The sequence below is a fragment of the Streptomyces sp. CNB091 genome, assembly GCF_000377965.1.
The window spans coordinates 1-56,629 of the sequence record NZ_KB899018.1 but is presented as its reverse complement, the minus strand read 5'-3'; the positions used below and the strand labels follow the sequence as shown (position 1 = coordinate 56,629).

Here is a 56,629-nt window from a genome sequence, read left to right as displayed (position 1 = left end):
GTGCAGCGATGCGGAGCCGCATACGAAAGGTGGATCATGGTCGACCGATTCACTGACGGGCTCCTGACACCCACCGAGACGTCCTCGCACCTTGAGATCCCCTACACGACTCTCAAGAGCTGGCTGAACGAGAAGGCAGCAGGGCCCCGCTCGTCCACGCTGTCGAGCCGACGCGCACGAGGCAGCCCTCCGTACCGTTCATCGCAGTGCCCGAAGCAGCCCACGTGCTGTGGTCCCTGAGGACCTTGGGACTGCGGATGAGCGAGATCAGGGAGGCGGCGGCAGCCGTACGGGAGACCTTCGACACCCCGTACGGCCTCGTCCCCAAGCGCATCGCCACGGACGGCGTGGACATCTTCGTCGAGCACGGTCTCGGGGACCTCCGCCGGGCCAGGGACGGCCAGCCCCCGTCCAGGAGGTCGTGGCGCAACACCTTCGCTACCTGCGTGGGAAGCGGACGACGACTTCCGGAGGTGGGCTGTGAGCCAGTGCTGGAGTCCGCGGTGCCGGACTTGGTAGGCGGGGCCGCTGTTGCGCAGAGTCCGGCAGTGCAGGCCCCAGTGGCCTCGTGGGGACGCCCTCGCCGTCATCCTCCCGCTGCCGAATGGTGGGGCGAGGTTCCGGCCCGAGCGAGTGCAGCTCACCTTCAAAGCCCGAACCGTGCCGCAGCCGAGCGAGCAGGCGCAGAAGACTTGATGCTCCCGCGCCTGCCGGTCGTACCTCCCAGCGGGTCAGGATCGCTCCTTGCGCGTGCGCATCGGTATCGATCCCCCTGCCACGGTTCTGTGTCTCGTTGCTCGCTACCTGGCGGCGGATGCAAGAGGAGACGCCACTGATTACGCCTGCGCGCCGTTCTCGGGTGTCCGATGGTCACGCATCCGGTGCGGAGGTGGTCTCGTATTCGCATGTGCGGCTGGTGAATCCGTGTCGACGTGTGCCGATGACGATAGCGAGCGTGGGGAGCAGGAGCGCGAGTGTGATCCAGCCCAGGGAGGGAGGCCCCAGCACGTTGAGGGTGATACCGCCGATGATCCCGCCTGCGGCGATCCCGATGTTCCAGCATGTGGTGAGAAGTGCTTGTGCGACGTCGCCTGCTGCACCCGCGGCGTCAGCGATCGCGGTTTGCAGCAGGGTTGAGGCACCGCCGTACGCGAGTCCCCACAGGGCTGCGCTGGCGTACACGAGAGCGGGGGTACCGGAGAAGACACTCAGGATGAGAGCGGCTGTCGCCAGGAGCGTGCAGGCGAGAATCATGAGCGTGCGCAGGTGCCGGTCGATGAGTACGCCGGTGAGCCAGATGCTCACGAGTGAAACCAGACCGAAGGTGAGTAGCACCGAATCGACCTGACCTGCCATGCCGAGCGGGGCCAGGAAGGGGGCGATGTAGGTGAAGAGGATGTTGTGCGCGAACACGAACGTCAACGTCACGACGAGGATCGGGGCGACCCCGGGTAGGCGGAACGTGTGGAGCAGCGGCAGTCGTGCGCCCTTGGATTGGCCGGGGAAGTTCGGAACGCTGGCGATCACCCATACGAGCAGCGCGAGAGTCACCAGCGTGATGATCCCGAATGCGAATCGCCATTCGACGACCTTGGCGAGGAACGCTGCTGCGGGGACTCCGACGGACAGGGCAACGGTCCCGCCCGCCATGGCGATGGCCATGGCCTTGCCGCGCTGGTGCGCGGGGACCATCCGCCGAGCGTATCCGGCAAGGAGCGCCCAGAGCATGCCGCCGACGATGCCGCCGAGGAACCGCGCGGCCAGGGTGAGCGCGAAACTGTCGGAGAGGGCGGTGACAGTGTTGGCGATCGCGAACCCCGAGATCGCGAACAGCAGCAGGTGCTTGCGTCGCCAGCCGATCGTCGCTCTCGTCAGAGGGACCGCCGCGAGAATCGCCCCGATCGCGAAGACCGTGACGCTCTGTCCCGCAGCCGCCTCACTCACTCCCAGGTCGCGGCTCATCTGCGACAGCATCCCGGCGGGCATCGTCTCGGTCAGGAGCGTGATGAATCCTGTGGCAGCCAGCGCCAGCAGACCCGCGATGGGGAACCGCGTCTCAGTGGCCGGAGGAGGTGGTGACGTATCCGTTCGTGTCATATCGTTATCATCAATGTGTGACATTAGTGTGAGGGTCAAGTGCGGTTGCATCGCAGCCCGGACGTAAGGGGTGGGGGATGCGGATCGGGGAGCTTTCTCAGCGCACGGACACGCCGGTGCGGATGCTCCGTTACTACGAGGACCAAGAGTTGATCGAGTCCGAACGGCTCCCTAACGGGTACCGGCACTACGAGGACTACGTTGTCGATCGGGTGCGGCAGGTCCGGGGCTTGCTCGACGTCGGCCTGCCGACGCGGATCATCAAGCAGATCCTTCCTTGCCTGGACAGTCCGCAGGCGATACATCTGCCGTACGTCACCCCGGACATGATCGCGACACTCGAACACGAACGGGACCGGATGGCAGAGAAGATCGAATGCCTCACGAAGAATCACCGAGCCATCGACGACTACCTCCACGCCGTGAGCCGCGAAATTCGAGCTTCCTGATGAGGCGCCCCAGTACGTACGTCTGCTGACCTGCGGCGCCTGGCAGCATCGGAGCAGACGGCGCGGGGTCACGGCCCGAATCGGGCCTGATCCGCCGTTACGCGAACTGGAGTGCTTTGCGGTGCTCACAGTCGAGTTGCCTTGCCCGCTCCGGCGACCGGGCCGGGCCGGGCCGGTGAGGACGAGCCGGACGGGGCGGGTCGCGCGGTGGTAGGTCGGCAGGTCCGGCAGCAACCCCTCTCCCGGCGACGGGTGCTCCCCGGCATGGATCTGCCCGGCGGGCAGGGCCGCCGCGGCGCGAGCCGGAGCGGGCTGCACGACGTAGCGCGGGTCGATGTGCGATTAGTCGTCGCCCAGCAGCTGCCGATGTACTCCGCCCTCGCCGTATCGGCGACCTGCCGCTCCGGCGTTCCCCTTCCGTGACGAAGTCCGCCAGATGCGCAGTCCACGATCACGGGGCCCGGTCCCCTGCGCCTGGCGCGGCTTCAGCTTGCCGTCTGTCTGGCGAGTTCGAGCCCGTGCAGACCTCATCAGACAGACGTCAAGTTCAGGGCGTGTTTCTCGACTTTTCCACTGGTTCCGCACCCTGGCCCCCCGGTCCGGCGCAGGCCAGGTGACTGACCTTTGGGTAACCACGCACTTCCAAGTCAGTTCTTGTATCGCGTTCCATCCTGCGTGAACAGTGTTCTGCATGAAGACGCGATATGAACGAATCAGCATTCTCGGCCTGGGAGCCATGGGACGAGCGCTGGCGAGTGCGCTCCTCGGTGCCGGTCGCGAGGTGACGGTCTGGAACCGCACTCCAGGGAAAGCGGGTGAACTGGTCGCGCGTGGTGCGCGGGAGGCGTCGAGTCCTGAAGAGGCGATCAAGGCCGGCGATCTGACGGTCGTGTGCCTTCTGGACGACGCCAGTGTCCGCGCGACGCTCGCACCAGCCGTGCGGGAGTTGGGCGGTGGCACACTGGTCAACCTCACCAGCGGCTCCGTACGGCAGGCGCGAGAGCTTGCCCGATGGGTCGAGGGGTACGGGGTGCACTTCCTGGCCGGTGGGATCATGGCCGTACCCACGACGGTCGGGACGCAGGGGGCCTTCATCCTCTACAGCGGTGCGCGAGACGTGTTCGACCGTGTCGCCCCGGTGCTCGGCTCCATCGGCCGTTCTCATTGGGTGGGCGAGGACCCGGGGTTCGCGGCGCTGTACGACATGGCCGCGCTGAGCGGCATGTACGGCATGGGGGCCGGGGCCGATCACGCCGTGGCGTTGGTCCACGCGGAAGGCGGCGACGTCGAGACGTTCAGGCAGGAGGTGCTCCAGCCCTGGATGGAGCAGATGCTGCCGATCACGGTCGCCGGGGCCGACGTGAGCGAAACCGTCCCGGACGAGTACAACCCGGCGATGCAGGCGACCGGCCTGGAGAACATCCTCTCCGCCTCCGGGGAGGCGGGCGTGCCCACGGATCTGGCCGGGCACCTGCGCGCCTCGCTGTGGCGGATGCGCCGTGCCGTCGACGCCAGTTGATCCCGCACCAGGAGCTTCCACGAACAAGGGGGCAGCCCGGCTACCACGAGGCAGATGCGTAACCCGCCCTACATGCCCTCGACGCCGCGATGGATGTCGTCGAGGGCGAGTGGAAAGCGCTGATCCTCTGGGCGCTGGACGAACGGCTCCGTCGATTCGGCGAGTTGCGCCGTAGCCTCCCCGGCATCAGCGAGAAGGTCCTCGCCCAGCAACTTCGCGAGCTCGAGGCGGACGGGATCGTCTGGCGGACCGTGTTCGAGGAGACACCTCCCCGAGTCGAATACGAACTGACCAAGGCAGGCGCCGAGCTCTACGCGGCCCTCGAGGGTCTGGGAGAATGGGGCGACCGGCGCATGCGCCAGCTCGACATCGTCCCCACCCACGGCAAAGAGCAAGCCGAGGCGTAGAAAGCCGGTTCTGAACTCCGTGCCGGATCAGGGCCGTGGTTGGGGCGTTGGTGATGGGTCCAGGCGGCTTGTGCGAGGTGGTCCTGGGGAATGACCGCAACGGGGGCCACGGCCGCTCGGCGCACGGCGCATCGACGGTCTGATCGCCGAGGACCGGCGCGGCGAGGCGGTCAAGACCTTCATGACCAAGGCCCAGGGTATGCCCGCGTTCATGGTCGGATCGATGCGGCTGATGCCCGGAGTGTGGTCGAACCTCAAGGCAATGGCCCACACCCTGCCCTACGACATCGCGGTCATGGGCGACACCCAGCAGGGCAAACCCCTCACCGCCGAGGTGTGGTCGCCCGCGACCGCACCGACCCTCGTCATGACCGGCTCCAAGAGCCCGGACGGCTTCCAGAGCGCCGCGCGAGCGGTCACGGAGGTGCTGCCCGACGCCGACCATCACACGCTCCAGGGCCTCAATCACGGAGCGGTGGTCATGGCGCCCAAGAAACTCGCGCCGAAGCTCATCGAGTTCCTTCAAGGCTGAGCTTGTTCTTGATCTTCTGGCTTTGAACGGCGTCCCGAACTTGTTCACCCAGGCGGGGGTCCGACGGGGGTTCAGGAACATCCGCGATCTTCTGCTCTGCCCGGCCCGTGTCCCCCAACCCCGCGGCGCCGGGCCCGGACGGCCACCCGGCGCCAAGAACCGACGCCCGGCACCCCGCTATGACGTGGGCAAGGCCGCCCGCCTCCTGGGCACAGCTGCCCGGGCCCGGGAGTCCTCGGGCGCCGCACTCCCGGAGGCCGAGCGCGGCGATGTCGAACGCATCACCACCAGAGCCCTCGCAGCGCTGGGCACAGAGATGCCGCACAGCCGGAACACCACGGGGAGCTACAGGACGCGCCGCCGTCGCTCGGGCCCGGCACCTGGACAGCCAGTACGCGCTGCAACAGGCCATCGTCGACGCCCTCGGGGATGACGCGACCGATCCCGACGCCGCGTTCCGCGCCCAGGCGGCGACCAGCGCCTGCTTGGCCGCGATGCACACGGCGCTGACACGTTGGACCGAAGACGACGGACACACCAAGCTGCCCGACCTGATCACACGGGCGCTCGCCGCGTCCTTCGGTGATGACGCAGTCGCCACCTACCGGAAGGACTGAGGCGGCCCACGAACGTCTCCCGGGGGGCAGGCCCGAATCGGCCGACGCCCTTGTTGGCGGGGCTACCAGTCACCGAGCGACACGGACCCGGCGCTGCCTCCTGCCTTGACCACCGAACACGGCACGGTTTCGGTGCCTCCCGAAGTGCTGAACAGCTGAACAATCGCTGTCGACGCTCGCACTCCGTGAACAAAGCCAGACCCGAGGCCACTCGGAACCGGAGATGAGAAACAGCTGCTTACTGGTGTCACTGAGCACTTACCGGTGACATCCCGGATCTACCGATGCCGCCGCGCCCTGTCGAACGGCGCGGCGAGATTTTCCAGATTGACCGAAAAGAATTCCTCCGCAGCTGCCATCTCCGCTTCGCGGCTTGGTTCACGGCTTCGTCCGAGGCCCATCGGGGGGGCGCATCGATGGGTGCATCGCACACACCTGGGCCGCCGTCCGGCAGCCAGGTTCGCCCCGGCGCCCGCCCTCACGAGCGCGCCGCCTCGCGAGTACCACAACACCCTGAGCCCACTGGCCACTTCTCGACAAAATCACTCTGCCTACGGACTATGCCGCAGACCGGATCATCCGCCGCACAAGCATGTCTACGATGTGGTCAACCCCTGACAGGAAAGACCGCTTCCGCTTTCCTCCGATGCGCCAAGGTGATCTGCACCTTCTCGGAGCGGCGCATACCTTCTGCCCGGTAGAACTGAGGGAACCGCATCCATGCCGAAACCCGCACCAGCCAGTCAGCACCGGCCGAGGAAAGCACCGAGGGCCGCGATAGCCCCGCTCGTGGCCGTGTTGTCGGCGTGTGCCGTCGCCGGAGCCGTGGCAGCGACTCTGGCGCCGTCGGAGGCCCGCGGCTGGGTCGTGGCGGTGGTGCTCACCGCCTGGGTGGCGCTGGCCGTCACCCTTGCCACCGCTCACGGCGTCACCCGGCGGGCCCGGCGCTCGGCGTCGGCCAAGGGCGCGGAGGCCGAACAGCTCAAGGCCTCGCTGGCCGCTCTCGAAACGGACACGGCGCACACCGCCGATGTGGCGCTGCCCGCGTTGATCCAGCTGGTACGCGGCGGGGTGAAGGCCGCCGACGCCCTCGGCCGGGTCCCGCTGCCGCGCAGCCCGCGTCAGCGCAAGCTGCTGCACGTCCTCGCGACCACGGTCGAAGGGCAGGCGCAGCAGACCGCCGCGCTGCGGACGGAGAGCACCCGGGTCCACGACGAGCTGGGAGCGGAGAACGCACGGCTCCGTGAGGAGCTGCACGCGCTGACCTCCGAGGTGGACCGGTTCACGCGTGAGACGCTGCCGGGCGTGGTCGCCAGGCTCCGTGACGGGGAGTCCGGCGCCACCGTGCAGTCCGAGGTGTACCTGCCGGAGCAGCCGCTGCTGCGCGCGTCGGTCGAGGCGGTGCTCCGGGAGCTCGCGCTCAGCGAGCGCCGCGCTCTCGCGGCGACGACCGCGTCGGCCAAGGCGCTCAGCCGGGTCCAGGCGAAGTCCGTCAGCATGCTCGCCGATCTGCGGAACATGCAGGAACGTCACGGCGAAGAGGTGTTCGGGGATCTGCTGAAGCTGGACCACAGCACCTCGCAGCTCGGCCTGATGACCGACCGGCTGGCGCTGCTGATGGGCGGCCGGCCGAGCCGCGCCTGGAACAGGCCGATCGTCATGGAGAGCATCCTGCGCGGCGCGGTCGGCCGCATCGCCGCCTATCAGCGCGTACGGCTGCACTGCTCCTCCAACGTCTCCATCTCCGGTTTCGCCGCCGAAGGCGTCATGCACCTGCTCGCCGAACTGATGGACAACGCCGCCAACTTCTCCCCGCCCATCGACGAGGTGCACGTCTACGTCGAGGAACGCGGCACCGGCATCGTCGTCACCATCGAGGACAGCGGTCTGAAGATGGCCGACGCGGCGATGCGACGGGCGGCGGACTCCGTCGCCGGCCGCATGACGGACCTCGCGACGCTCCAGGGCACCCGGCTCGGCCTCGCCGTCGTCGGACGGCTCGCGCTCAAGCACCGGATCAGCGTCAACTACCGCCCGTCCTCGCGCGGCGGCACCGGCGTGGTCGTCCTGCTGCCCCGGCATCTGATCGCGCAGGAGCCCCGGGAGAACAACCACCCGGCTCCGGTTCAGCGGGCGGTCGCCGCACCCGCCTCAGCCGCACAGGCGCCCGCGCCGACGCCGCCCGCGCCCGCGCAGCCCGCGCCCGCCTCCCCGGCACCCGTACCGGCACCGGCACCGGCACCGGCACCGGCACCGGCTTACCAGACGCCTCCCGCCGCACCGGCTTCCCCGGCGCCTCCGGTCGCACCCGAGCCCACGCCCGTACAGCCGTCACCGTCCTCCACGCCGCCGCCCGGCACTCCCGTGCCCCGGACGCCCTCCGTGCCCGGAGCGGACGCGCCCGCCGCCGTGACGCCTCCGGCGCCCGCACCGGCGGAGAACCACCTCGTGGTCCGTCCGCGCGAGCACGGGCGGGCGGCCGCGAGCCCGGCGGTGAGCTCCACCCCCGGCGGTCTGCCCGTACGGACGCCCGGCCGCACCATGGCAGAGGCGGACCGGGAGCGCGGCCGCCACCGCGGCTCGCCCGCGCCCGCCGCTCCGGGGGGCCCGCGCGGCAACACGCCGCGGACCTCACCGCCACGCAGCGCGGGACAGCAGTTCGGCGCCTTCCGGCGCGGCACCCAGCCCGCGAGCAATCCCGGAGGCAGTCCAGGCAGTCCCGGAGGCGCTCCCGGACATCCCGAAGGCAGGGCCGGAGATCCAGACGGCAGAGCCGAAGGACCCGACGGCGGGACCGTACCGCCGACCACCGCTCCGTAACCCGGAACGCCCATCCGTTCGGTGTCCGGTCACCGGACGCGCTCGCTCGAACACCCGAGATTGGAGGTGCGGGCCCTCGCCGCTCCCCCGGCGCCGCGGTCCCGTCACTCGTCATGCAGACCACAGACAACAGCCTCACCTGGCTCCTGCAGAGGCTCCTCGAGCAGACCCCCGGCACCCGGCACGCCCTGGCCCTGTCACGCGACGGGCTCAAGCTCTGCTGGACCGAGCACCTCACCCTCGACCAGGCCGATCAACTGGCGGCCATCTGCTCGGGCATGCAGGCGCTCGCACAGGGCGCCTCCATCGAGTTCGGCGACAGCACCGGAGGCGTCCGGCACTCGATGACCGAGTTCCACGGCGGCCTGCTCTTCATCGTCGAGGCCGGTGAAGGCGCGCATCTGGCCGTCGTCGCCACGGAGGAGGCCGACCCCAGCGTGGTGGGCCACCAGATGACGGAGATGGTCGAGCAGATCGGCGAGCACCTGCGCGCCGCACCACGCGGCGAGGTGCCGAGGAGCGCGTCATGACCCTTCGCCCCGTCGACACCGGAGCTCCCGACCGGCTCTACACGGTCACCGGCGGACGGAGCCGCTCCGCGGACTCCTTCGACCTGGTGACCCTGGTCGTCAGCGAGTGCCGGCCCACCGCCGGAATGCAGTCGGAGCACGCGCGGATCCTCGACCTGTGCCGCCACCCGACCGCCGTCGTCGAGATCGCCGCCGAACTCTCCCTCCCCGTCACCGTGGTGCGCATCCTGCTCGACGACCTCCACGACATGGGCCGTATCACCGCCCGCCACCCCCGCTCGGCGACCTCACCCAACGCGCTCCCCGACTCCGACCTGCTGAAGGAGGTGCTCCATGGACTCCGGAGGCTATGAGCTGCCGGACCGGCGCACACCGCTGGCCGACGCCGCGGAAACCGGCCTGAAGATAGTCGTCGTCGGAGGATTCGGCGTCGGCAAGACCACGCTCGTCCACTCGGTGAGCGAGATCCGGCCGCTGAACACCGAAGAGGTGATGACGCAGGCGGGCGTCGGCGTCGACGAGACGGACGGCGTCGACGGCAAGACGACCACCACGGTCGCCTTCGACTTCGGGCGCATCAGCCTCAACGAGCGCATCGTGCTCTACCTGTTCGGCGCCCCGGGCCAGGAACGCTTCTGGTTCCTGTGGGACCGCCTGTTCTCCGGCACACTCGGCGCCGTGGTCCTCGTGGACACCCGCCGCATGAACGACTCCTGGTACGCGATCGACCGGCTGGAACACCACGGCACCCCGTTCGTGGTGGCGGTCAACCGCTTCGACGACGACCTCGCCCACCCCCTCGACGAGATCCGTCAGGCCCTGGCCCTGCCCGAGCACATCCCGATGATCGACTGCGACGCCCGGGTCCGGCGGTCCAGCAAGAACGTCCTGATCACGCTCGTCGACCATCTGCGCACGATGGCCATCGCCCGGGAGACGACACTATGAGCACCTCCAGCCCCTCCAGCCCCTCCAGCCCTTCCAGTGCCTCCAGTCCCTCCAGTCCCTCCTTCGATCCCCGGGGCCCCTCCGGCTGCCCGGTCGGTGCCGGTGGCGACGTCGGCGCGGTGCGGCTGTCCGGAGCCTCCTACCAGCAGACGCCAACCGAGCTCTACCGCTCGCTGCGACGGGAGCACGGGGCGGTGGCGCCGGTCCTGCTGGACGGTGACGTTCCGGCCTGGCTGGTCCTCGGCTACGCCGAACTGTCCTACGTCACCACGCACGACGAACTGTTCGCGCGGGACTCGCGCCGCTGGAACGAGTGGGAGACCATCCCCCCGGACTGGCCGCTGATGCCGTTCGTCGGCTACCAGCCGTCGGTGCTCTTCACCGAGGGCGACGAGCACCGGCGCAGGGCCGGCGTCATCACCGAAGCCCTCGAAGGCATCGACCAGTTCGAGCTGGCACGCGACTGCCGGCGCATCGCCGACCGGCTCATCGCGGAGTTCGCCGGCAGTGGCCGAACGGAACTGATGAGCAGTTACGTCCACGCCCTGCCGATGCGGGCCGTGGTCCAGATGTGCGGCATGCCGGTGTCGGGCTCCGACACCCAGCAGTTGGTGGACGACCTGCGCATCTCGCTCGACGCCGGCGAGGGCGACGACCCGGTGGCGGCCTACGGACGCGTCGGCGACCGGCTGCGCCAACTGGTCAAGGACAAGCGGACGGCACCCGGCACCGACGTCACCTCCCGCATGGTGACGCACGGGGCCGGCCTCACGGACGAGGAGATCGTCCAGGACCTGATCTCGGTGATCGCCGCCGCCCAGCAGCCCACCGCGAACTGGATCTGCAACACGCTGCGGCTGCTCCTGACGGACGAACGCTTCGCGCTGAACGTCTCCGGCGGGCGGCTCAGCGTCGGCGAGGCGCTCAACGAGGTGCTGTGGCTCGACACCCCGACGCAGAACTTCATCGGCCGCTGGGCCGTACGGGACACCCAGCTCGGCGGCCGGCACATCCGGGCGGGCGACTGCCTGGTCCTCGGACTCGCCGCGGCCAACACCGACCCGGAGATCTGGCCGGAGAGTTACGTCGGCGCCGAGAACTCCGCGCACCTGTCGTTCAGCGGCGGTGAACACCGCTGCCCCTACCCCGCGCCGCTGCTGGCCGACGTGATGGCCCGTACGGCGGTGGAGACGCTGTTGGAACAGCTGCCGGACCTGATGCTGGCGGTCGAGCCGACGGAGCTCTCCTGGCGTCCTTCGATCTGGATGCGCGGCCTGTCGACGCTGCCGGTCCAGTTCAGCCCGATGGCGCATTAGGGCGGGTCAGGGCGGGTCCCTCGGCACCGTTTCGGTGCGAGCGGCCGGAGTCCGTGGCGGATCCGGCCGCTCGGGTCGACGTCGACGTTCCGGACAGCCGGACAGCCGGTCAGCCGGCCAGCCGGCCGCTCGGGCCGACGTCGACGTCCCGGTCAGACGGGCAGTCGGACAGTCGGCGTTCCGGTCAGCCGGGCACCGGCGTGAAGCGGACCGGCAGGCTCTGCGGCCCCCGGGTGAAGACACCCCGCTCGACCGGGTCGAAGCCCTCGGCCAGCCGCAGGTCCGGCATCGCGTCCAGCAACTGGCCCACCCCGATCTCCACCTCGGCCTTGGCCAGCAGAGCACCGACGCAGAAGTGCCGGCCGAGCGCGAAGGCGAGATGGTCGGCCGCCGCCGAGAAGGCGTTCGTGGCGGTCAGGTCCTCACGGAAGATGTCGAAGACATCGGGATTCCGGTAGCGGTCCTCGTCACGGTTGGCGGCGCCTATCAGGCAGGTGACGGTGGAACCCGCCGGTACGGTGCCACCGCCGAGCGCCACGTCCGTCGCCGACTTGCGCATGATCATGTGCACCGGCGGTGTGTAGCGCAGCGTCTCGGCGAACGCCCGGGGTATCAGGGTGCGATCGGCGCGGACCGCCTCCAACTGCTCGGGGTGGCTCAGCAGATTGGCGAAGATACCGGCGATGGCCTTGTCGGTGGTCTCGCCCCCGGCGGCCAGCAGCAGACTGCAGAACGCCTTGATGTCCTCGTCGCCCATCCGGACGCCGTCGACCTCCGCGGTGCACAGGGTCGACAGCAGATCGTCGCCCGGCGCCTCCCGCCGCTCCCGGATGATCGGCAGCATGTACTCGGCGAACTCGACGCGCGTACGCTCACCGGCCCGGGTCACCTCCGGATCACCGGAGAGATTGCCGAGAAACGCGATGACGGCCGTGTACCAGCCGTGAAAGCGCTCATAGTCGGACTTGTCCAGACCGAGCATGTCGGCAATGACGTTGACAGGAAAACGGGTGGCGTAGTCGGCGACCAGATCGACGGAACCCGCATCGCGGAACCTGTCGATCAATTCGCGCGAATTGCGCTCGATGACCGGTAAAAACTTCTCGCGCAGGTCACTGCCCCGGAAGGCCGGCGCGACCAGGGCCCGGCGCACGGCGTGCTCACGCCCGCTGAGCTGGAGAATCGTCCGCCCGTGGACCGGCTCGATCTGCCAGTCGTAGTTCTCCGTGGTGAATTCGCCTTCTCTGTCCTTGAAGACGCGCTCGACGTCCTCGTAACGCGAGACGATGTAACTTCCGGTGGCCTCGTGCCACATCAGGGGCGCGTCCTGACGCATCAGGCGATACGCCCGATACGGATCTTTCTCGAACTCCGGTGACAAAATGTCCGGCGCTGGGACCGACATGCACACTCCCTGCTGAACGGGGAACGGATACGTGGGAACTGAACGCTTCCATCACCTCCTGAGAACACGCGTTCGTCAAGAGTTGCCACCCGTTGCGACCTGCCGGGACCGTGCGACCTGCCGGGACGTTGCGACCCGCCGGGACTGTGCGACCCACCGGGACGTTGCGATCCGCCGGGACGTTGCGACCCGCCGGGGCCCGTTCAGTCCTCCGACGCCACCCGCCCCGTCAGCGCCGCCAGCGAGCTGCGCACATGCGCCATGTGCGCCTGGGCCTCCTCGCGGCCCTCGTCGTGCTCCCGGAGGATCCGCTCCGTCTCCCGCACCACCCGCTCCTCGCGGACCCGTGCCTCAGCCAGCAGCTCCGCCGCCCGCGCCTCCGCGTCCTCCTGGCCGTGCCGGGCCGCCTCCTGCGTGGCGGCGAGGTCCCGGCCCGCCTCCGCGAGCAGCGCCTCCGCCCGCTCGGTCAGCCCCGCGAACCGGGCCTCCGACGCCGCGTCCTCGGCGGCCAGTTCGGCCTCGGCCGCCTTGAGACGCTCCGCGTGCTCCTGCTCCTGGTGGGCCAGCACACTCGCCGTACGGTCACGGGTCGCCGCCATCGCGGAAGCAGCCGCCGCCCGCACCTCCTCGGCGTCCTGCCGGACCGCGGCGAGCAGGCCCTCCGCCTCCCGGACCGCCCCGGCCACCCGCTCGTCGGCCGCCCGGTCCGCCGCCGCACGCACCTCGCCGGCCGCCTCGCGCGCCGCGTCCCCGGCCGCCCGGCCCGCCGCCTCGGCCGCGTCCCGCAGCGCCTGGCCCGCCGCGACCGCATCGGCGTGCAGGGCCTCCGCCTCGCTCTCGGCCAGCGCCAGGATCCGCTGGGCCCGCTCCCCCAGCTCCGCGTAGTCCTGCACGGGCAGCGTCGCGACGGTCTCCGCCAGCCGGGCGGACTCGGCGAGCAGCTCCTCCACCCGGCCCGTCAGCCGCGCGAGCTCGGCGAGCGCCCCGTCCCGCTCGGCGATCAGGTTGGCCGTCGCCCGGTCCACCTGCTCCGGACGGTAACCACGCCCCCGCACCCCGACGACGTCGTACGCGGACACCGGTCCAGCACTCATCCCTGAAACCTCTCTCCGACCCGCCGACACGCTCTGCCACGCTCCGACACCCGTAACACGTCAAGGATGCGGCAATTGGTGCCGGAAGTCGGAATCGATCAGCGGCATTCAGGCCGGAAGCGACCGGCATCACAGATCCGGGCGAACCGGTGATCATCGGCCAGGCGTCCCGGTACACGTCCCGGTGCACCCCCGGTACGCAAGGAGGCGCCCGGGCCCTTCCGGGTCCGGGCGCCTCCGCCGCGCTCGCCGCTCAGCTCCGCGTACGGCTCAGATCAGGCCGTCCCACATCTGCTCCAGCAGCACCGACCACCAGCTCTCCGGCGACGCCAGCGCCGCCGGGTCCAGCGCCACCAGCTGTGCCTGGAAATCGACGGTCCAGCGGCCCGCCTGCTCCGGGTTCAGACCGAACCGCAGCCGCCACATGCGGCCCAGCAACGCCATCGACCGCACGAACTCCGGCAGCCCGGTGTTCACGAACTGCGGCGGCACCGACTGCCCGCCGGGGCCCGCCTCCACCGGCACGGCCACGATGTTCGCCGTCCCGTACTGCACACAGATCGCCCGGCCGAAGTCCGTGCCCATCACCAGATACGACCCCGCGTCCGGCGCGGACCGCACCTGACGCTGCGCCGCCAGCTCGGCCAGCGTCGGCACCACCGGCTGACCCGGCTGCGCCCAGAAAAACGGCCCGAAATCGGCGGGCAGCCCCGCCCACACCAGGGTGTGCGCGACGATCTCCGGCACCCCCTGACGGGACACCGCACGCTGGTCGAACCGCAGGATGCCCTGCGGACCGAACGCCTGCGCCAGCTCCTCGGCCACCGCCTCCGGCGGCAGCGCCGGGGCGGGCGGCATCTGCGGCAGCGGCGCCCGCACCGGCGCCGGCCGCGCCGGGCCGTCCGCGACCTGGTGCAGCTCGCCCTGGTGCGTCAGCAGATGCTGCATGCCCTGCTGCCGACTGGCGTGATCCGTGCCGTACGGGGCGACGCTGGTGATCCGCACCTGCGGCCAGGTCTCCCGGATCATCCGCGCGCAGTACCCGCCCGGCAGCTCACAGGACTCCAGCTCCGTGTGCAGCTCGATGACCTGCTGCGGCGGCACGTTCATCGCCCGCAGCTCGTGCAGCATCTGCCACTCGGGGTGCGGGGTACCCGGCGCCGAACGGCGGATCAGCTGCTGCTCGCTGCCGTCCGGAGCCCGGAACCGCAGCACGGCCTGGTAGCCGGGGCCCACGGTCGGCTGACCGGTGGGCTGCTGCGGATAGCCGTACGCCGCCGGCGGCGGAGTGTGCCCACCGGGCGGCGGACCGGGCGGACCCGGCGGCTGCGGTACGGGACCGGGGGCCCCGACCGGCGAAGCGCCAGGGGCCCCGGGCGGACCAGGCGGACCGGGAGGGCTGGGCGGACCCACCTGCCCCGGGCTCGCGAACATCGTCTCCGCGTGGTGCACCCCGCCACGAGGCGGCGTGGAACCGGGCGGCGGACCCGGCGGACCGGGAGGCTGCGGCGCACCCGGAACACCGGGCGGGCCGGGAGACTGCGGGACCCCCGGGGCACCGGGCGGACCCGGCGGACCCGGCGGCCTGGGCGCACCCGCGACGCCCGCACCGATACTGCTCCCGTCGGCGAACATCGTCGCGGCATGGTGCATCCCCCCGCCCGGAGGCGGCGTGGAACCCGGCGGCGGGCCAGGAGGGCCGGGAGGACCAGGGGGCCCAGGAGGCCCGGGCGGCGGGGTGGCACCCGGCGGGGTGGCACCGGGCGGACCGAGCTGGGACACGAGCTGCGTCGGCAGGTACCCGCCCGCCGGAGCACCAGGCGCACCCGGACCCGAAGGCGGCGGCGTCGCACCGGGCGGCATCCCGGGAACCCCCGGGGCGCCGGGCGGCGGCGGGGTCGACGAACCGGCCCCACGAGCCCCGCGCGGCGGCGCGACCGCCTTGCTGGTGGCCGCGTCCGCGATGTCACCGGCCCCACCCGGGGGACCCTGGTCCAGGCGGAGCGCCTGCGCCACCTGCGTACGCGGCAGCTGACTGCCCCCGGACATCAGGGCCGTCGGCGCCTCCGCCGGGACGACCGGCGGCGGGGCCTCCTCGTCGTCCGTGCCCGACAGCGGCGGCGCGAACACCGTCGCCGGCAGCGGAACCGCCCCGTCGTCGGAGTCCGAGTTGGTGTCCGTACCCGCCCAGGGGGTCGCCCCCGCGGGCACACCGTCGGAGGCCGTGGGCTCGTGGGCGTCGCCACCACCGGCAGCGGGCCACGAAGCGGCGGAACCCCCGACGGAAGCGGGCGAGGAAGACGGCGACGACACGTCCGCGACACCGGAGGACACGGGCCCGCGCTCGGAAACGGGAGGGGAAACGGGAGCGGAGGCGGGAACGGAAGCGGAGGCGGGAACGGAAGCGGCAGGGGCGGCGGGCGCACCGGAGGCCGCCGCGGCCGCCTCCGCCGACTCCCGGCGCTCCGCACGATGGTCCGGAATCCCCAGCTTGTCCGCCGCCTCCTGGAGCCACTCCGGCGGCGTCAACAGGAACGACGTCTGATTCAGATCCACCCGCTGCGGCGGCTCGGGAGCCGCGACCGGCGCACCGGCCGGAGTCCCGTACTCCTCCTCGTACCGCCGGATCACCTCACCCACCGGCAACCCCGGCCACAACGTCGCCTCACCGCTGTCCCGCGCGATCACCAGCCGCTGACGGCCCCCGTCCGACACGGGGCCCTCCGCCCGGTCCTCGGCCCACACCACGAAACCCAGCTCGAACTCACGGACCCGCACCTCACGGTGCTGATACGCGGGCACGTCACCGTTGACCCACTCGTCCGCCCGCTCCTGCGCCTGCGCGAAAGTCACCACCGCGCTCACCCCTCCACCGGGACGGCGCGCGCGAAGCCACCGTCCACCATCAGGTTCGCCACGGTCTCCAACTCCGGCGGATTGCCCGCCAACCGCTGGAGGAAGGCGTCGAAGTCCGCACCGCAGGGCAGCAACAGCCGCTCCACACGCTCCTGGACACTCCAGCCGTCCTGGTCCCGGGCATCGTCGTACGGGCAGAACCACACCGAACCAGGGTCCTGGCCGCGCACCTTCACAGCGAGAATCCCGCCCTGGACGAACGCGACGCCCAGGAAATCCTTGGTGAAGTGGTCCCGCAGACACTTGTTCACGTACACCAGATCGTTCACCGCGGCCTCGTCACGCACCGTGAAGAACGGCTGGTCCACCAACAACCCCAGCTCCGCGTCCAACGCCGCGCCCACCGGGGCCGAACCGCCCGCCGCCTTCAGGAACGAGCGGTACGCACCCGGCAGCCGGTAGCCGAGGTCCTCCTCGACGCCCTGGACCTGCTGCTCGCTCACCGCGGCCGCACCCCTCGGCAGCCGGAAGTGCGCCGGGCGGGTCTCCTGCAACGGGCGGGTGCCACGCCGGTCCTGATCCACGTCCGTGCCCGCCAGACCACCGTGATGACGCAGCAGCGCCTTCACCTCGACCGGCACCAGCTCCATCCGCCGGCCGCCCGGCACGTGATGCCAGGTCCAGCCGTGCGGGGTCGCCACCGCGGGAATCGTGTCCCACAGGTCGTGACCGCTCGCCGCCAACGCCGCGTTCGCCGACACGTAGTCGGTGAGGCGCAGCTCATCGATACCGAAGCCCGGAGGCGGATCGGCGATCTCGGCGGCGGCACGCGCGTACGGCGAAAGAACCGGGCGGCCGCTCCCGTCCATCCGCACCCCTCTGGGGTGACGGGACACCCGGACCGGGTCCGGGAAGTTCACGACCTGCCCGGCGTAGGCGGCGTTCGGTGGCGCGGCTTGCTGCCCGAGCCGACCTGTCGTCATGGCTGTTGCCCCCTGCTGCGTCCGGTGTTCCGCACAGCCTAAGCGGTGGGGCACCAGCGGATCCCGTCCCGCCGGAACCGTCACGAACGGTCACATTCGCGTGACGGTGAGGCGGCAGACCCGCGCCTCCGGGCGACACGCGGACACGTTTGCCCGACCCAGCTTCCCCACCACCTGGCACATTTGGCAGGCTGTCCCCGCAACTCGGGGGATTGCAGGGAGGGACGTCAGCACGATGCATTCCACACAAACCGTCACATCAGGGGATCCGCGCCTCAGCTGGAGCAGCACCGAAACCAGCCGTACGCCCCGACTGATCCACCGCCGCGACGGGATTCTCCCCGCCGTGGCCGCCGCGCTGTCCGTACGCGGCGAGACGCTGACCTGCACCGCCGGCAAGGGGGACCAGCCACCGGTGCTGCACCCGCTCGTCCAGGACTTCCTCGACACCCTCACCAGCGGCCAGCGCGAACGCTTCACCGGCCGCTGCCCCGAAGCCATACTGCTCTCACGCCAACTCACCGCCGCCGAGAGCGGGCGCTCCAAACGCGCCCAGCGAAAACCCCTGACCAACGGGGAAGCGCGCCGCGCGCTCAAACACTCCCGGCTCACCGCCCGCCGCATCCGCGAGGACGGCGACCCCCTCCACGGCAGCTACGCACCACCCTGCCGGTCCTGCTCCGCACTCCTGTCCCACTTCGGCGTACGCCCCGTCGACCTGACCTCCACCGGCGCCGCGACCACCACCGAGAAGGGCTGACCGCCCACCGATGCACGACCGCCAGCAGCACTCCTCCACCCGATTCCCCGTCGCCGTCGACGCCGCCCTGCGCGAAGCGGGCTGGCAGCCCGGACGCTGGGACATCCGCCAGGCCGAGGAATGGGCCGACGCCCTGCGCTCCCACGCCTCACCGGCCGGCCACCAGCACGCGGTCTTCCCCGCCGCGGTCGAGGCCTGGGCGGAGTTCGGCGGCCTCCACATCACCGCGTCCGCACCCGGCCGGCAGATCGCGCCCGCCGCCGTGCGCATCGACCCGCTCAGCGGCCTCCACCTGGCGCGGACGCTCGCGGACCTCGGCCGCGCCCTGGAGACGGAGGTCAGCCCGCTCGGGGCGGAGGGCGAGGAGCAGGCGGTCCTGGCGATCGACACGGAGGGCCGGGTGTACAGCATCGACCACACGGGGGACTGGTTCCTGGGCCAGGACATCGACGATGCCCTGGCCACCCTGGTAACCGGCACCCAACCGGCCCGCCTGACCTCCGCCTGACCCCGGCCTGCCCGGCCACCCCTCCAGCCCGCCCGGCGCTTGACGACGCCCCCGGCCACACCCTCCAGCCCGTCCGGCGCTTGAGGACGACCCCGGCCACCCCCTCCAGCCCGTCGGACGCTTGACTACGCCCCCGGCCACCCCCAGCCCGTCCGGCGCTTGAGGACGGAACCGTCGCCCGGGACGAACGGGCACCATCACTTCCGGGACGCGGAGAGGCACCATCGCTTCCCGGCCCCGGAAGGGTCGCCGCTCCCCACGCCCAGGGTTCCGTCCTCAAACGCCGGACGGGCTGAAATGTGCGGCCCTCCACACAAGCGGGCCGAAGCGGGCAGCCCACGCCCGGCAGGATGAAAGGTGCGGCCCCCACACCTCGGCTTCAGGCGTCGCCCAGCGCGTCCGGGAGCACCGCCGAAACCCGGAAGCCCCCCGCGTCCGTCGGACCGGACACGAACACACCCCCCAGCCCCAGCACCCGCTCCCGCATCCCCACCAGCCCGTTCCCCCCGCTCGGCAGACCCGCATCCGCCGCCGCCGCGTCCGAAGGACCGTTCTCCACCTGCATCGCGACCTCGGCCTCCCGATGCGCGAGCCGCACCCACGTCTTCGCGCCCGCCGCGTGCTTGTGCACGTTCGTCAACGCCTCCTGCACCACCCGGAACGCCGTCTGCTCGACCTCCGGCGGATACGGCCGCGCCACACCGTCCACCGACAGCTCCACGACCATCCCCGCCTGCCGCGACTGCGCCACCAACGCCTCCAGCTCATGCAGCCGGGGCCCGTCCTCCGACGCGACGGTGGCGGCGGCCGCGACAGCCGCCTTCCGCACCGACGCCAGCGGAACCGCCCCCGCGGCGGCCGGCGCGGTCAACGCGTCCCCGCTGCGCAGCACCCCGAGCATCTCGCGCAACTCCGTCAACGCCTGCCGCCCCATGTCCCCGACCAGCGCCGCATTACGCACGGCCTTCGCCGGATCCTTCGGCGCGACCGCCTGGAGAGCCGCGGCGTGCACCACCATCAGGCTCACCCGGTGGGCCACCACGTCGTGCATCTCCCGGGCGATCCGGGTCCGCTCCTCCGTACGCGCCCACTCGGCCCGCTCCTCGGCCCGGTCCGCGAGCAGCGACAGCTCCCGCTCCAGCGAATCGGCCCGCTCCCGCAGGCTCTCCATCAGACGGCGCCTGGCCCCTGTGTAGAGGCCGAGCAGCACGGACGGGGCCGTGAGCCCCACCGCCATGAAGACGGACAACAGCGGGACGTACCAGTCCCCCGGCCCGAAGTCGGCCTGCTCGGCCACGCTCTGCCGCAGCCGCACCCACGTGACGATGAACGTCCCCACCAACGCCATCCCCGCCAGCACGACGGTGATCCGGCGCGGCACCTCGGACGCCGCCAGCGTGTAGAGGCCCACCAGGGCCATCAAGAAGCCCATCTCCGCGGGCGTCAGCGCGATCGTCACGAGCACCACGGCGATCGGCCACCGCCGGCGCACCAGCAGCACCGAACCCGCCAACAGCCCGAACACCACGCCCACCGGCACCGGCACCCCGGTGTTCCGGGCGAACTCCACCCCCTCCAGGCCACACTCCAGCGCCGACACCAGCGCGAGCCCCACGTCCAGGGCGACACCGCGTCGCCGCTCCCACCACCAGTAGCCGCGGGTAGTCGTTCCCGCCGCTTCCCGGTCTGCCCCCGTTGCGGTCATGGCATCCAGCCTACGGGCGGACGCATCCCAATTTCGGGTGACCGGCAACAGCACGTTCCGCATTCGAACAAGCACGAAACACATGCCGATCGCCTGAAATAGCGAATCGACCGCACTTTCGACCCGGACGTTCGCATTCCGGACGACGATCCCCGTATGACGGAAACCACACGCAAGTACGCCGACTTCGAGGGCCTGCGCGAGCAGGCGGTGGCGCTGCGCCGGGAGGGGCTCAGCGTGCGCCAGATCAGGGACAGGCTGAAGGTCTTCAACAACGACATGCTCCACCGCCTCCTCCAGGGTGAACCCGCCCCCGAGTGGACGAAGCGCCCGAACGCCAAGGACGACGTCCGAGAGAGGGCCCGGGAGCTACGGCTCCGAGGTCTGACCTACGACCAGATCCAGGTCGAGCTGGGGTGCTCGAAGAGTTCGATCTCGCTGTGGGTGCGGGACCTGCCGAAGCCGGAGCGCAGGCGTACCCGGGAGGAATCGTCCGCCATCGGGCGGCGCGGCTGGGAGGCGACGCTCCAGCGGCGGGACGCCGAGCGCCAGGCTCAGAAGCAGAAGGCCGCGGCCGAGGTCGGCGCGATGACCGACCGCGAGCTCTTCCTCCTGGGCGTCGGCCTCTACTGGGCGGAGGGCACCAAGTCCAAGCCGTATCGCACCCAGGAGCGCGTCACCTTCGTCAACAGTGACCCGGGCCTGATCGAGGTCTTCCTCGCCTGGCTCCGCCTCCTGGGCGTGGACGACGAGCACCTTCGCTTCCACGTCCTGATCCACGAGACGGCGGACGTCACGGCCGCAGAGCAGTTCTGGGCCGAACTCACCGGCGCCGAACCTTCCGCCTTCGGGAAGACATCGCTCAAGAAGCACACCCCGAAGACGAACCGGAAGAACGTCGGCGACAACTACCGGGGCTGCCTCGCGGTACGTGTCCTGAAAAGCGCCGAGCTGTACCGTCGCATCGAGGGCTCCTGGTGCGGCATAGTAGGGGCTGCACTTAAGTCCAACCCACCAAAACGGACATAGGTGACTTACCATCCCGGGTCGTCTAATGGTAGGACAAATAGTTTTGGTCTATTGAATGAGGGTTCGATTCCTTCCCCGGGAGCACCTCATGCGGGCCCCGACCACACCGGTCGGGGCCCGCCCCCGTTTCCACCGGAAACACCCCCGGTATCCTGCGGATGACCACCACCCGAAGCCGAAGGGCACATCCGTGAGCGCAACCAGCCCGGCAGCCGTCGTCGTCCTCGCAGCGGGTGAGGGCACCCGCATGAAGTCGAAGACACCCAAGGTCCTGCACGAGATCTCCGGGCGCTCGCTCGTCGGACATGTCGTCGCCGCCGCCCGTGAGCTGGACCCCCAGCACCTCGTCGTGGTCGTCGGCCATGCCAGTGAGCAGGTCACCGCGCACCTGAACGCCGGCGACGCCCCCGTGCGCACCGCGTTCCAGGCGCAGCAGAACGGGACGGGGCACGCCGTCCGCATGGGTCTTGAGGAGCTGGGCGGCGCCGTCGAGGGCACCGTGATCGTCGTCTGCGGCGACACTCCCCTGCTGTCCGGTGAGACGCTCGGCGCGCTCGCCGCCACCCACGCCGCCGACGCCAACGCGGTCACCGTCCTGAGCGCCGAGGTCCCCGACTCCACCGGCTACGGGCGCATCGTGCGCGACCCCGCCACCGGTGCCGTCACCGAGATCGTCGAGCACAAGGACGCCACCGCCGAGCAGCGGGCGATCCGGGAGATCAACTCCGGGGTGTTCGCGTTCGACGGGCGGCTGTTGGGCGACGCGCTGGGCAAGGTGCGCACCGACAACAGCCAGGGCGAGGAGTACCTCACCGACGTGCTGTCCATCCTGCGCGAGGCCGGGCACCGGGTCGGGGCCTCCGTGGCGGGCGACCACCGGGAGATCCTCGGCATCAACAACCGGCTCCAGCTGGCCGAGGCGCGCCGGCTGCTCAACGAGCGGCTGCTGGAGCGGGCGATGCTCGCGGGCGTGACCGTGGTGGACCCGTCGTCCACGCTGATCGACGCGACGGTGACGTACGAGCGGGACGCGGTCGTGTACCCGGGGACCCAGCTGCTGGGGACCACGCATCTCGCGGAGGACAGCGAGGTGGGGCCGAACTCGCGGATCGAGAGCACCGTCGTCGGGTCCGGCGCCCGGGTGGACAACTCCGTGACGGACTCGGCGGAGATCGGGGCGGGGGCGCTCGTCGGCCCGTACGCCTATCTGCGGCCGGGTACCCGGCTGGGGACGAAGGCCAAGGCCGGTACGTACGTGGAGATGAAGAACGCGACGATCGGGGAAGGGACCAAGGTCCCGCATCTGAGTTACGTCGGTGACGCGACGATCGGTGATCACACCAACATCGGTGCGGCGAGCGTCTTCGTGAACTACGACGGTGTCGCGAAGCACCACACGACGATCGGTTCTCACTGCCGTACCGGTTCGGACAATATGTTTGTGGCGCCCGTCACGGTCGGGGACGGGGTCTACACCGCCGCCGGGTCGGTCATCACCAAGGACGTGCCCGCCGGTTCGCTGGCCGTGGCGCGGGGCCAGCAGCGGAATATCGAGGGTTGGGTGGCCCGGAAGCGGCCGGGCAGCGCCGCCGCGCAGGCCGCTCAGGCGTCGTCGCGGGAGACCGACGGGTAAAGCTGACCGGAAACAGGTGCGCCGGTGACGGCGTACCGTGATAGATGCTCACCCATTTCGGCTGGCTCGTTGCACATCGGGACCTATGCGTGCAGCGCCAGATACACGTCTGAGGAGACTGTGCTGTGACCGGGATCAAGACGACCGGCGAGAAGAAACTGATGCTCTTCTCCGGCCGCGCCCACCCCGAGCTTGCCGAGGAGGTCGCCCATCAGCTGGGAGTCGGTCTCGTGCCGACGAAGGCCTTCGATTTCGCCAACGGTGAGATCTATGTGCGGTTCCAGGAGTCGGCACGTGGCGCGGACTGCTTCCTGATCCAGAGCCACACGGCTCCGATCAACAAGTGGATCATGGAGCAGTTGATCATGCTGGACGCGCTGAAGCGCGCTTCGGCCCGCTCCATCACGGTGATCGTGCCGTTCTACGGTTATGCCCGCCAGGACAAGAAGCACCGTGGCCGTGAGCCGATCTCGGCGCGCATGGTGGCGGATCTGATGGCGACGGCGGGTGCGGACCGGATCCTCACCGTCGATCTGCACACGGACCAGATCCAGGGTTTCTTCGACGGCCCGGTGGACCACCTGTTCGCGCTGCCGATCCTGGCGGACTACGTGGGCGCGAAGGTCGACCGTTCCAAGCTGACGATCGTGTCGCCGGACGCGGGCCGGGTGCGGGTCGCCGACCGTTGGTGCGACCGGCTGGACGCGCCGCTGGCGATCGTGCACAAGCGTCGTGACAAGGATGTGCCGAACCAGGTCTCGGTCCACGAGGTCGTGGGCAACGTCGAGGGCCGGGTCTGTGTGCTGGTCGACGACATGATCGACACCGGTGGCACGATCTGCGCCGCAGCGGACGCGCTGTTCGCGCACGGTGCGGAGGACGTCATCGTGACGGCGACGCACGGGGTGCTGTCGGGTCCGGCGGCGGACCGTTTGAAGAACTCGAAGGTGAGCGAGTTCGTGTTCACGGACACGCTGCCGACCCCGGGTGAACTGGAGCTGGACAAGATCACGGTGCTCTCGATCGCGCCGACGATCGCGCGTGCGGTGCGTGAGGTGTTCGAGGACGGTTCGGTGACGAGCCTCTTCGAGGAGCAGGGCTGACAGCGGTGACGATCACTCTCTGGTGATCCACTTTGGGGTGCGGCCTCCCCGCCGGGTAGACTCAGCGAGTTGCTCGGCGAGGGAGGCCGTACCTGTGTGTACGGCGGTCCGTTATCGACGCGCTCTTCGTAGCAGGCCTGTCGTGGGCCGGGTGACCGTTCGTGTTCCGTCTCCCGACGGCTCACCCACCTGACGAGGAGTGCAACCATGGCTGAGATCAAGCTCGCCACCGAGGTCCGTACCGAGTTCGGCAAGGGCGCCGCCCGCCGTGTGCGTCGCGCCAACCGTGTTCCCGCGGTCGTCTACGGCCACGGCGCCGAGCCGGTTCACGTCACGCTGCCGGGTCACGAGCTGCTGCTGGCGCTGCGTACGGCGAACGTCCTGATCGGTCTGGAGATCGACGGCAAGGACGCGCTGGTCATCCCCAAGGCTGTGCAGCGTCACCCCCTTCGCAGCACCATCGAGCACGTCGACCTGCTGACCGTGAAGCGCGGCGAGAAGGTCAACGTCGAGATCGCGGTGCACGCCGAGGGCGACCTGGCGCCGGGCGCCAACCTGCTCGAGTTCGTGCTGAACACGCTGCTCGTCGAGGCCGAGGCCACCCACATCCCCGAGTCCGTGACGGTCTCCGTCGCGGGTCTGGACGCCGGTGACTCGATCCAGGCGAAGGACATCAAGCTGCCGAAGGGCTCCGTGCTCGCCGGTGACGAGGACGCCATCGTGATCCAGGTCGTCGCCGCGCAGGCCGAGGAGCCGTCCGCGGACGAGGCCGGCGAAGCTGCCGAGGCCTGAGCCGTACCGCTCAGCGTTCCACCTGCTTGACTGACGGGGTGGTGGTTCCCTTCCGGGAGCCGCCGCCCCGTTTGCCTGCCATGTCTGCCATGCCTGCCCTGCCTGCGTGCCGTTCCTGCTGTCCCTGCTGTCCCCCTGCGTGCGAGGAGACCGAGCGCTGATGTCCGACGCCACCGACCCCTGGCTCATCGTGGGCCTGGGCAATCCCGGCCCCGACTACGCGGCGAACCGGCACAACGTCGGGTTCATGGTCGCCGATCTGCTGGCGACGCGGATCGGCGGGAAGTTCAAGCGGGCGCAGAAGGCGCAGGCGCAGGTCGTCGAGGGGCGGATGGGTCCGCCGGGTCCGGGGAGCCGCCGGGTGATCCTGGTGAAGCCGATGTCGTACATGAATCTGTCGGGCGGGCCGGTGACGGCGCTGCGGGACTTCTACAAGGTGCCGACGGATCATGTCGTGGCGGTCCATGACGAGCTGGACGTCGATTACGGGATGTTGCGGCTGAAGCTGGGTGGCGGTGACAACGGGCACAACGGGCTGAAGTCGATGACGAAGGCGATGGGTCCGGACTATCACCGGGTGCGGTTCGGGATCGGGCGGCCGCCGGGGCGGATGCAGGTCGCGGATTTCGTGCTGAAGGACTTCTCGTCGACCGAGCGCAAGGAGTTGGCGTTCCTGGTGGACCGGTCGGCGGACGCGGTGGAGTGTCTGCTGGCGGAGGGGCTGGAGCGGGCGCAGAGCGCGTACAACTCCTGAGGCGCCACAGCTCCTGAGGCGCCCTGCCTCCTCCCTCCACAACTCCTGACATTCCCTTCCCTGGTGGGGCGTTTTTCGGCCACAGGTTGACCGCGGGTGGGGGTCTGGCCAAGGATCGGCCCCCATGAAACGGAGCTCTTCGCAGCGTGCGGCGCTCGCGGGCCGTCGGGTGGCCATGGGGCTGGTCGTCCTGGTGCTTCTGGTCGCCGGTGCGTGGTCGTCGTGGAACACGGCGCACCACATTGTTCTGGCCAAGGGGCGTGACCACGGCACGGTGACGGTGACGGGGTGCGGCGAGGAGACGTGCACCGGTTCGTTCGAGCCGGACGCGGTGTCGCGGGAGCGTCCGCGGGTGAGCGTGGACCGGTCGGTCGCGGCGCGGGAGGGGGAGCGTTTCGCTGTCGTGGTGAAGCCCGGTTCCGATGCGGTGGTCCGCACGGGGTTGCCGGGCTTTCTGCATGCGTGGGTGCCGTTGGGCGGGGCGATGGTGCTGGCCGCGTTCGTGATCGGCGGCGGGCTGCGGATGTCGCGGACGGCGTGGGGTGTGGGTACGGCGGGGGCGGTCCTGCTGGTGGCGACGTTCGTCGCGCTGTAGCGGGACCGCCCCGGGGGCCTTCCGTGCGTCCGTCCTTCCGTACGTCCGTACGTCCGTACGTCCTCTACGGTCAGCCGGTGTTGCGGAGTCCTGCCGCGACGCCGTTGACGGTGAGGAGCAGGGCGCGGGCGAGCAGCGGGTCGGCTTCTTCGCCGCGCTCGGCCGCCTGGCGCTGGCGGGCCAGCAGGGAGACCTGGAGGTAGGAGATCGGGTCCAGGTAGGCGTCGCGGATGGCGAAGGTCTGCTGGAGTACCGGGCTGGTGCCGAGCAGTTCGGTGGATCCGGTGACCTTGAGGACTTCCCGTACGGTCAGGGCGTGCTCGGCCTCGATGGCGTCGAAGACGTGCTTGAGCTCGTCGGGGACGAGTGTGTCGACGTAGTGCCGGGCGATGCGCAGGTCGGTCTTGGCGAGCGTCATCTCCACGTTGGAGAGGAAGTTGCGGAAGAAGTGCCAGTGCTCGTGCATCTCGTCGAGGACGGTGTCGAGTCCGGCTTCGCGCAGGGCCTTGAGGCCGGAGCCGACGCCGTACCAGCCGGGCACGATCTGCCGTGACTGGGTCCAGCCGAAGACCCACGGGATGGCGCGCAGGCCGTCGAGGGAGACGCCGGAGCCGGGGCGGCGGGAGGGCCGTGAGCCCAGGTGCAGGTCGGCGAGCTGGTCGACGGGGGTGGAGGCGAGGAAGTACGCGGGCAGGTCGGGGTCCTCGACGAGCTTGCGGTAGGCGTCGTGGGCCGCGTCGGAGACGGTGTCCATGGCCGCGTCCCAGCGGGCGAGGGCTTCGTCGGACTGGCGGGGTGCGGTGTGCAGGGCGGAGGCCTGGAGGGTGGCCGCGACGGTCAGTTCCAGGTTCTCGCGGGCGAGGGCGGGGATGAGGTACTTGTCGGAGATGACCTCGCCCTGTTCGGTGACCTTGATCTCGCCTTCCAGGGTGCCCCAGGGCTGGGCGAGGATCGCGTCGTGGGAGGGGCCGCCGCCTCGGCCGACGGTGCCGCCGCGGCCGTGGAAGAGGCGCAGGCGTACGCCGTAGCGGTGGGCGACGTCGCGGAGGCGTCGCTGGGCGCGGTGGATCTCCCACTGGGAGGTGGTGATGCCGCCGAACTTGGAGGAGTCGCTGTAGCCGAGCATGACCTCCTGGACGTCGCCGCGCAGGGAGACGAGGCGGCGGTAGGAGGGGTCGGCGAGCATGGCGTCGAGGATGACGTCGGCGGCCTTGAGTTCGTCGGTGGTCTCCAGGAGCGGGACGATGCCGATCTTGGCCCAGCCGGCGTGGAGGTCGACGAGTCCGGCTTCGCGGGCGAGGACGGCGGCGGCGAAGACGTCGTCGGCTCCCTGGCACATGGAGATGATGTAGGACTCGATGACTTCGGGGCCGAAGCGTTCGAAGGCCTGCTTGATGGTGTGGAAGACGCCGAGGGTCTTCTCGCCGGCGGCGTCGAGCGGGGCGGGGGTGGGGGCGAGCGGCCGGCGGGAGCGGAGTTCCTTGGCGAGGAGCTTCTGCCGGTAGTCGCGGGGCATGTCGGTGTAGCGCCAGGACTCCTCGCCGAGCCGGTCGAAGAGCTGGCCGAGGGCGTGGTGGTGGGCGTCGGCGTGTTCGCGTACGTCCATGGTGGCGAGCTGGAGGCCGAAGGCGCCGAGGGTGCGGATGGTGCGGTCCATGCGGCCGTCGGCGAAGAGGCCGCCCTTGTGTGCGCGCAGGGAGGTCTGGATGAGTTCCAGGTCGGCGATGAGCTCGGCGGTGCCGAGGTAGTCGCAGCCGGGGCGGTGGGGGGTGCCTTCGGCGAGGCGCTCGCGGGTGTTGACGAGCTTCTGGCGGATGCAGGTGGCCTTGAGGCGGTAGGGCTCTTCGGCGTTGAGCCGCTTGTAGCGGGGGCTGATGCCGGGGAGGTTCTCCAGGTCGGCCTGGAGGGAGGTGAGGAGTTCCTCGGTGGCTCCGGCGTAGCGGATGGAGTTGGAGAGGAGGCCGCGGAGGTGGTCGATCATCTCCAGGGCGTCGGTGATGCCGTGCTCGTGCTGGAGGATCAGGACGTCCCAGGTGACGGCGGGGGTGACGTTGGGGTTGCCGTCGCGGTCGCCGCCGATCCAGGTGCCGAAGGTGAGGGGGCGGGTGCCGGCGGGCAGTTCGACGCCGACGCGTTCCAGTTCGGCGGCGAGGTCCTCCAGGACGTCTCCGACGGCGCCCGCGTGGAGTTCGTCGAGGTAGTAGATGGCGTTGCGGGCCTCGTCGGCGGGCTCCGGGCGGACGACGCGGAGTTCGTCGGTCTGCCAGATGAGGTCGATGTTCTCGGCGAGGCGGAGGTCCAGGCGGCGGCGGTCGGCCTCGATGACCGGGGTCTCCAGGAGGGCCCCGATGCGGCGGAGCTTGTTGAGGACCGAGCGGCGGGCGGCTTCGGTGGGGTGTGCGGTGAAGACGGGCCGGACGTTGAGGTTCTTGACCGTTTCGCGGAGGTGCTCGGGGTCGGCGTCCTTGAGCCGGTCGGCGGTGCGGGCGAGCAGGCCGCCCTCGGCCGCGCGGCGGTCGCGCATCTCGTGGGCGCGGTGGACCTGCTCGGTGACGTTGGCGAGGTGGAAGTAGGTGGAGAAGGCGCGCACGAGCTGTGCCGCGGTCTCCAGGTCCGTGTCGCCGAGGAGTTCGGCGGCGGCTTCGCCGTCGGTGCGGGTCAGGGCGCGGACCCGCTCGACGAGGTCGAGGAGCTCTTGGCCCTCCTGGCGGACGAGGGTCTCGCCGAGGAGGTCGCCGAGGCGGCGGATGTCGGCGCGCAGCGCGGGGCTGGCGGCAGGGGTCTGGTCGGCACTGCTCACAGTGTGCGGCTCCTTGCAGTGAATGAGGAGGTGCGTTCGCTTCGCCGTCCCCATGTGGGTGGTGGTGGGGGCGGGTGGCGGGGTCCGGGGCCCTGCGGCTGGCAGCGGTGCTGTCGCCACGCCCCGACGAGCGGGTGCGGACCGCGCTGTCCGACGCTCCCAGGATAGGTGTCGTCGCAGGCGGCGTGTCCGTGGGCCCGACGGGGGTCGCGGTCGCCGCCCGGGACACCCGGGCCCCTGTCCCCTTACCCCGTGGGCGGGCGGGGTATCGCGTGGGACGGGTTGGAGTGGCCTCTCGTGTTGTGGTGCCCGTCACTGCCATACTTACCAAGCCGTAGGTTACGGAACCGTAGCCACGGCCGTCCGCGTCTTCTCCCTCACCCTCAGAGGTATCCCCCCATGGCGAGCACCCCTCATGTGATCGACGAGACCGAGCCTCCCGGTGCGGCCGGGGCCTCGTTGCCGCCCGGCACGCTGGGCGGCGACAAGAAGCGGTCGATCGAGCAGTTCGCGCTGCTGGCGTTCATCGTGGTGCCGTTCGCGGCCCTGGTCGCGGCGGTGCCGTTGGCGTGGGGCCGGGGGGTGAGCTGGCTGGATCTGGGGCTGCTGGTGGCGATGTACTTCATCGGCTGTCATGGGGTCACGATCGGCTTCCACCGGTATTTCACGCACGGTTCGTTCAAGGCGAAGCGGCCGTTGCGGATCGCGCTGGCCGTGATGGGTTCGCTGGCGGTGGAGGGGCCCCTGGTGCGGTGGGTGGCCGATCACCGCAAGCATCACCGGTTCTCGGACGCGGAGGGTGATCCGCATTCGCCGTGGCGGTTCGGGGAGAGCCTGCCGGCCTTGATGAAGGGGCTGTGGTGGGCGCACATCGCGTGGATGTTCGACGAGGAGCAGACGCCGCAGCAGAAGTACGCCCCCGACCTGATCAAGGACCCGGCGATCCGGGGCATCTCGCGCCACTTCCTCTCCTTCACGATCGTCTCGCTGGCGATTCCGCCGCTGGTCGGCGGCCTGGTGACGATGTCGTGGTGGGGTGCGGCGACGGCGTTCTTCTGGGGTTCGCTGGTGCGGGTGGCGCTGCTGCACCATGTGACCTGGTCGATCAACTCGATCTGTCACGCGGTGGGCAAGCGGCCCTTCAAGTCCCGTGACCGGTCGGGGAACGTGTGGTGGCTGGCGGTGCTGTCGTGCGGCGAGTCGTGGCACAACCTGCACCACGCGGACCCGACGAGTGCCCGGCACGGGGTGATGCGGGGGCAGATCGACTCCAGCGCCCGGCTGATCCGCTGGTTCGAGATGCTGGGCTGGGCCACGGATGTGCGGTGGCCGGATGCCGAGCGTATCGACTCCCGGCGCATGTCCGTTCCGGCTGACGCGGCATGATTGACGACGTGGCGACCGACGGCAGCACGAGCAGCGAGCAGAGCAGGACCTCCCCCTCCCGCCGGGCCCGGCGGGTCCGGATGACGGGCAAGGAGCGCCGCGAGCAGCTGCTGGACATCGGGCGCGCCCTCTTCGCCGACAAGGGTTTCGAGGGCACGTCGGTGGAGGAGATCGCGGCGCGTGCCGGGGTGTCCAAGCCGGTGGTGTACGAGCACTTCGGCGGCAAGGAGGGCCTGTACGCGGTGGTGGTCGACCGCGAGATGCGCCGGCTGCTGGACATGGTGACGGGGGCGCTGACGGCGGGCCATCCGCGCGAGCTGCTGGAGCAGGCGGCGTTCGCGCTGCTGGACTACATCGAGTCGTACACGGACGGTTTCCGGATCCTGGTGCGGGATTCGCCGGTGGCGCAGTCGACGGGCACGTTCGCGTCGCTGATCAGTGACATCGCCACGCAGGTGGAGGACATCCTGGGCCTGGAGTTCAAGGCTCGGGGTTTTGATCCGAAGCTGGCCCCGCTGTACGCGCAGGCGCTGGTGGGGATGGTGGCGCTGACGGGCCAGTGGTGGCTGGACGTGCGCAAGCCGAAGAAGGCCGAGGTGGCCGCGCATCTGGTGAATCTGTGCTGGCACGGGCTGGAGAACCTGGAGGCGAAGCCTCGGCTGATAGGGCACCGGAAGAGCTGACCGCGCGACCCTTCCGTACGTCGTCACCCGTTGTGATGACGGGTGCGGATTTCCCGCCGTAGGGTGGTCGGGAGGGCAGAGGATTCGTCCATGGGAGGAACCATGACCGCCGAGCCGACCACCGCGCACAGCTCCCGCTGGCCGGTGCCCCCGCAGGACGGATACACCGTGGACGATCTGTTCACGCTGCCCGATCTCCCGCCGCACACAGAGCTGATCGACGGGAGCCTGGTTTTCGTGAGTCCGCAGCGAGACTTTCACAGCACGATGATCGATCTGCTGGTGACAGGACTGCGCAGTACGGCGCCCCCGGAGGTGAGGGTGCGCCGGGAGATGACCGTAGTGCTGGATCGGCGGAACGCTCCGGAGCCGGATGTCTCCGTCGTGCGGACCGAGGCGATCACAGGGCTCGACGTGACGCGGTACCAGGCCGCCGACGTCCTCCTCGCCGTCGAGGTCGTCTCCCCCGACTCCGAGGCCCGCGACCGTGAGGCCAAGCCGCACAAGTACGCGACCGCCGGCATCCCGCACTTCTGGCTCGTGGAGATGACCGGCACCGACCCGCACCCCGTCGTGCGGGTCTATGAGCTGGATCCGGTGACGAAGGCGTACGCGCTGACCGGGATCCATCACGACCGGCTGAAGACGGGTGTGCCGTTCCCGGTGGACATCGACGTCTCGGCGGACGCGCTCAAGGAGCTGTAGAGCGCCGGTTACGCGTCCGGCTCCTTGCGGGCGACCGCGAAGATGCGGCGGAACGGGAAGACCGTGCCGTACGGGCCGGGCGGGTAGGCCTCGCGGAGCAGGTCGCGGTATTCGGTGAGGAACGCGTCGCGGGCCGCCGGGTCGTCGGCGAGGGCGGTGAGGACGGGGCGCAGGGTGGTGCCCTTGACCCAGTCGAGGACCGCGTCGTCGCCGTGGAGGGTCTGGAGGTAGGTGGTCTCCCAGACGTCGGCCGTGCAGCCGAGGTCGCGGAGGCGGGTGAGGTAGTCGACGGGGTCCAGGGCGGAGGCGGTGCGGTCGCCGCTGCCGTGGAGCAGGGGGCGCCAGCGGTCGGATGCGCGGAGGGCGGCCAGGAGGGTGTGGCTGGGGGCGGTGAAGTTGCCGGGGAGCTGGAAGGCGAGGGTTCCGCCGGGGGCGAGGGCGTCGAGCCAGCGGGGGAAGTGGTCGGCGTGGCCGGGGATCCACTGGAGTGCGGAGGTGGAGACGATCAGGCCGTACGTCTCGGTGGGCGTCCAGGTCGCGGCGTCGGCCTCGGCGAAGTCGAGCAGGGGCGGCCGGGCGTGGGCGGCGGCTTCGGCGAGCATCGCGCGCGAGGTGTCGTAGCCGGTGATCCGGGCGGCCGGCCAGCGGTCCGCGAGGAGGGCGGTGACGTTGCCCGCGCCGCAGCCGAGGTCGGCGATGCGGGGTGCGGGGTGGCCGGGGAGGTCGCCGATGCGGGCCAGGAGATCGTGGAAGGGGCGGGTGCGGTGGTCGGCGTGGCGCAGGTACTGCTGCGGGTCCCAGGAGGGCTGGTCGGGTGCGGTCATGGGGAACAGGATCACGCCGAGAATCTCTTGATGTCAAGACACTTGAATTCAAGAGACTTCATGTCGAGGGACCCTCTACACTGATCGATATGGAGGACGAGGTCGACCGACTGGTCGCTGCATGGCGCCGAGAGCGCCCCGACCTCGACGTGGAACCACTCGAGGTGCTCAGCCGCGTCTCCCGCCTGGCACGCCACCTCGACCGGGCCCGCCGCATAGCCTTCTCCGAGCACAACCTGGAGCCGTGGGAGTTCGACGTGCTGACGTCGTTGCGCCGGGCCGGCGCCCCCTACCAGCTCTCCCCCGGGCAACTGCTCACCCAGACCCTGGTCACCTCGGGCACGATGACCAACCGCATCGACCGGCTGACCAAGAAGAACCTCGTCGAGCGGCTGCCCGACCCGAGCGACCGGCGCGGCGTCCTCGTCCGGCTCACGGCCGAGGGGCGGGACAGGGCCGACCAGTCGCTGGCCGGACTGCTCGACCAGGAACGCGCCATCCTCGGCGAGCTCTCCCGCCACCAGCGCGGCGAACTGGCCGGGCTACTGCGCCAGTTGACCGCCCCGTTCGACAACATTCCCACTTAGGGGACGCATCGTCGGCTCTGCGGGGCCGACCCCCGCCCGGCGGGCCAGTGCCACCGCGGCCAGCGTCGAGTGCACTCCTAGCTTGCCCAGCACGTTCTGCATATGGGTGCGCACCGTGTGCGGGGAGAGGAACAGCCGCTCGGCGACCGCCTTGCGGCCGAGTCCCGCCACCATGCAGCGCAGCACCTCCCGCTCCCGCGGCGTCAGCGCCTCCACCAGCCGCTCGCTCTCGGTGCGGTGCTTGCGGGTGGCGGTCAGCTCCCGCAGTACGCCGGTGAGCAGCGCGGGCGGCAGATGCGTCTCGTCGCGCAGCACGCCCCGTATCACCGCCAGCAGCCGCTGCAGCGAGCAGTCCTTGGCCACCCAGCCCGAGGCGCCCGCCTGGAGCGCCCGTGCGGCGGCCCGCGGATCGTCCTTCTCGGCGAGCACCACCGACCGGACGGCGGGCCGGCCCGAACTGACCCCGGCGACCAGGGAGATGCCGTCGACGACGCCCGTCTCCTCCTGCCGAGGCACGGGGACGGCGTGCGCGCCGCCGGCCGTCAGGGCGCCCAACTCGGCGTCCACCAGCAGCACGTCGTAACCGCGCCCCTCGGTGGCGGCACGCTCCAGGGCGCGCAGCGCGGCCGGGCCGCTGCCCGCAGCGGACACGTCCACGTCGGGCTCGGCCGCGAGGGCCGCCGCGAGCGACTCGGCGAAGATGCGGTGGTCGTCGACCACCAGGACCCGGATACGCGCCACAGAACCCCCATCGGTGGGGGCGGACAGCTGCGGGTACGGCGTCCGGAGGGATCGGCGCGGCGCGCTGTGCTCCGGCCGCCGCCTTCGCACCGCCTGCCGCCCCGCCCCCGGGCGCCGTACCCGGCTCTCTCGCTCCCCTGAATGAGCACCGGCCCCCACCGGTGCTGAGCATCAGCGTACGGGTGGGGGCCACGGGGGGAAGGCGATTCGCCGAACTGGTCGCCCCGGGTGTTCACCCCGGGTGTTTAGGGTGTGCTTCATGTTCCGTCTTGAGACAGAAGTAGACAAAGAACGTCGCATTCTGCTGAGCGGGCGTCTGCACGAGGACAACATCGCGGCCGCGGCCGGCCTGCGTGCGCTGCTCTCCACCCCCGCCGAGCACGAAGTGCCGCTGGAGGTCTGGGCGTTGGACGAGCACGGGGCCCTGGCCGGTGGGCTGACCGGGCGGACCTGGGCGTACTGGCTGCACGTCGATCTGCTCTGGGTCGACGCCCCGCACCGGGGCTCCGGTCTCGGCGCGCGGCTGCTCGCCGAGGCCGAACGGACCGCCCGCACCGAGCGCGCCTGCACCCGGTCGCGGCTGGAGACCTGGGACTTCCAGGCCCCCGGCTTCTACCGCGGACAGGGGTACGAGGAGATCGGCCGGGTCGCGGACTACCCGCCGGGCGTCACCGAGTTCATCCTGGTCAAGGACCTGTGAACGCGGGGCAACGAGCCGTCTGGTCAAGGACCTGTGAACGCGGGGCTCCGCGGCGGGGTCAGCGCAGTCGGCGCGCCCCGGCCGACGGGATGGCGTCGAAGATCCCCGGGGCCGTGTGTCCGGCCGCCGCGAACGCCTCGCTGACGGCCTTGGCCACGGTGCCGGCCGCCGCCGCCTCGACCAGGACGACCGCCGAGCCGCCGAAGCCGCCGCCGGTCATCCGGGCACCGAGCGCCCCGGCCTCGTTCGCCGCCTCGACGGCCAGGTCCAGTTCGGGGCAGGAGACCCGCAGATCGTCGCGGAGCGAGCGGTGGCCGTCGTTGAGGACGGGGCCCGCGGCGCGGACGTCGCCCGCGTCGAGCAGCGCGATGACCTGCTCGACCCGGCGGTTGTCGCCGACGACATGGCGTACGTAGCGGATCACGGACTCGGCCGCCCCGGCGTCGGCGAGCGTGGCGAGCGCCGCGTCGAGACCGGCGTACGGCAGGTCGCGCAGCGTCGGTATGCCGAGCAGCCGGGCGCCCTCCTCGCAGCCGGCCCGGCGCTCCGCGTACGCCCCGTCGCCGAGCGCGTGCTTGACCCGGGTGTCGACGACCAGCAGCGTCAGGCCCTGGGCGGCCAGGTCGAAGGGGACCTGGCGCAGGGAGAGGTCGCGGGTGTCCAGGTGGAGGGCGTGGCCCTCGACGCAGCAGGCCGAGGCCATCTGGTCCATGATCCCGCAGGGCACGCCGACGAAGTCGTTCTCGGCGCGGCGGCCGACGACGGCCAGTTCGGGTCCGGTGAGGCCGAGGTGGAAGAGGTCGTTCAGGGCCAGTGCGGTGACGACTTCGAGGGCGGCCGAGGAGGAGAGCCCGGCGCCCGTGGGCACGGTGGAGGTCAGTGCGATGTCCGCCCCGGTGACCGGGTGCCCGGCCTCGCGCAGCGCCCAGAGCACCCCGGCGGGGTAGGCGGCCCAGCCGTGGCCGGAGTGCGGGGCGAGTTCGTCGACGCGGAGCGAGACGACGCCGCCGGGGACGTCGGAGGAGTACAGGCGCAGGACGCCGTCGTCACGGCGGGAGACGGCCGCGACGGCGGTGTGCGGGAGGGCGAGCGGCATGACGAAGCCGTCGTTGAAGTCGGTGTACTCGCCGATCAGGTTCACTCGTCCGGGTGCCGCCCAGACGCCGTCGGGCTCGCCCCCGTACAGCTCGGAGAAGGTGGCGGCGGGGTCGGTCCCGGGCTGCTCCGCGCGGGGCGTGGGCGGGTCGGTCGCGTCCGGCTCCGCGAAAGTGGCGGCGGGGTCGGTCCCGTCCGGCTCCGCGCGGGGCGTGGGCGGGGCGGTGGTCTCGGTCATGGGGTGGTCGTGTCCTCTCGGCGGGCGAACTGCCAGGCGTCGGCGATGATTCCGGCCAGGTCGGCGCGGGAGGGCTGCCAGCCGAGGCGCTCGACGGCGGTGGCGGCGGCGGCGACGAGGACGGCCGGGTCGCCGCCGCGGCGGGGGGCGGCGGTCTCGGGGACGGGGTGGCCGGTGACCTTGCGGACGGTCTCGATGACCTCGCGGACCGAGAAGCCGTTGCCGTTGCCGAGGTTGCAGATGAGGTGCTCGCCGGGGGCGGCGGCCTGAAGGGCCAGCAGGTGGGCGTCGGCGAGGTCGGCGACGTGGATGTAGTCGCGGACGCAGGTGCCGTCGGGGGTGGGGTAGTCGTCGCCGTACACGGAGATCGACTCGCGCTGCCCCAGGGCCACTTGGAGGACCAGCGGGATGAGGTGGGACTCGGGCGCGTGGCGTTCGCCGCAGCTGCCGTAGGCCCCGGCCACGTTGAAGTAGCGCAGCGAGACGGCGGCCAGGCCGTGGGCGGTGGCCTCGCCGCTGATCATGTGGTCGACGGCGAGTTTGGACGCGCCGTAGGGGCTGGTGGGGGCGGTGGGGGCGGTCTCGGTGATGGGGCTGGAGGCCGGTTCGCCGTAGGTGGCGGCGGTGGAGGAGAAGACGAGGGTGCGCACGCCGTGCTCGCGCATCGCGGCGAGCAGGGCGGTGGTGCCGCCGACGTTGTTGACCCAGTACTTCTCCGGGTCGACGACGGATTCGCCGACCTGGGAGAAGGCGGCGAAGTGCAGGACTCCGTCGTAGGAGGGGTCGAGGTGGCGGGCGGCGTCCTGGACGCGGCCCTCGATGAACGCGGCTCCGGCCGGGACGCCCGCGCGGAAGCCGGTGGAGAGGTCGTCCAGGACGGTCACGGTGTGCCCGGCCTCCAGCAGGTGCTGGGCGACGACGCTCCCGACGTAGCCGGCGCCGCCGGTGACCAGGTATTTCTTCGGGAGCTCGCCGGCCTTCGGGGAATCGCTCACTTGCTCGCTACCTCTCGCAGTCGCTCGGCCGCGGCCTCCGGCGGCACGTCGTTGATGAACACGCTCATGCCGGACTCGGACCCCGCGAGGAACTTCAGCTTGCCGGAGGTCCGGCGAATGGTGAAAAGCTCCAGGTGCAGGGCGAAGTCGTCCCGTCCGGGGACCCCGAACGGCGCCTGGTGCCAGGCGGAGATGTACGGGGTCGGCGGCTCGCCGGGTCCGAAGATCCGGTCGAAGCGCCTCAGCAGTTCCAGATAGACCTGGGGGAACTCCGTCCGCGCCCGCTCGTCCAGCTCCCGCAGGTCGGGGACGCGGCGGCGGGGGTACAGGTGGACCTCGTAGGGCCAGTGGGCCGCGTACGGGACGAAGGCTGCCCAGTGGTCGGTGGCCAGGACGATGCGCGAGCCGTCCTTCTCCTCGCGGGCGACCACGTCGTCGAAGAGGTTGCGGCCGGTCTCCTCGCGGTGGCGGGCGGCCGAGCGGAGCATCAGCTCGGTGCGCGGGGTGACGAAGGGGTAGCCGTAGATCTGGCCGTGCGGGTGGCCGAGGGTCACGCCGATCTCGGCGCCCCGGTTCTCGAAGCAGAAGACCTGGGTGACCTGGTCGAGTGCGGCGAGTGCGGCGGTGCGGTCGGTCCAGGCGGCGAGGACGAGGGCGGCCTGTTCCTCGGTGAGGTCGGCGAAGGACGCGTCGTGGTCGGCGGTGAAGCAGACGACCTCGCAGCGGCCGGAGTCGCCGGCGAGGGAGGGGAAGCGGTTCTCGAAGACGGCGACGTCGTAGTCGCTGTCGGGGATCTCGCCGACCCGCCCGTCGCGCGTGGGGCAGAGCGGGCAGGCGTCGGCCGGCGGGTGGTAGGTGCGCGCCTGGCGGTGCGAGGCGACGGCGACCGCGTCACCGAGCAGGGGGTCGCGACGGATCTCGGACGAGGTCGAGACGGGATCCAGCGGGCGGTGGTCGACGGCGTCGCGGACGGTGTCGTCGGCGGAGTCGTAGTAGATCAGCTCACGGCCGTCGGCGAGGGTCGTAACCGTCTTCTTCACCAGGGTCCTCCACCAGATCCTCCCAACATAATCGCACATAACAAATCACAGACGAACACGCGCGTCAATGGCCGCGAGCATCCGCGAGCATTCCGCGATTCCGGATGGCATACCGACGGCACACCGACGACATACCCGGACATTCACCCGCGCTCGATCACGATCGAACAAAGAACCCCAACGAGACTGTTCATTTCTCGAACACAGAGGCGTAAGTTCCGACGGGTTCAGTTCGCGCAACGAAGCGAGTACCCCCCATGCACACACTTGCCGAAGGGCTCCGGCTCCCCACGAACGGGCTCGACTACGCCATCCTGGCGATCTACTTCGTCGTCGTGCTCGGCATCGGCTTCGCGGCCCGTGCCAGTGTGAGGACGAGCCTCGACTTCTTCCTCTCCGGACGGTCCCTGCCCGCCTGGGTGACCGGGCTCGCCTTCGTCGCGGCCAACCTCGGCGCCACCGAGATCCTCGGCATGGCGGCCACCGGCGCGCAGTACGGCGTCGCGGTGGTGCACTGGTACTGGATCGGCGCGATCCCGGCCATGGTCTTCCTCGGCCTGGTGATGATGCCGTTCTACTACCGCTCCAAGGTGCGCTCCGTGCCGGAGTTCCTGCTCCAGCGGTTCGACAAGTCCGCGCACCTGCTCAGCTCCGTGCTCTTCGCCTTCGCGGCGATCCTCATCGCGGGCGTCAACCTCTACGCCCTGTCCATCGTCGTGGAAGCGCTGCTGGGCTGGCCGCAGTGGGTCGCGATCGTCGTCGCGGGCCTGTTCGTGCTGGTCTACATCACGATCGGCGGACTCTCCTCGGCGATCTACAACGAGGTGCTCCAGTTCTTCGTCATCCTCGCCGCGCTGATCCCCCTCACCGTCCTCGGCCTGAAGCGGGTCGGCGGCTGGGACGCGATGAGCGACTCGCTGACCAAGCAGCACGGCGGGGACTTCATGACCGCCTGGGGCGGCACCGGCATCGGTGACGCCAACCCGCTGGGCGCCAACTGGCTGACGATCATCCTGGGCCTCGGCTTCGTGCTGTCCTTCGGCTACTGGACGACGAACTTCGCCGAGGTGCAGCGCGCCCTGTCCGCGAAGAACCTCTCCGCCGCCAAGCGCACCCCGCTGATCGCCGCCTTCCCGAAGATCTTCATCGTCTTCGCGGTGATGATCCCGGGCCTGGTCGCCGCCGTGATCGTGCCGAAGATCGGCACCCCGGACTCCGACCTCACCTACAACGACGCCATACCCCTGCTGATGCAGGAGCTGCTGCCCAACGGCGTGCTCGGCATCGCGGTGACCGGTCTGCTCGCCGCGTTCATGGCGGGCATGGCGGCCAACGTGTCCTCGTTCAACACGGTGTTCACCACCGACATCTGGCAGCGGTACGTGGTGAAGGACAAGCCGGACGCCTACTACCTGCGGTTCGGGCGGCTGATCACGGCGATCGGTGTGCTGGCCTCGATCGGCACGGCGTTCATCGCCGCCAGCTTCTCGAACATCATGAGCTACCTCCAGACGCTGTTCTCGTTCTTCAACGTCCCGATGTTCGTCGTCTTCATCATCGGCATGTTCTGGAAGCGGGCCTCCATGAAGTCCGGTGTCTGGGGCCTGGTCGCGGGCACCGGGGCCGCGATGGTCAACTACTTCTGGATCTACAAGGGCGGGATCATCGACATCCCGTCCGACCAGGGCGCCAACTTCGTCTCCGCGATCGTCGGATTCGTCGCCGGAGCCGTCGTCATGGTCGCCGTCACCCTCTTCACCGCGCCGAAGCCCGAAGCGGAGCTGGCCGGGCTGGTGTACGGGACCGAATCGCCGGACCCCGACGAGGCGCTCGACGAGGCCGACAGCGCCTGGTACCGCAAGCCCGCACTGCTCGGCTGGGGCGCGGTCGTCCTCGCCGCCGCCTGCTACATCCCCTACTCGTTCTGATCGGAGGCACTCACCATGTCCGACCCGCACACGCCCGACCCGCGCACGTCCGGCCCGCGCAAGTCCGACCTGCACAAGGAAGTCTCCGAACTGGAGCGCAAGTCCGCCACCGCCGCCCGTCTCTTCGACATCCGGCGGATCATCGGCGGCCTGTTCGTGGTCTACGGAGTGATCGTCACCATCGCCGGCGTCAGCCCGTCCGACGCCGACCTGAAGAAGGCCGAGGGCGTCCACATCAACCTGTGGACGGGTCTCGCCATGCTGGCGCTCGGCCTGTTCTTCCTGGTCTGGATGAAGCTGCGCCCGGCCGAGGCCCCGGAAACCGACCCGGACCCGGGGGGCCCGGGCCCGAAGCAGGAGTCCGGCGCGGGCTGACCCGCCCCACCGCTCGTCCGCCGTGCCCGCAGGGGCCGTACGTCACCCGCGCTGTCCAGGGATGTACGGCCCCTGCGGCGTGCCGCCGTCGTCCGCGGCCCTCTCCAGCAGTCCCGTACGGGCCGCGAGGGCGGCCGCCTCCAGGCGGGATCCGACGCCGAGCTTCATCAGGACCCGCTGGACGTGGGTGCGTGCGGTGCTCGGGGCGATGTCCATGCCGGCCGCGATCAGCCGGGTGCCCTCGCCCTCGGCGACCCGCACCAGCACCTCCGCCTCGCGCGGCGTCAGCATCCGCAGCAGCCGCCGCCCCTCGTCGTCGGGCTGGGCCGTCGGGTTGAGCAGTTCGGCGAAGGCGCCCCGCAGCAGCTGCGGGGCGATGGCGCTCTCCCCCGCCCGCGCCTTGAGCATGGCCCGCTCGACGCCCTCGATGCGCTCGTCGTGCCGGACGTACCCCGCGGCCCCGGCGGCGAACGCCGCGGCGATCCCGCGCGGACTGGGCACCGGTCCGAGGACCACCACCGCCACCTGCGGGCGTTCCCGGCCGATGCGCGTGATCGGGTCGAAGACCCCGGGGGCGGCGGGCGAGGCCGTACCGAACAGGCAGACCTCCGGGGCCCTGCCGACGACCAGCTCCGCCGCCCCGGACGTCGGCGCCGCCGCCGCGAGCACCCGGTGCCCGCGCAGTTTCAGCGCCGAGGCGAGTGCCTCGGCGAGCAGCCGGTGATCGTCGACCACCATGAGCCGCACACCCACGGTCCTCACCCCCAAAGCCCCTGTACGCCCGGCCCCCCGGACTCCTGCCCCGGCAAGTTACACGCTTGTTCGACGCCGCGCCGCCCTTACGTGGGAGAAGCCCCCCGGAATGCCGAATTCTGCGCCATTCGGTCCCGGTCGACCTGCGTTCATGGCTCGTTGACCGGCAGTTCGCGATCACTTCACGGGCGGAAAGCGATCGGCCCCGCCGGTGAGGTGATCGACCGGCGGGGCCTGGCACTGCGGGACGCTCCCCGGGGAGAGCGCGGTGATCAGTCGGTGCGGTAGGCGACGACGAGGTAGCGCTTCTCGTCGGGGTTGACGGTGCTGGGCTTGTGGACCGACCTGCCCGCCATGTAGAAGCGGCCGTCGCTGTAGAGGAGTTCGGCCGAGCCGATGTTGAACCGCTTCTCCGCCTCCCGGACGGTCTCGTCGCTCGGGTTCTCCATCAGCAGGGTCTGCTTGAAGGTCTCGCCGTCGATGGAGACGACCTGCCCGCCCTTGTCGTACGGGCCCTCCTTGTAGGCGATGATGCTGGTGCCGTCCATCCGGAGCGGCGTCAGGGTGTGGCGGTCGCCCGCGTCCGCCCGGCCGCCGAGGAGCTTTCCGGTGGCCAGGTCGAAGGCGACGACCTCGTTCGTGTCGCCGTACTCGCTGGTTCCGTCGTGCCTCTCGGTCGGCAGGTAGAGCCGGTTGTTACCGACGGCCATGTTCGAGCACTGCTCGACGTCGGTGGAGCCGCACTCCGCCGCGTACTTGTCCGCGTCGGCGGGGATGCGGACGATCAGCTTGCCGGTGGCCGCGTCGATCGAGAAGAAGTCGGAGATGCTGCTGCCGTCGCCGGCGGTGTCGCCGACGTCGGCCGCGACCACCAGCGGCTTGGTGGAGACGATGCTCGCGTAGTCGACGCCCGCGGGCATCTGGAACGAGGACAGCGGCGCGCCGGTCGTCGGGTTCAGCGCCTGCACAGTGAGCTGGGGGCTGTCGGACGTGCCGCACCTGCGGACCACGGCGAGGGCTTCGCCTCCCGCGTAGCCGCGGTCGTAGCAGCCGTCCGCGCCGACCTTCGGCTTCCAGAGCGAGGCGCCGTCGGCCAGGTTGAAGGCCGCGCCGCCGGAGGTTCCGCCCGCGGCGACGGTGGTCCCGCTGAGCGTGACCTCGTCGAAGCGGATCGGCCGGTCACCGCCGGTGGCGGAGGTGACGCTCTTGCTCCACAGGAGCTTGCCGGCGCTCAGGTCGATCGCGCCGACCTGGTTGCACGACGGGTACTTGTTCTCCTTGGTCGCCTTCGTCTCCTGGAAGACGATGGCCGCCTTGTAGTCCTTGCTCATGTGCCGGGACACGGAGCAGATCTCGCCGGCGAGCGGGAAGGACCAGAGCTTGGTGCCCTTGTCGCGGTCGTAGCCGGTGACCTCGGCGATGCCGGACTTGACGTACGCCTTGTCGGTGACCCAGGAGCCCGCGACCGTGGTGATGTCGGTGACCACCGGCTCCGGGAACTGGAAGGCGACCTTGGACTTGGTGTTGGCGGGCGCCTTCTCCTTGCCGCCGGCCAGGCCGCCCTCGCCGCCCTTGGCCTCGCCGCCGGTGGCGCCGGACGAGGAGGCCTCGTCCGTGCCGCCCTTGTCGTCGCCGGTGGAGGCGTAGATGATCCCGCCGCCGATGATCAGCACCACGGCGACGGCCGCGGCGACGATGATCTGCATCTGGGTGGAGAACTTCCTGCCGCCGTCGCCGGCCGGCTGCGGGGCCCCGTACTGCGGCTGCATCGGCTGGGTCGGGTAGCCGTAACCCTGCTGGGGCATCCCGGGCTGCCCGGGCTGCCCGGCGGGCCCCTGCGGGTAGCCGTAACCCTGCTGCGGGGCCTGCGGGTAGCCGTACCCGTTGGGCTGCGGCGCGGGCGGGGTGGGGTAGCCACCGGCCGGCGGCGGGGTGCCGTAGCCCCCGGCGGGCATGCCCTGCGGGGCGGCGGGCTGCTGCGGCGGCTGCTCCGGCTGCTTGCCGAAGGGGTCCGCGGGCGGCGGGGCCGGCCGGCCGAACCCTCCCGGCGGCGGGTCCTGCGGCGCGCCGAACCCACCGGAGGGCGGACCGGCGGGCGGGGGCGTGTTCGGCGGTTCGTTGGGTGGCTGCTGCGGTGGCTGGGGCGGCTGGGTCATGGCGTGCGTACCTCGGGAGACGAGTGGGTGTGGGGGCGCGTGGGGCCGGGAGGGGCCGACGGCGGCCGGATGCCGTGGCGGACCGTCACTTGGTGAACACCAGCATCGTCGACTGCTCCAGCTCTTCCTCGTCGTTGCTCGCGCTCACACGCTTGCTGAAGATGTAGGAGCGGCCGTCCTGGTAGAGGACCTTGGACGAGAAGAAGCCGTTCTCGATACGGCCGGCCGACGCCGGGTGCTGGAGCAGCGTCTTGGGAGTGCCGCCGGTCGGCGGCAGGGTCACGAGTGCGCCGGCGGTGTCGTACTTCGGCCGCATGTAGAGCAGCACGTCGCCGCCCTCCATGCCCAGCGGCTTCAGAACGCGCTCGGCCGGGGCGGGCGCCTCCCACTTGGGCTTCCCGGTGTTCAGGTTGAACGCGATGACCTTGTTGGTCCGCGAGGTCCCGCTGCTGTCGTCCTCGGTCGCGATGTAGAAGGTGTTGGCGTCGGCGGCGACGCCGCTGCACCCTTCGAGGTTCGTGCCGAAGACCGCGAACCTGCCCCCGCAGTCGGCGGTGAGCTTGTCGCCCTTCGCGGGTGCGAGCTGCGAGCGGAGCTTGCCGCTCTCGGTGAGCGCCGCGATGCCGTACTGCTTCTTCGCCTCGTTGTCGAACCTGACGACGAGCGGGCTGACCGAGTAGACCTTGCTGACCTCCCAGCCGCGCGCGGGCTGGTACGTCCACTTGGCCTTGCCGGTGACCGGGTCCAGCTCCTGGACCTGGTGCTGCGGGTTCTTGGCGTCGTCGGTGCGGCAGCTGGCGGCGGCGATCAGCTTCGCGCCGCCGGCGAAGGCGAAGGGCTTGCAGTTGCCCTCGGGGTTGCCGAACAGCTCCTTGCCGTCGCTGACGCGGTAGGCGTTGGAGTTGCCCGTGCGCCCGACCGTGACGGTGTCTCCGCTGATCGCCAGACCGATGTCCGACAGGAAGTCCCAGGTGCCGTTCTTCTTGATCGTCTTCTTCCAGCCGGCCTTGCCGGTGTTGAGGTCGATCATCTGGAGGACGGAGCACTTGGCCCGGTCGGTGGTGCCGTCCTTCACGCCGATGACGAGCTTGCCGTCGGCGGTCGCGGTGTTGGGCGCGGCGCACACGTCGGCGGGGAGCGCCAGGGTCCACTTCTGCTTGCCGTCGGCGACGGAGTAGCCGGAGACACCGCGGTACATGGCCTTGGCGACCAGGTCGCCGGTGAACCAGGGGCCTTCGACGGACGCGCCGTTGCGCGGCAGGTCGACGTCGTTCTTCTGGAGCCAGGCGACCTTGGCCTCGCCCGGCTTGCGCCCGGCGTTGAGGTCGTCGTTCTCCTCGCGGCCGTCGCCGCTGCCGTCGCCCTCGTCGACCGTCGGCGACTCGCTGGGGGGCTTGGGGTCGGTGCTCGTGCCGGCGACCGGCTTCTTGGGGTCGTCCCCGCCGTCGCTCACGAGGAACCAGGTGCCCGCCCCGGCGACCAGGACCACGGCGAGCGCCGCCGCGACCACGATGCCGGTCTTGTTCTTGAGGAACCCGCCGGGGCCGGAGCCCGGTCCGCCGGGGGCGGGGATGCCGGGGTGCTGCTGCGTCGGGTAGCCGTAGCCGGGCTGGGGCTGCTGACCGTACGGGCCGGGAGCCTGCTGACCGTACGGGCCCGGGGCCTGCTGACCGTAGGGGCCGGGCTGCTGGCCGTACGGTCCGGGGGCCTGCTGACCGTACGGTCCGGGGGCCTGGCCGGGCTGCTGCGGATAGCCGTAGCCGGGCCCGGCCTGGGGCTGCTGCTGCGGATAGCCGTACGCCGGGGCGCCCGGCGGGGGCGTCTGCGGCGGGCCGGCCGGGGGCCCGGGCGGCTGCGCGGGGGGCGGCCCCTGGGGCGGCTGGCCCGGCGGCGTCTGCGGCGGCTTCGCCGGGTTCGGCTGGTCCTGGGGCTGCTGAGGAGCTCCGTTCGGCGGCTCCTGCGGAGCCCCGAAGCCTCCCTGCGGCGGTTGCTGGCTGGGCGGCTGGCTCATATCAGCACGTCCCCCTTCGTGCGGCCCGGTGCGCGAATCGGTCTCCCCCGCATTCCCAAGAGGGTCAATTCCCCTCGGAAAGGAGCGAATCGGGCATGGCTTCCGCGGTGTTACGACAGTCGGGCGGGGCTTCTTTGTACCACCCGCCCGCCACCAGGCATCGGTTCGGGCCAACCCCTGTTCCCAAGGGAGAACCGCCTTGTGATGCCTCCGTTACGCCCGGCGGGAGGTGATGGTCAGTCACCGAAGGCGATCATCGCCGGCAGCTCCATCTCCTCCTCGTCGGTGGCCCCGGAGACGTACGGGAGCATGAGCAGCGAGCGGCCGCCGGTGTAGAGGACGAGCGGATCAGTGAAGGTGCGCTCGGTCTCCGCGGCCGACGCCGGATGGCGCAGGACCTGCCGCGGTGCGCCGCCGTCCGGCCCGAGCGCCACGATGCCGCCGCCGACGCCCTTGGTCCCGCTCTTCGCGCCGGGCGGGCCGAGGTAGACCAGCGCCTTGCCGCCTTCGACGCGCAGCGGCATCAGGGTCTGGCCGGCGGGTGCGGGGACCTTCCACTTCTTCCTGCCGGTGCTCATGTCGAAGGCGACGACGTCGTTGGTCAGCACCCCGTCCGCGAACCGGTGCTTCGTGGCGGCGTAGAGCGTGTCGGCGTCGGCGGTCACTCCGACGCAGGTGTCGAGGTTCGCGCCCACGTTCCGCCGCATGCCGGTGCACCGGGCCTCGGGGACGTCGTCGCCGGCGGCGGGCCGGGAGCGGAAGGTTCCGTCGGCGTTCAGGACCGTGATCGCCCACTCGCCCTCCACCGCCCCGCCCTTGCGGAGCGAGATCACCGGTGGGTCGACGGAGTGGACTTCGTCGATCAGCCAGCCCTTCTCGGCCTCGTACGTCCACAGGGTCCGGCCGGTGGACGGGTCGACGCGCCGCACTTCCTCGATGACATCGCCGGATTCGGACCCGGACTCGGACCCGGACTCGGACCCGGACTCACCGGCCGGCTGGTCGCGGCAGCTGACAGCGGCGAGCAGGACGGCTCCGCCGGCGAGACCGTACGACTGGCAGGGGCCGGGCAGCCTGTCCCACAGGTGCTTGCCGTCACTGACCCGGTAGGCATCGGTTCGGCCGACGCGCCCGATCGTCAGGACGTCGCCGCTGATCGCCATGACGATGTTGGCGAGCCCGTCCTGCGTCGGCGCGCGTTCGAAGGTCGCGGACCAGCCCGCCTCGCCGGTGGCCAGATCGATCATCTGGAGCTTGTCGCAGACCGGGTTCTCCGTGGAGGTGTCGGTCAGGAGCCCGATGACGATCTTCCCGTCCGCGGTCGGCCGGGTGGGCGCCGCGCAGACGTCGGAGGGCAGCCGCAGGCTCCACTTCCGCGCGCCGTCGTCGAGGGAGTAGCCGGACGCCGTGCGGTACATGGCCTTGGCCACGACATCGCCGACGACCCAGGGGCCGAGGGCGGAGGCGCCGCCCCCCGGCAGGTCCACGCCGTTCCGCTGGACCCAGCGGACCTTCGCCTCGCCCTCCTTGCGGCCCTTGTTGATCTCCGCGGCCCCCGGGGCGGGCGTCGTCTTCGGGCCCGGCTCGGCGCCGGGCCGCTTCGGGGCGGCGCTCTCCTTCGCGAGGGGCTTCCCGTCGTCGGCGCCGTCATCGCCGCCCGCCGCGAACCAGACACCGGTCCCGATGACGAGGACCCCGGCGAGCACGGCGGCGACGAGACCCGCGACGCGCCCCCGCGAGCGCCCGCCCGGGGGCGAGGGCCGGGGCTCCGGGTGGCCGTACGACACGGTGGGCGGCGGGCCGTACGGACCGGGCTGGGGCTGGGGCTGCGGCTGCGGCTGCGGCTGCGGGTAGCCGTACGGCGCCGTGGGCGGCTGACCGTACGGGCCGGGCTGGGGCTGCGGCTGGTGCTGGGGCGGCACGGGGTTCCCGTACGCGCCGGGCCGCGGTTCGTACGGAGCGCCGAAGCCCTCCTGCTCCCCCGGCCCGCCCTGCGGCGGCTGCGACATCGGCGTGGTCCCCCTCGAACGTACGGTCCCTGCCGTCCCGTTCTACCACCTGCCGGATCGCCGTCCGTCAGGCGTCCTCGGCCAGTTCCAGCCAGCGCATCTCCAACTCGTCCCGCTCGGTGACGAGTTCACGCAGTTCGGCGTCGAGCCCCGCGACCTTCTCGAAGTCGGTGGCGTTGTCGGCGATCTGCTTGTGCAGCGCGGTCTCCCGGGTGGACAGCTTGTCGAGCTGCCGTTCGACCTTCTGGAGCTCCTTCTTCGCGGCGCGGGCCTCCTGCGCCGAGACGGCCGGGGCCGCGGCGGCCGCGGTGGACGTACGGGGAGCGGCGGCGGAGGGGGTGGACTCCTCTTCCATCCGCTGCCGGCGCTCCAGGTACTCGTCGATCCCGCGCGGCAGCATGCGCAGGGCGCGGTCGCCGAGGAGCGCCATGACCCGGTCGGTGGTCCGCTCGATGAAGAACCGGTCGTGGGAGATCACGATCATCGAGCCGGGCCAGCTGTCGAGGAGGTCCTCCAGCTGCGTCAGGGTCTCGATGTCGAGGTCGTTGGTGGGCTCGTCGAGGAAGAGGACGTTGGGCTCGTCCATCAGCAGCCGCAGGATCTGGAGCCGGCGGCGCTCACCGCCGGAGAGGTCGCCGACGGGCGTCCACTGCTTCTCCTTGGTGAAGCCGAACTGCTCGCAGAGCTGACCTGCGGTCATCTCGCGGCCCTTGCCGAGGTCGACCCGGTCGCGCACCTGCTGGACGGCCTCCAGGACCCGGAGGTTCGGGTTGAGCTCGGTGACCTCCTGGGAGAGGTAGGCGAGCTTGACGGTCTTGCCGACGACGACCTTCCCGGCGGCGGGCTGCTCGTCGCCCTGGGTGCGGGCGGCCTGGGCGAGCGCGCGCAGCAGCGAGGTCTTGCCCGCGCCGTTGACGCCGACCAGGCCGATGCGGTCGCCGGGGCCGAGCTGCCAGGTGAGGTGGGTGAGGAGGGTCTTGGGGCCGGCCTGGACGGTCACGTCCTCCAGGTCGAAGACGGTCTTGCCGAGGCGGGCGTTGGCGAACTTCATCAGCTCGCTGGTGTCGCGCGGCGGCGGCACGTCGGCGATGAGTTCGTTGGCGGCCTCGATGCGGTAGCGCGGCTTGGAGGTACGGGCGGGGGCGCCGCGGCGCAGCCAGGCCAGCTCCTTGCGCATGAGGTTCTGCCGCTTGGACTCCTCGGTGGCGGCGATGCGCTCCCGCTCGGCGCGGGCGAAGACGTAGTCGCTGTAGCCGCCCTCGTACTCGTGGACGGTGCCGCGCTGGACGTCCCACATGCGGGTGCAGACCTGGTCGAGGAACCACCGGTCGTGGGTGACGCAGACGAGGGCGGAGCGCCGGGTCCGCAGATGGCCGGCCAGCCAGGAGATGCCCTCGACGTCGAGGTGGTTGGTGGGCTCGTCGAGGACGATCAGGTCCTGCTCGTCGATGAGGAGCTTGGCCAGCGCGATCCGGCGGCGCTCGCCGCCGGAGAGCGGGGCGATGACCGTGTCGAGCCCGTGCTCGAAGCCGGGGAGGGCGAGGCCGCCGAAGAGCCCGGTGAGCACGTCGCGGATCTTGGCGCTGCCCGCCCACTCGTGGTCGGCGAGATCGCCGATGACCTCCTGGCGGATGGTCTTCTCCGGGTCCAGGGAGTCGTGCTGGGTGAGGACGCCGAGTCGCAGCCCGCCGTTGTGGGTGACGCGGCCGGTGTCCGCGTCCTCCAGCTTGGCGAGCATCCGGATGAGGGTGGTCTTGCCGTCGCCGTTGCGGCCCACGACACCGATCCGGTCGCCCTCGGAGACCCCGAGGGATACGCCGTCGAGCAGGGCACGGGTGCCGTACACCTTGCTGACCTGCTCGACATTGACCAGATTGACGGCCATTTCACTCCTGTCCCGGGGGTCCCTGCGGTGAGGACCGCTCGACGTACCAGAGTAGTCGCCGCGCGGAGCGCGATAACGTGCCGCGATCGATCATGGGGAGCAGCCCCGGTCGGGGCGGTGCGGAAGAGATGCGGGGTGGGGATTCCATGACGAGGGCGCGTGGAACGGTACGGGGTCTGATACCGGCGGTCCTGGCGGCGGTGACGCTGGCCGGCTGTTCGTCGTCGAACGGGGCGGGCGACGGGAGCCCGGGCGGACCGGCGGCGAGCAGCGCACCCGCGAAGGCGGCGGCCGAGGTCGGGGCGGAGAAGACCGGGGCGGGCACGGCCGGGGCGGGCACGGCCGGGGCGGGCACGGCCGGGGCGGGCACGGCCGGGACCGACAGGACCGGGAACGACAAGACCGGGGCCGACGCCACGAAGGCGGCGGAGAAGGGCGGCCGGGTCGGAGGCGCGGGTTCGGCGTGCGAACTGCCGGTGACCTTCGACATCGCCGCGCACTGGAAGCCGCGGGGAACCTCGACGGACCTGGGCGCCGACCTGGACCCCGAGCTGGCCGAGGCACTGGCCGACCTCGCCGAGCAGGGCACGGTGAAGGTGGTCTGCGAGATCGACGCCAAGCCGGCGGGGAACATCGGCTTCCTCCGGGTGTGGCAGGGCGAGCCGTCCGAGGACGACCCGCGCGCCGTTCTGAAGGCGTTCGTGGCGGATTCCCCGAACGCGAGCGAGACCGTGAGCGAGGCTGTCTACACGCAGGTGACGGCCGGTGCGCTCGCGGCCGCCGAGGTCGGATACACCGGCCACAGCGAACTGCTGGACGAGCCGAAGAAGGAGCGCGCCTTCGCCGTCGCGACGCCCGACGGCCCGGTCGTGGTGCACCTGGGCGGGATGGACTCCGAGGAGCACATGGCGATGCTTCCGGCGTTCGAACTGGCGAAGAGGACCTTGAAGCTCGGCTGACCGCCCGCTCCGTGTCCATGCCCGCCGTAGGGCCGGGGGCGTGCGATACCGTGCGCCCACTGATCAAGGGCCGGGGGGCGACATGGCGGCAACGGCGTGGGAACGGTTCATCGGTCACCGGGTGCTGCCGAAAGCGACCGCGGTGGTGCTCGCCGCGGTGCTGCTGGCCGGCTTCCTCCTCGTCCGGTCCGAGCGGCGCGACGCCCATAACGCCGAGGTCCTGGAAACGGCCTGCGGTGGTGTTCTGCCGCGCGAGGCGGTGCGCGGTCTGCTGCCCGGGGACGAGACCTGGGAGCTGCGCGACGACCTGGACCTGACCGGGCCGTCCGGGCGCGGACCGCGCACGCTGCTGAGGTGCTCGCTGGAGTGGGGCGAGGACGGGACGTTGGATCTCGCGGCGGTGCCGGTGCTGGACGTTCCGCTGTCCGGCGTGCGGCTCCGGGACGTCCTCTCCACGGCGGCCGCGAAGGAGCCCGACTGGGCCACCGCGTACCGGACCGCCACCACCCAGGTCACCGCCGCCTGCCCGGCCGGTCTGCCCGGCTACCCCCGGCCGCTGACGCGCTTCCGCGTCCACGCCTCGCTGTACGCCGACGGGTCGGAGGTCGCGGGGGCGGCGAAGGAGCTGGGCGACGCGGTGGCCGCCGTCGCCAACCACGTACGTGACCGGGGCCGCTGCGGAGGTACGGCGGTGGAGCCCTCGGACGTACGGCCGCTGCCGAGGCCCGAGGCGGAGAACTCCGAGGACTCCGAGGAGGTTCCGCAGGCCTGCCGCTGGTTCCTGCCGGAGTTGCTCGGCGGAAGGGAGTGGGGGCGCGGCGAGCCGGACAACGACGGCGTCACGGGCGACGACTCGGACGCCTGCTCCATGATGCTCCGGCGTACGAAGGCGCCCGCCCGGGAGGACCAGACCGCTGTGGTGACCTCGGTGAGCTGGCGGGGCCCGTTGCTGCCCGAGGCGCGCACGGCGTACGGAGCCGAACTGGCGGCTCTGTCCCGGGAACCGGAGGCGGAGACCGGCCGGAAGCGGCACCGGCTGGCCGTCTGGGCCGACGCCTCATGCTCGGGGCACCGGACACTGAGCCGGGTGACGGTGGACACGGCCACGGCTTCCCTCGCGGCCGACCGTGCCGACCGGATCCTCGATGCGTATCTGGTCTCGTCCGACTGCCGTGCGGCGAAGGTCCTCGGGAAGGTGTGGAAGTGAGCGACGTCCGCTTCTGGCGCAGGCGGTGGGTACGCCGCACGGCGGCCTGGACCGTAACCGCGGCGGTGCTGGCGGGAGGTGTCTTCTGGGTCTCGGGCGGCTACGACGCCTGGCGCGACGACCGGGCGCTGGACTCGGCCTGCGAGGGCGATCTGGCGGCCGGGGCGGTGCGGGAGCTGTTCGACGGCGTCCGCCTGACCGCGTCGGGCGGCGGGGCCGATCGTTGGAGCTGCACGGTGAGCGCGGCCGACGACGACACGGACGCCGGTCTGGTGCTGTGGGCCCGGAGCACGGACCGGCTGAGCGGTATCGAGGACTCCGGCGGGTTCGACGCGCCCCTGGGGCACGGCTGGACCGGTTCCTTCCGGTTCGACCCGGACGACGAGGACCCGGACGAGGCGCGGGCCGTCCTGCTGCTGAGCTGTGGCAAGGAGTCCGGTCACGGGCAGCTGATGACGGCGGAGGCCGACCTCGGCCGGGGCGGTTTCGACGACCCGGTGGCCCGGGAGCGGCTCGTCGCCGTCCTCACGGAGACGGCGACGGCGTACACCCGGCGCACCGGATGTGCGGCTCCGGTCGGCGGTCGGGTGAAGCAGGTCGGCGTCACGACGGAGAGCAGGGACTACAAACCCGTCGCCGCGGCCACGGGGAGCTGCGCGGGCCTGCTGGACGGGAAGACGGCCGCCCGGTGGGGCGTGCGCACGGTGCAGGAGATCACGGCGGCCCCGGCGCCTTTGGAGAACTGCGTCCTGGGCGGTCTGCGCGGCGCGTTTCTGTACGGCTTCACCGCGTATTACGGGCCGTCCGCCCGGGATGCCCGCTTCCGGCTGGACACATGGCTGGACAGCGACGCCGCCGCCCGCACGGGCCCGGACGCGCCGACCGGCACCTACGCGCTGGCCGCCCGATGTCCCGGCGCGGGCGGGACCGCCCTGTTCGAGGTGGACACCCTCCGCGACGAGAACGACCGGAAGTTCGCGGCGCCGGTCGTGGACCACCGGGGGCTGCGGGCTGCCCTCCAGCGCTTCGCCGAGCGCTCGGCGAAGCTCCATGACTGCGAGACGCCGCGGCCGGTGTAGGACGGGGGCGTGGTGGCTCGCCTTCCCCCGCCGCCCCCCTCCCGGAGAGCTGCACCGCTTCCCGTACGTACTGGATGATGTACACCGGCAAGGAAGCTGGGAGGCGATCATGCGCACGATGACCTTTACCGAGTTTCGGGCGAAGTACGCCGAGACCCCGAGCGCGGTCGTGGACGACCGAGCGGAGGTCGTGGTCACGCGGGTCGGCCAGGAGCCGGTGGTGATCGTGGCACTCGACGAGTACGAGTCCCTCAAGGAGACCGCTTACCAGCTCCGGAGTTCGGAGAACGCTCGCCGCCTGCTGGCCTCGATCGACCGCCTGGAGAGCGGCGGGGCAGGCACGCCGAACCCCTGAAGCACGGCTTCCAGGGCTACTGGTTCCGGCGCATCACCGACGAGCACCGGCTCATCTACAAGGTGACCGCCGACGAGGTCCGTATCGCCGCCTGCCGGTACCACTACGGCCGCTGAAGCCCTCCGCGCCCCGGCCCCCGCCCCGCCCGCTCCACCAGCAGCCAGCCGCCCAGGGTCATCGCGACGGCGGCCGGGGCGCTGACGGGGATCGCGATCAGCAGGGCGGTACGGCCGTCCAGCAGGCCGCCGAAGCCGACCATCGACAGGCCCAGCACGCCGAGCAGGCAGAGCGTCGCGCCGAGGGCGGCGAGGGGGCCGGCTCCCGAGGCCCCGGTGGCTCCTGGCGTCCCGGAGACCGGGCGTTCGAAGGCGCGGAAGGCGGCGACGAGCCCGGCGGTGAGGGCCGCCGCGAGGGCGAGCCGCAGCGGGACCTGGGCCCACCAGGCGGCCGACGCCGGCTCGGGCAGCTCGACGTCGAGGACGAGCAGCGCCCCGTACACCCCGAACATCGCCGTGAGGTGCCAGAGGAACGCGGTCATCGCCACCCCGTTGGCCGCCACCACCGTGCGCCAGACCCGGGGGCGCTCCAGCAGGCGGGCGGCCGGGGCGCGGAGGAGTTCGACCGCGCCGACGAGCCAGAGGCCGTGGCAGAGCAGGGCGAGGGTGGGCGGGGCCATGTTGCTGACCTTCTCGCCGGGCATCCCGACCATGGACAGCGGGTACGGCCCGAACGCCACCAGCGCGCCGGCGGTGACCAGGCCGCCACCGGCGAGGAGCGCGGGGCGGCGGAGGCCGAGGTGACCGTCGGCGCGCAGGAAGCCGAGCTGGTGGACGGCCAGCCAGACGAACGCGAAGTTCAGGAACTCGACGTACGGGACTCCGGCCGCGAAGCGCAGCACGTCCACCGCGAGCGCCGCCCCGGCCAGTCCGACGAAGGCCCCCCAGCCGTACCGCTCGTGCAGCTTCAGCAGCGGCGGGGTGAACGCGACCATCGCCAGGTAGATCCCGATGAACCAGAGCGGCTGGGTCACCATGCGCAGGGTGACGCCGGTCAGTCCGCCGCCCCCGCCGAGGAGTTGGACCAGGAGCGCCGCCGCACCCCACACCAGGACGAAGACCGTGGTCGGGCGCAGCAGCCGCTGGAGGCGGGCGCGCAGGAAGGCCGCGTAGACGGAGTCCTCGGACCCTTCGGGGCGCTTGCGGAGAAGGGAGCGGTAGGACAGCGCGTGGGAGAAGCCGCCGACGAAGAAGAACACCGGCATGACCTGGAGCAGCCAGGTCAGCGGCTGGAGCGCCGGAACGACGGCGAGCAGATTGCCCACCCCGTCCGGGGTGACGGCGGCCATCAGCCAGTGGCCGAGCACGACCGCGCCGAGCGAGGCGACCCGCAGGAGGTCGACGTAGCGGTCCCGGGTGACGGGCGTCGCCCCGGCCCGTTCACGAACACTTGATCCCATGGGTGTACGGTCGCGCGGGCCGGGCGGGGCGCGGCAGCGCGACCGTACTCAGATCCGGGATGAGTATGCGGGGCACGCGAGGTGTGCGACGTCAGGTCACCGCCGCAAATCGCACCTCCTACCGGAAGGCCGACCTATGCCTCTCCGACAATTTCTCGAACCCCGGAAACAAATGAATTAAAACTTGGCGACGAATTTTCCAGCAGGCTCAAGTGGGGCCCGATCCTTCGCCCCCACTCCGGCTTGGAAGACATCCTTACGCCATTCGATCTCAAAATCTTTTCGAAGGCATCCGAACATTTACCGGAGATCGAGTCAGGATTTACTCTATACGCTCGAGGAACATCTTGCACCACTTTAGGGAAGGCCGTTCGAACCGCCGCCCAGTCCCCGAAGTACCAGCTCTCCAGTTCTCGAATCGCAATCCTATTCAGCACATGAAAGGTGCCATTCGCTCCGCCTTTGGCACGGGTGATCAGTCCAGCCCCTTCGGCCGCCGCATCCAACTTCCGCTTCAGGGCAACGCGGTCATCCATGTCTAGATCTATCAGAACCACAACACGAATATCCTCACCGCGCTCACGCGCGGCGGCATACCCCTGAAGCCGCTGAGGAAGTTTTTTCAAAAGATCCGGTTTACCCTGAAACTGGCGAATCGCAGTTCGAACGCGTTTACCTTTGAAGATCCTCGCAAGAAGTGGCTTCAGCGCTTCCGCCGCAGATTCTTCCTCGACCAAGAATTCCAAGGAAACAGTGGTGCGTCCTCCGCCTGCTCGGCGGACAATTTTCCGAGTCATCCGTTCGCGCCGGCCTCTACCGTCGGAGTCCTGGGAATCGGGAGATCACCGAAATAGTTCTCCTGCCACAGAGTACCCAACAGCGCCCCATGATCAAGCATGTCGTTGACCAACGGGATGACGCTCGGACGAATCACCCTCGTGTAACCGTCGTCGCCCCGATAGAGCGCAATCACCTCATCAGGGCGGCAAGCGTTGACAAATTCATGGGAGTGAGTAGTCACCAGCACTTGGGATTTCTCACTAGCCTGCCGGCACTGCTGAGCCAGGCCGGGGAGGACCGAGTTGTAGAGATGGTTCTCCGGTTCTTCAATCCCAATAAACGGAGCAGGATCCGGATCATAAAGAAGGGTTAGATAAGATAGAAGCTTCAGCGTGCCATCCGATGCGTTACTGGCAAGAACTGAATCAGAAAATGGGGCATCCTTAATGAACAGCACGAGACGGCCGTCCGGCGAAGTGGAGTAATCCACTCGCTCAAGCGTCGGAACCGCATCTTGCAAGGACTCTATTACCGACTCAAGTCGCTGAGGGTAATTCTCCTTCAGGTACTGAAGAACATTACTGATGTTATCACCGGACTGCGAAAGACGCTCTTGCGGTCCAGCCGTGGGTGACTTCCGCTCCTCTGCCACTGAGAGATAAGAGAGGTACCAACCGGAGATGAACCGCCGGAGAGCTGCGACTCGCGGATGAGACTTGAATTGTCCCAACGCGTTGACGGCCAGCCTATCCGGCCCGTCGAGGGCCTCCGGATATTTCTTGCCAGTGGCCTCGTCCACCACATAACCGGATCCATGTTGAAAATCAAGAATATGCCGCGGGCGCCCCTGGGCGCGGCCTGAAGTCCATCGAAGCCATTCTCTGCTCACCACCGGGCGACCGCGCTCCTCAGTGATCTCCAGGCGGTAGGTAAGCAGGTTCTCCTTAGGTTCCTGACGGTAAGAGATTTGAATCGCAATGGGCCCTGCGGCGCCTCGCGAGCGGAGCTGCGCCAACCCACCCCGCCTGTCCCAAGCGGCGCGGATTCCGACCGTAAACGATGTCTCCATAAACGCGAATACGTCGAAAAGAGTAGATTTTCCACTGCCGTTGGGGCCGATCAGGACAGTGAAAGGTTTAAGAGGACGTCTCACGTGGTGACTTTCGCAAGTCTTTTGTAGCAGGTCAGGGCTGCGGCGAGGCCGAGGAAGGCAAGGAAGTGGCTGCCCTTTCGTTCGTACCGGACGGTGAGTCGGCGGTAGCCGAAGAGCCAGGAGATCGACCGCTCGATCTTCCAGCGGTGCCGACCGAGCTGCTCGCCGGACTCGATACCGGGACGGGCGATCCGCGCGATGAGGTTCCGGCTGCGGAGCCAGCGGAGGTGCTCCGCGGAGTAGTACGCCTTGTCCGCCCGGACCTTCACCGGCCTCC

General features: G+C 70.6%; 51 protein-coding genes, 1 tRNA gene and 1 pseudogene. 32 read left to right on the top strand and 21 right to left on the bottom strand.

What is annotated here, in order from left to right; all coding sequences use genetic code 11:
* Positions 1 to 870: 870 nt before the first annotated feature.
* Entirely contained in the window at positions 871 to 2,097 is a 1,227-nt protein-coding gene (locus tag D581_RS0134820; protein ID WP_051114688.1) for an MFS transporter, read from the bottom strand.
* Between the two features lie 77 nt (positions 2,098 to 2,174).
* Here D581_RS0134820 and D581_RS0134815 point away from each other — a divergent pair, with 77 nt between their 5' ends.
* From D581_RS0134815 to D581_RS0134770, 11 genes and pseudogenes are all read left to right on the top strand, one after another.
* Complete coding sequence (locus D581_RS0134815; protein WP_018961740.1) at positions 2,175 to 2,546, top strand: MerR family transcriptional regulator; 372 nt, start codon at positions 2,175 to 2,177, stop codon at positions 2,544 to 2,546.
* Between the two features lie 691 nt (positions 2,547 to 3,237).
* The gene (locus tag D581_RS0134810; RefSeq protein ID WP_026291178.1) at positions 3,238 to 4,065 is read left to right on the top strand and encodes an NAD(P)-binding domain-containing protein; all 828 of its coding nucleotides are present in this window, start codon (positions 3,238 to 3,240) and stop codon (positions 4,063 to 4,065) included.
* Positions 4,066 to 4,154: 89 nt separating this feature from the next.
* Positions 4,155 to 4,472: a winged helix-turn-helix transcriptional regulator gene (locus tag D581_RS0134805; protein WP_018961738.1), complete on the top strand. Its 318-nt coding sequence runs from the start codon at positions 4,155 to 4,157 to the stop codon at positions 4,470 to 4,472.
* A 181-nt stretch (positions 4,473 to 4,653) separates the two neighbouring features.
* Positions 4,654 to 5,004: a hypothetical protein gene (locus D581_RS01000000138170; RefSeq protein WP_018961737.1), complete on the top strand. Its 351-nt coding sequence runs from the start codon at positions 4,654 to 4,656 to the stop codon at positions 5,002 to 5,004.
* A 46-nt stretch (positions 5,005 to 5,050) separates the two neighbouring features.
* Positions 5,051 to 5,206, top strand: a pseudogene (locus D581_RS1000000142410) (NF041680 family putative transposase); the annotation flags it as partial.
* A 67-nt stretch (positions 5,207 to 5,273) separates the two neighbouring features.
* Positions 5,274 to 5,621 (top strand): hypothetical protein, encoded by a 348-nt coding sequence (locus D581_RS01000000138165; protein ID WP_469224255.1) that lies wholly within the window; start codon positions 5,274 to 5,276, stop codon positions 5,619 to 5,621.
* 720 nt (positions 5,622 to 6,341) lie between these two features.
* Complete coding sequence (locus D581_RS0134790) at positions 6,342 to 8,441, top strand: ATP-binding protein (RefSeq protein WP_026291177.1); 2,100 nt, start codon at positions 6,342 to 6,344, stop codon at positions 8,439 to 8,441.
* Positions 8,442 to 8,554: 113 nt separating this feature from the next.
* A complete protein-coding gene (locus tag D581_RS0134785; protein WP_007447032.1) occupies positions 8,555 to 8,971 on the top strand; it encodes a roadblock/LC7 domain-containing protein in 417 nt (138 codons plus the stop codon).
* Positions 8,968 to 9,324 (top strand): DUF742 domain-containing protein, encoded by a 357-nt coding sequence (locus D581_RS0134780; RefSeq protein WP_018961734.1) that lies wholly within the window; start codon positions 8,968 to 8,970, stop codon positions 9,322 to 9,324. The genes D581_RS0134785 and D581_RS0134780 overlap by 4 nt, the downstream gene beginning before the upstream one ends.
* Positions 9,305 to 9,919, top strand: a complete 615-nt coding sequence (locus tag D581_RS0134775) for an ATP/GTP-binding protein (RefSeq protein WP_018961733.1) — start codon at positions 9,305 to 9,307, stop codon at positions 9,917 to 9,919. Before D581_RS0134780 ends, D581_RS0134775 begins: the two co-directional genes overlap by 20 nt.
* Positions 9,916 to 11,235 (top strand): cytochrome P450, encoded by a 1,320-nt coding sequence (locus D581_RS0134770; RefSeq protein ID WP_018961732.1) that lies wholly within the window; start codon positions 9,916 to 9,918, stop codon positions 11,233 to 11,235. Before D581_RS0134775 ends, D581_RS0134770 begins: the two co-directional genes overlap by 4 nt.
* 184 nt (positions 11,236 to 11,419) lie before the next feature.
* On the opposite strand, the gene D581_RS0134765 is transcribed toward D581_RS0134770, so the two are convergent.
* The 4 genes from D581_RS0134765 to D581_RS0134750 all read right to left on the bottom strand — a co-directional run bounded on the left by D581_RS0134765 (position 11,420) and on the right by D581_RS0134750 (position 17,573).
* A complete protein-coding gene (locus tag D581_RS0134765) occupies positions 11,420 to 12,571 on the bottom strand; it encodes a cytochrome P450 (protein WP_018961731.1) in 1,152 nt (383 codons plus the stop codon).
* Positions 12,572 to 12,843: 272 nt separating this feature from the next.
* The gene (locus D581_RS0134760) at positions 12,844 to 13,734 is read right to left on the bottom strand and encodes a hypothetical protein (RefSeq protein ID WP_026291176.1); all 891 of its coding nucleotides are present in this window, start codon (positions 13,732 to 13,734) and stop codon (positions 12,844 to 12,846) included.
* Between the two features lie 270 nt (positions 13,735 to 14,004).
* Complete coding sequence (locus tag D581_RS0134755) at positions 14,005 to 16,590, bottom strand: SUKH-4 family immunity protein (protein ID WP_032753560.1); 2,586 nt, start codon at positions 16,588 to 16,590, stop codon at positions 14,005 to 14,007.
* A gap of 5 nt (positions 16,591 to 16,595) precedes the next feature.
* Complete coding sequence (locus D581_RS0134750) at positions 16,596 to 17,573, bottom strand: SMI1/KNR4 family protein (RefSeq protein ID WP_018961728.1); 978 nt, start codon at positions 17,571 to 17,573, stop codon at positions 16,596 to 16,598.
* Positions 17,574 to 17,808: 235 nt separating this feature from the next.
* On the opposite strand from D581_RS0134750, the gene D581_RS0134745 reads away from it, so the two are divergent.
* Complete coding sequence (locus D581_RS0134745; protein ID WP_026291174.1) at positions 17,809 to 18,333, top strand: YwqJ-related putative deaminase; 525 nt, start codon at positions 17,809 to 17,811, stop codon at positions 18,331 to 18,333.
* Positions 18,334 to 18,343: 10 nt separating this feature from the next.
* A complete protein-coding gene (locus tag D581_RS0134740; protein ID WP_018961726.1) occupies positions 18,344 to 18,841 on the top strand; it encodes an SUKH-3 domain-containing protein in 498 nt (165 codons plus the stop codon).
* A 379-nt stretch (positions 18,842 to 19,220) separates the two neighbouring features.
* Here D581_RS0134740 and D581_RS0134735 read toward each other — a convergent pair whose 3' ends face one another.
* On the bottom strand, positions 19,221 to 20,546 hold the full coding sequence (locus D581_RS0134735) for a sensor histidine kinase (protein ID WP_018961725.1): 1,326 nt from the start codon (positions 20,544 to 20,546) through the stop codon (positions 19,221 to 19,223).
* 156 nt (positions 20,547 to 20,702) lie between these two features.
* Here D581_RS0134735 and D581_RS0134730 point away from each other — a divergent pair, with 156 nt between their 5' ends.
* The 7 genes from D581_RS0134730 to D581_RS0134700 all read left to right on the top strand — a co-directional run bounded on the left by D581_RS0134730 (position 20,703) and on the right by D581_RS0134700 (position 26,452).
* Positions 20,703 to 21,575 carry a hypothetical protein gene (locus tag D581_RS0134730; RefSeq protein WP_018961724.1) on the top strand — a complete coding sequence of 291 codons (873 nt, stop codon included), beginning with the start codon at positions 20,703 to 20,705 and terminating at the stop codon, positions 21,573 to 21,575.
* An 11-nt stretch (positions 21,576 to 21,586) separates the two neighbouring features.
* Positions 21,587 to 21,657 (top strand) — tRNA-Gln (locus tag D581_RS0134725).
* Positions 21,658 to 21,765: 108 nt separating this feature from the next.
* On the top strand, positions 21,766 to 23,208 hold the full coding sequence (gene glmU, locus D581_RS0134720; RefSeq protein ID WP_026291173.1) for a bifunctional UDP-N-acetylglucosamine diphosphorylase/glucosamine-1-phosphate N-acetyltransferase GlmU: 1,443 nt from the start codon (positions 21,766 to 21,768) through the stop codon (positions 23,206 to 23,208).
* 125 nt (positions 23,209 to 23,333) lie between these two features.
* The gene (locus D581_RS0134715; RefSeq protein WP_015609053.1) at positions 23,334 to 24,311 is read left to right on the top strand and encodes a ribose-phosphate diphosphokinase; all 978 of its coding nucleotides are present in this window, start codon (positions 23,334 to 23,336) and stop codon (positions 24,309 to 24,311) included.
* Positions 24,312 to 24,518: 207 nt separating this feature from the next.
* On the top strand, positions 24,519 to 25,103 hold the full coding sequence (locus tag D581_RS0134710; protein ID WP_018961722.1) for a 50S ribosomal protein L25/general stress protein Ctc: 585 nt from the start codon (positions 24,519 to 24,521) through the stop codon (positions 25,101 to 25,103).
* Between the two features lie 160 nt (positions 25,104 to 25,263).
* Entirely contained in the window at positions 25,264 to 25,857 is a 594-nt protein-coding gene (gene pth, locus D581_RS0134705) for an aminoacyl-tRNA hydrolase (RefSeq protein WP_018961721.1), read from the top strand.
* A 124-nt stretch (positions 25,858 to 25,981) separates the two neighbouring features.
* A complete protein-coding gene (locus tag D581_RS0134700) occupies positions 25,982 to 26,452 on the top strand; it encodes a hypothetical protein (RefSeq protein WP_018961720.1) in 471 nt (156 codons plus the stop codon).
* Between the two features lie 70 nt (positions 26,453 to 26,522).
* Here the strand turns inward: D581_RS0134700 and ppc are convergent, their stop codons facing one another.
* Positions 26,523 to 29,252 (bottom strand): phosphoenolpyruvate carboxylase, encoded by a 2,730-nt coding sequence (gene ppc, locus D581_RS0134695; RefSeq protein ID WP_018961719.1) that lies wholly within the window; start codon positions 29,250 to 29,252, stop codon positions 26,523 to 26,525.
* 399 nt (positions 29,253 to 29,651) lie between these two features.
* Between ppc and D581_RS0134690 the strand changes: the two genes are divergently transcribed.
* The 3 genes from D581_RS0134690 to D581_RS0134680 all read left to right on the top strand — a co-directional run bounded on the left by D581_RS0134690 (position 29,652) and on the right by D581_RS0134680 (position 32,026).
* Positions 29,652 to 30,638 (top strand): fatty acid desaturase, encoded by a 987-nt coding sequence (locus tag D581_RS0134690; RefSeq protein WP_018961718.1) that lies wholly within the window; start codon positions 29,652 to 29,654, stop codon positions 30,636 to 30,638.
* Positions 30,635 to 31,321 carry a TetR/AcrR family transcriptional regulator gene (locus D581_RS0134685; RefSeq protein ID WP_026291172.1) on the top strand — a complete coding sequence of 229 codons (687 nt, stop codon included), beginning with the start codon at positions 30,635 to 30,637 and terminating at the stop codon, positions 31,319 to 31,321. Before D581_RS0134690 ends, D581_RS0134685 begins: the two co-directional genes overlap by 4 nt.
* A 102-nt stretch (positions 31,322 to 31,423) precedes the next feature.
* Positions 31,424 to 32,026: a Uma2 family endonuclease gene (locus tag D581_RS0134680; protein ID WP_018961716.1), complete on the top strand. Its 603-nt coding sequence runs from the start codon at positions 31,424 to 31,426 to the stop codon at positions 32,024 to 32,026.
* Positions 32,027 to 32,034: 8 nt separating this feature from the next.
* Here D581_RS0134680 and D581_RS0134675 read toward each other — a convergent pair whose 3' ends face one another.
* Positions 32,035 to 32,850, bottom strand: coding sequence for a trans-aconitate 2-methyltransferase (locus D581_RS0134675; protein WP_026291171.1), 816 nt, complete (start codon positions 32,848 to 32,850; stop codon positions 32,035 to 32,037).
* A gap of 89 nt (positions 32,851 to 32,939) precedes the next feature.
* On the opposite strand from D581_RS0134675, the gene D581_RS0134670 reads away from it, so the two are divergent.
* Entirely contained in the window at positions 32,940 to 33,437 is a 498-nt protein-coding gene (locus D581_RS0134670; RefSeq protein ID WP_018961714.1) for a MarR family winged helix-turn-helix transcriptional regulator, read from the top strand.
* Here the strand turns inward: D581_RS0134670 and D581_RS0134665 are convergent.
* On the bottom strand, positions 33,393 to 34,178 hold the full coding sequence (locus D581_RS0134665; protein ID WP_018961713.1) for a response regulator transcription factor: 786 nt from the start codon (positions 34,176 to 34,178) through the stop codon (positions 33,393 to 33,395). The genes D581_RS0134670 and D581_RS0134665 overlap by 45 nt on opposite strands.
* A gap of 259 nt (positions 34,179 to 34,437) precedes the next feature.
* Between D581_RS0134665 and D581_RS0134660 the strand changes: the two genes are divergently transcribed.
* On the top strand, positions 34,438 to 34,878 hold the full coding sequence (locus tag D581_RS0134660; RefSeq protein ID WP_018961712.1) for a GNAT family N-acetyltransferase: 441 nt from the start codon (positions 34,438 to 34,440) through the stop codon (positions 34,876 to 34,878).
* Positions 34,879 to 34,936: 58 nt separating this feature from the next.
* Here the strand turns inward: D581_RS0134660 and galK are convergent, their stop codons facing one another.
* The 3 genes from galK to galT are packed head-to-tail and all read right to left on the bottom strand — an operon-like array spanning position 34,937 to position 38,246.
* The gene (gene galK / locus D581_RS0134655; RefSeq protein ID WP_018961711.1) at positions 34,937 to 36,211 is read right to left on the bottom strand and encodes a galactokinase; all 1,275 of its coding nucleotides are present in this window, start codon (positions 36,209 to 36,211) and stop codon (positions 34,937 to 34,939) included.
* Complete coding sequence (gene galE / locus D581_RS0134650) at positions 36,208 to 37,206, bottom strand: UDP-glucose 4-epimerase GalE (protein WP_018961710.1); 999 nt, start codon at positions 37,204 to 37,206, stop codon at positions 36,208 to 36,210. Before galE ends, galK begins: the two co-directional genes overlap by 4 nt.
* On the bottom strand, positions 37,203 to 38,246 hold the full coding sequence (gene galT / locus D581_RS0134645) for a galactose-1-phosphate uridylyltransferase (protein ID WP_018961709.1): 1,044 nt from the start codon (positions 38,244 to 38,246) through the stop codon (positions 37,203 to 37,205). Before galT ends, galE begins: the two co-directional genes overlap by 4 nt.
* Positions 38,247 to 38,503: 257 nt before the next feature.
* Here galT and D581_RS0134640 point away from each other — a divergent pair, with 257 nt between their 5' ends.
* Positions 38,504 to 40,174, top strand: coding sequence for a sodium:solute symporter family protein (locus D581_RS0134640; protein WP_018961708.1), 1,671 nt, complete (start codon positions 38,504 to 38,506; stop codon positions 40,172 to 40,174).
* 15 nt (positions 40,175 to 40,189) lie between these two features.
* The gene (locus tag D581_RS0134635) at positions 40,190 to 40,549 is read left to right on the top strand and encodes a hypothetical protein (protein WP_018961707.1); all 360 of its coding nucleotides are present in this window, start codon (positions 40,190 to 40,192) and stop codon (positions 40,547 to 40,549) included.
* Between the two features lie 42 nt (positions 40,550 to 40,591).
* Here the strand turns inward: D581_RS0134635 and D581_RS0134630 are convergent, their stop codons facing one another.
* The 5 genes from D581_RS0134630 to D581_RS0134610 form a co-directional block, all read right to left on the bottom strand.
* Positions 40,592 to 41,302, bottom strand: coding sequence for a helix-turn-helix transcriptional regulator (locus D581_RS0134630; protein WP_026291168.1), 711 nt, complete (start codon positions 41,300 to 41,302; stop codon positions 40,592 to 40,594).
* 272 nt (positions 41,303 to 41,574) lie between these two features.
* On the bottom strand, positions 41,575 to 43,458 hold the full coding sequence (locus tag D581_RS0134625) for an outer membrane protein assembly factor BamB family protein (protein ID WP_018961705.1): 1,884 nt from the start codon (positions 43,456 to 43,458) through the stop codon (positions 41,575 to 41,577).
* A gap of 85 nt (positions 43,459 to 43,543) precedes the next feature.
* Positions 43,544 to 45,469, bottom strand: coding sequence for an outer membrane protein assembly factor BamB family protein (locus D581_RS0134620; RefSeq protein WP_018961704.1), 1,926 nt, complete (start codon positions 45,467 to 45,469; stop codon positions 43,544 to 43,546).
* Between the two features lie 236 nt (positions 45,470 to 45,705).
* Positions 45,706 to 47,478: an outer membrane protein assembly factor BamB family protein gene (locus tag D581_RS0134615; RefSeq protein ID WP_018961703.1), complete on the bottom strand. Its 1,773-nt coding sequence runs from the start codon at positions 47,476 to 47,478 to the stop codon at positions 45,706 to 45,708.
* A 67-nt stretch (positions 47,479 to 47,545) separates the two neighbouring features.
* Positions 47,546 to 49,363 (bottom strand): ABC-F family ATP-binding cassette domain-containing protein, encoded by a 1,818-nt coding sequence (locus tag D581_RS0134610; RefSeq protein WP_018961702.1) that lies wholly within the window; start codon positions 49,361 to 49,363, stop codon positions 47,546 to 47,548.
* Between the two features lie 146 nt (positions 49,364 to 49,509).
* Here D581_RS0134610 and D581_RS0134605 point away from each other — a divergent pair, with 146 nt between their 5' ends.
* The 5 genes from D581_RS0134605 (at position 49,510) to D581_RS1000000140385 (ending at position 53,079) form a co-directional block, all read left to right on the top strand.
* Positions 49,510 to 50,322, top strand: a complete 813-nt coding sequence (locus D581_RS0134605; RefSeq protein ID WP_018961701.1) for a lipoprotein — start codon at positions 49,510 to 49,512, stop codon at positions 50,320 to 50,322.
* 82 nt (positions 50,323 to 50,404) lie between these two features.
* Positions 50,405 to 51,529 carry a hypothetical protein gene (locus tag D581_RS0134600; RefSeq protein WP_018961700.1) on the top strand — a complete coding sequence of 375 codons (1,125 nt, stop codon included), beginning with the start codon at positions 50,405 to 50,407 and terminating at the stop codon, positions 51,527 to 51,529.
* A complete protein-coding gene (locus tag D581_RS0134595; protein ID WP_018961699.1) occupies positions 51,526 to 52,608 on the top strand; it encodes a hypothetical protein in 1,083 nt (360 codons plus the stop codon). Before D581_RS0134600 ends, D581_RS0134595 begins: the two co-directional genes overlap by 4 nt.
* 109 nt (positions 52,609 to 52,717) lie before the next feature.
* Positions 52,718 to 52,963 (top strand): type II toxin-antitoxin system Phd/YefM family antitoxin, encoded by a 246-nt coding sequence (locus D581_RS0134590; protein WP_018961698.1) that lies wholly within the window; start codon positions 52,718 to 52,720, stop codon positions 52,961 to 52,963.
* The gene (locus D581_RS1000000140385; protein WP_486585917.1) at positions 52,960 to 53,079 is read left to right on the top strand and encodes a type II toxin-antitoxin system YoeB family toxin; all 120 of its coding nucleotides are present in this window, start codon (positions 52,960 to 52,962) and stop codon (positions 53,077 to 53,079) included. Before D581_RS0134590 ends, D581_RS1000000140385 begins: the two co-directional genes overlap by 4 nt.
* Here the strand turns inward: D581_RS1000000140385 and D581_RS0134585 are convergent.
* The 4 genes from D581_RS0134585 to D581_RS0134575 form a co-directional block, all read right to left on the bottom strand.
* Entirely contained in the window at positions 53,067 to 54,419 is a 1,353-nt protein-coding gene (locus D581_RS0134585; RefSeq protein ID WP_018961697.1) for an acyltransferase family protein, read from the bottom strand. The genes D581_RS1000000140385 and D581_RS0134585 overlap by 13 nt on opposite strands.
* A gap of 134 nt (positions 54,420 to 54,553) precedes the next feature.
* Entirely contained in the window at positions 54,554 to 55,165 is a 612-nt protein-coding gene (locus tag D581_RS1000000140380) for a DUF4276 family protein (RefSeq protein WP_158688663.1), read from the bottom strand.
* A 47-nt stretch (positions 55,166 to 55,212) separates the two neighbouring features.
* A complete protein-coding gene (locus D581_RS01000000138160; RefSeq protein ID WP_486585916.1) occupies positions 55,213 to 56,352 on the bottom strand; it encodes an AAA family ATPase in 1,140 nt (379 codons plus the stop codon).
* Positions 56,349 to 56,629, bottom strand: a 281-nt coding sequence (locus tag D581_RS0134575) for a transposase (RefSeq protein WP_018961695.1), incomplete at its 5' end; no start/stop codon positions are given. The genes D581_RS0134575 and D581_RS01000000138160, both read right to left, overlap by 4 nt.

Coding starts and splice junctions, on each gene's coding strand:
- D581_RS0134790 (WP_026291177.1), top strand. CDS start 6,342: ATGCCGAAACCCGCACCAGCCAGTCAGCACCGGCCGAGGAAAGCACCG.
- D581_RS0134600 (WP_018961700.1), top strand. CDS start 50,405: ATGGCGGCAACGGCGTGGGAACGGTTCATCGGTCACCGGGTGCTGCCG.
- D581_RS0134710 (WP_018961722.1), top strand. CDS start 24,519: ATGGCTGAGATCAAGCTCGCCACCGAGGTCCGTACCGAGTTCGGCAAG.
- galK (WP_018961711.1), bottom strand. CDS start 36,211: ATGACCGAGACCACCGCCCCGCCCACGCCCCGCGCGGAGCCGGACGGG.
- D581_RS0134820 (WP_051114688.1), bottom strand. CDS start 2,097: ATGACACGAACGGATACGTCACCACCTCCTCCGGCCACTGAGACGCGG.
- D581_RS0134675 (WP_026291171.1), bottom strand. CDS start 32,850: ATGACCGCACCCGACCAGCCCTCCTGGGACCCGCAGCAGTACCTGCGC.
- D581_RS0134700 (WP_018961720.1), top strand. CDS start 25,982: ATGAAACGGAGCTCTTCGCAGCGTGCGGCGCTCGCGGGCCGTCGGGTG.
- D581_RS0134785 (WP_007447032.1), top strand. CDS start 8,555: ATGCAGACCACAGACAACAGCCTCACCTGGCTCCTGCAGAGGCTCCTC.
- D581_RS0134615 (WP_018961703.1), bottom strand. CDS start 47,478: ATGTCGCAGCCGCCGCAGGGCGGGCCGGGGGAGCAGGAGGGCTTCGGC.
- D581_RS0134810 (WP_026291178.1), top strand. CDS start 3,238: ATGAAGACGCGATATGAACGAATCAGCATTCTCGGCCTGGGAGCCATG.
- D581_RS0134585 (WP_018961697.1), bottom strand. CDS start 54,419: ATGGGATCAAGTGTTCGTGAACGGGCCGGGGCGACGCCCGTCACCCGG.
- D581_RS0134690 (WP_018961718.1), top strand. CDS start 29,652: ATGGCGAGCACCCCTCATGTGATCGACGAGACCGAGCCTCCCGGTGCG.
- D581_RS0134730 (WP_018961724.1), top strand. CDS start 20,703: ATGACGGAAACCACACGCAAGTACGCCGACTTCGAGGGCCTGCGCGAG.
- D581_RS0134640 (WP_018961708.1), top strand. CDS start 38,504: ATGCACACACTTGCCGAAGGGCTCCGGCTCCCCACGAACGGGCTCGAC.
- D581_RS0134805 (WP_018961738.1), top strand. CDS start 4,155: ATGGATGTCGTCGAGGGCGAGTGGAAAGCGCTGATCCTCTGGGCGCTG.
- D581_RS0134750 (WP_018961728.1), bottom strand. CDS start 17,573: ATGACGACAGGTCGGCTCGGGCAGCAAGCCGCGCCACCGAACGCCGCC.
- D581_RS0134760 (WP_026291176.1), bottom strand. CDS start 13,734: ATGAGTGCTGGACCGGTGTCCGCGTACGACGTCGTCGGGGTGCGGGGG.
- D581_RS0134735 (WP_018961725.1), bottom strand. CDS start 20,546: ATGACCGCAACGGGGGCAGACCGGGAAGCGGCGGGAACGACTACCCGC.
- D581_RS0134770 (WP_018961732.1), top strand. CDS start 9,916: ATGAGCACCTCCAGCCCCTCCAGCCCCTCCAGCCCTTCCAGTGCCTCC.
- D581_RS0134775 (WP_018961733.1), top strand. CDS start 9,305: ATGGACTCCGGAGGCTATGAGCTGCCGGACCGGCGCACACCGCTGGCC.
- D581_RS0134745 (WP_026291174.1), top strand. CDS start 17,809: ATGCATTCCACACAAACCGTCACATCAGGGGATCCGCGCCTCAGCTGG.
- D581_RS0134680 (WP_018961716.1), top strand. CDS start 31,424: ATGACCGCCGAGCCGACCACCGCGCACAGCTCCCGCTGGCCGGTGCCC.
- D581_RS01000000138170 (WP_018961737.1), top strand. CDS start 4,654: ATGACCAAGGCCCAGGGTATGCCCGCGTTCATGGTCGGATCGATGCGG.
- pth (WP_018961721.1), top strand. CDS start 25,264: ATGTCCGACGCCACCGACCCCTGGCTCATCGTGGGCCTGGGCAATCCC.
- D581_RS0134605 (WP_018961701.1), top strand. CDS start 49,510: ATGACGAGGGCGCGTGGAACGGTACGGGGTCTGATACCGGCGGTCCTG.
- D581_RS0134635 (WP_018961707.1), top strand. CDS start 40,190: ATGTCCGACCCGCACACGCCCGACCCGCGCACGTCCGGCCCGCGCAAG.
- D581_RS0134610 (WP_018961702.1), bottom strand. CDS start 49,363: ATGGCCGTCAATCTGGTCAATGTCGAGCAGGTCAGCAAGGTGTACGGC.
- D581_RS0134815 (WP_018961740.1), top strand. CDS start 2,175: ATGCGGATCGGGGAGCTTTCTCAGCGCACGGACACGCCGGTGCGGATG.
- D581_RS0134685 (WP_026291172.1), top strand. CDS start 30,635: ATGATTGACGACGTGGCGACCGACGGCAGCACGAGCAGCGAGCAGAGC.
- D581_RS0134740 (WP_018961726.1), top strand. CDS start 18,344: ATGCACGACCGCCAGCAGCACTCCTCCACCCGATTCCCCGTCGCCGTC.
- D581_RS0134625 (WP_018961705.1), bottom strand. CDS start 43,458: ATGACCCAGCCGCCCCAGCCACCGCAGCAGCCACCCAACGAACCGCCG.
- D581_RS0134590 (WP_018961698.1), top strand. CDS start 52,718: ATGCGCACGATGACCTTTACCGAGTTTCGGGCGAAGTACGCCGAGACC.
- D581_RS0134620 (WP_018961704.1), bottom strand. CDS start 45,469: ATGAGCCAGCCGCCCAGCCAGCAACCGCCGCAGGGAGGCTTCGGGGCT.
- D581_RS0134660 (WP_018961712.1), top strand. CDS start 34,438: ATGTTCCGTCTTGAGACAGAAGTAGACAAAGAACGTCGCATTCTGCTG.
- D581_RS0134670 (WP_018961714.1), top strand. CDS start 32,940: ATGGAGGACGAGGTCGACCGACTGGTCGCTGCATGGCGCCGAGAGCGC.
- D581_RS0134780 (WP_018961734.1), top strand. CDS start 8,968: ATGACCCTTCGCCCCGTCGACACCGGAGCTCCCGACCGGCTCTACACG.
- D581_RS0134765 (WP_018961731.1), bottom strand. CDS start 12,571: ATGCGTCAGGACGCGCCCCTGATGTGGCACGAGGCCACCGGAAGTTAC.
- D581_RS01000000138165 (WP_469224255.1), top strand. CDS start 5,274: ATGTCGAACGCATCACCACCAGAGCCCTCGCAGCGCTGGGCACAGAGA.